Annotated in this window: 51 protein-coding genes and 1 riboswitch (2 of these 52 running past the window's edge); of the genes, 14 read left to right on the top strand and 37 right to left on the bottom strand. The window is 70.4% G+C overall.

The window, feature by feature from the left end:
- The 14 genes from DCE93_RS08685 to DCE93_RS08750 all read right to left on the bottom strand — a co-directional run.
- Positions 1 to 216 carry the 5' portion of a hypothetical protein gene (locus tag DCE93_RS08685; protein WP_108595539.1) on the bottom strand. Its footprint begins 42 nt before the window's first position, so only the first 216 of its 258 coding nucleotides appear in the window; it begins with the start codon at positions 214 to 216; its stop codon lies off the left edge, out of view.
- 58 nt (positions 217 to 274) lie between these two features.
- Positions 275 to 853, bottom strand: a complete 579-nt coding sequence (locus tag DCE93_RS08690; RefSeq protein ID WP_244284287.1) for a nucleoside/nucleotide kinase family protein — start codon at positions 851 to 853, stop codon at positions 275 to 277.
- A complete protein-coding gene (locus DCE93_RS08695; RefSeq protein ID WP_108595540.1) occupies positions 853 to 1626 on the bottom strand; it encodes an energy-coupling factor transporter transmembrane component T family protein in 774 nt (257 codons plus the stop codon). Before DCE93_RS08695 ends, DCE93_RS08690 begins: the two co-directional genes overlap by 1 nt.
- Positions 1623 to 3113, bottom strand: a complete 1491-nt coding sequence (locus DCE93_RS08700) for an ABC transporter ATP-binding protein (RefSeq protein ID WP_205647414.1) — start codon at positions 3111 to 3113, stop codon at positions 1623 to 1625. Before DCE93_RS08700 ends, DCE93_RS08695 begins: the two co-directional genes overlap by 4 nt.
- A 1-nt stretch (position 3114) precedes the next feature.
- Positions 3115 to 3678 (bottom strand): ECF transporter S component, encoded by a 564-nt coding sequence (locus DCE93_RS08705; RefSeq protein ID WP_338027556.1) that lies wholly within the window; start codon positions 3676 to 3678, stop codon positions 3115 to 3117.
- Positions 3679 to 3787: 109 nt separating this feature from the next.
- Positions 3788 to 3897: riboswitch (TPP riboswitch) on the bottom strand.
- Between the two features lie 90 nt (positions 3898 to 3987).
- Complete coding sequence (locus DCE93_RS08710) at positions 3988 to 4320, bottom strand: hypothetical protein (RefSeq protein ID WP_108595541.1); 333 nt, start codon at positions 4318 to 4320, stop codon at positions 3988 to 3990.
- Positions 4321 to 4381: 61 nt separating this feature from the next.
- Entirely contained in the window at positions 4382 to 5644 is a 1263-nt protein-coding gene (locus DCE93_RS08715; RefSeq protein ID WP_108595542.1) for a DNA polymerase IV, read from the bottom strand.
- A gap of 61 nt (positions 5645 to 5705) precedes the next feature.
- Positions 5706 to 6329 (bottom strand): hypothetical protein, encoded by a 624-nt coding sequence (locus DCE93_RS08720; RefSeq protein WP_108595543.1) that lies wholly within the window; start codon positions 6327 to 6329, stop codon positions 5706 to 5708.
- A gap of 160 nt (positions 6330 to 6489) precedes the next feature.
- Positions 6490 to 8016, bottom strand: coding sequence for an Asp-tRNA(Asn)/Glu-tRNA(Gln) amidotransferase subunit GatB (gene gatB / locus DCE93_RS08725; protein ID WP_108595544.1), 1527 nt, complete (start codon positions 8014 to 8016; stop codon positions 6490 to 6492).
- Entirely contained in the window at positions 8016 to 9551 is a 1536-nt protein-coding gene (gene gatA, locus DCE93_RS08730) for an Asp-tRNA(Asn)/Glu-tRNA(Gln) amidotransferase subunit GatA (RefSeq protein WP_108595545.1), read from the bottom strand. Before gatA ends, gatB begins: the two co-directional genes overlap by 1 nt.
- Positions 9548 to 9850: an Asp-tRNA(Asn)/Glu-tRNA(Gln) amidotransferase subunit GatC gene (gene gatC, locus DCE93_RS08735; RefSeq protein ID WP_108595546.1), complete on the bottom strand. Its 303-nt coding sequence runs from the start codon at positions 9848 to 9850 to the stop codon at positions 9548 to 9550. The genes gatA and gatC overlap by 4 nt, the downstream gene beginning before the upstream one ends.
- Positions 9851 to 10066: 216 nt before the next feature.
- Positions 10067 to 12421 carry an NAD-dependent DNA ligase LigA gene (ligA, locus tag DCE93_RS08740; RefSeq protein ID WP_420836954.1) on the bottom strand — a complete coding sequence of 785 codons (2355 nt, stop codon included), beginning with the start codon at positions 12419 to 12421 and terminating at the stop codon, positions 10067 to 10069.
- 58 nt (positions 12422 to 12479) lie between these two features.
- Positions 12480 to 13586 (bottom strand): tRNA 2-thiouridine(34) synthase MnmA, encoded by a 1107-nt coding sequence (gene mnmA, locus DCE93_RS08745; protein WP_108595547.1) that lies wholly within the window; start codon positions 13584 to 13586, stop codon positions 12480 to 12482.
- A 49-nt stretch (positions 13587 to 13635) separates the two neighbouring features.
- Complete coding sequence (locus tag DCE93_RS08750; protein WP_108595548.1) at positions 13636 to 14868, bottom strand: cysteine desulfurase family protein; 1233 nt, start codon at positions 14866 to 14868, stop codon at positions 13636 to 13638.
- A 105-nt stretch (positions 14869 to 14973) separates the two neighbouring features.
- Here DCE93_RS08750 and glgX point away from each other — a divergent pair, with 105 nt between their 5' ends.
- Complete coding sequence (gene glgX, locus DCE93_RS08755) at positions 14974 to 17061, top strand: glycogen debranching protein GlgX (protein ID WP_108595549.1); 2088 nt, start codon at positions 14974 to 14976, stop codon at positions 17059 to 17061.
- Positions 17061 to 17558: a Cys-tRNA(Pro) deacylase gene (ybaK, locus tag DCE93_RS08760; RefSeq protein WP_108595550.1), complete on the top strand. Its 498-nt coding sequence runs from the start codon at positions 17061 to 17063 to the stop codon at positions 17556 to 17558. The genes glgX and ybaK overlap by 1 nt, the downstream gene beginning before the upstream one ends.
- A 161-nt stretch (positions 17559 to 17719) precedes the next feature.
- Here the strand turns inward: ybaK and glgP are convergent, their stop codons facing one another.
- On the bottom strand, positions 17720 to 20281 hold the full coding sequence (gene glgP / locus DCE93_RS08765) for an alpha-glucan family phosphorylase (protein WP_108596674.1): 2562 nt from the start codon (positions 20279 to 20281) through the stop codon (positions 17720 to 17722).
- 166 nt (positions 20282 to 20447) lie between these two features.
- Here glgP and DCE93_RS08770 point away from each other — a divergent pair, with 166 nt between their 5' ends.
- Complete coding sequence (locus DCE93_RS08770) at positions 20448 to 22481, top strand: alpha-1,4-glucan--maltose-1-phosphate maltosyltransferase (protein WP_244284130.1); 2034 nt, start codon at positions 20448 to 20450, stop codon at positions 22479 to 22481.
- Entirely contained in the window at positions 22474 to 24687 is a 2214-nt protein-coding gene (gene glgB / locus DCE93_RS08775; protein WP_108595551.1) for a 1,4-alpha-glucan branching protein GlgB, read from the top strand. The genes DCE93_RS08770 and glgB overlap by 8 nt, the downstream gene beginning before the upstream one ends.
- 93 nt (positions 24688 to 24780) lie before the next feature.
- Here glgB and DCE93_RS08780 read toward each other — a convergent pair whose 3' ends face one another.
- Positions 24781 to 25737 (bottom strand): tetratricopeptide repeat protein, encoded by a 957-nt coding sequence (locus DCE93_RS08780; protein WP_108595552.1) that lies wholly within the window; start codon positions 25735 to 25737, stop codon positions 24781 to 24783.
- The gene (locus tag DCE93_RS08785) at positions 25734 to 27671 is read right to left on the bottom strand and encodes a DUF8094 domain-containing protein (RefSeq protein ID WP_146184965.1); all 1938 of its coding nucleotides are present in this window, start codon (positions 27669 to 27671) and stop codon (positions 25734 to 25736) included. The genes DCE93_RS08780 and DCE93_RS08785 overlap by 4 nt, the downstream gene beginning before the upstream one ends.
- A gap of 172 nt (positions 27672 to 27843) precedes the next feature.
- On the opposite strand from DCE93_RS08785, the gene DCE93_RS08790 reads away from it, so the two are divergent.
- On the top strand, positions 27844 to 29457 hold the full coding sequence (locus DCE93_RS08790) for a DivIVA domain-containing protein (protein WP_108595554.1): 1614 nt from the start codon (positions 27844 to 27846) through the stop codon (positions 29455 to 29457).
- Positions 29458 to 29488: 31 nt separating this feature from the next.
- Complete coding sequence (locus DCE93_RS08795) at positions 29489 to 30553, top strand: AI-2E family transporter (RefSeq protein WP_108595555.1); 1065 nt, start codon at positions 29489 to 29491, stop codon at positions 30551 to 30553.
- Between the two features lie 23 nt (positions 30554 to 30576).
- On the opposite strand, the gene DCE93_RS08800 is transcribed toward DCE93_RS08795, so the two are convergent.
- From DCE93_RS08800 to rpsB, 9 genes are all read right to left on the bottom strand, one after another.
- Positions 30577 to 31311 (bottom strand): alpha/beta hydrolase, encoded by a 735-nt coding sequence (locus tag DCE93_RS08800; RefSeq protein WP_108595556.1) that lies wholly within the window; start codon positions 31309 to 31311, stop codon positions 30577 to 30579.
- Positions 31308 to 31616, bottom strand: a complete 309-nt coding sequence (locus tag DCE93_RS08805; protein ID WP_108595557.1) for a hypothetical protein — start codon at positions 31614 to 31616, stop codon at positions 31308 to 31310. The genes DCE93_RS08800 and DCE93_RS08805 overlap by 4 nt, the downstream gene beginning before the upstream one ends.
- A gap of 58 nt (positions 31617 to 31674) precedes the next feature.
- A complete protein-coding gene (locus DCE93_RS14795) occupies positions 31675 to 32352 on the bottom strand; it encodes an aggregation-promoting factor C-terminal-like domain-containing protein (protein WP_235825238.1) in 678 nt (225 codons plus the stop codon).
- A 54-nt stretch (positions 32353 to 32406) separates the two neighbouring features.
- Complete coding sequence (locus DCE93_RS08815) at positions 32407 to 32961, bottom strand: DivIVA domain-containing protein (RefSeq protein ID WP_108595558.1); 555 nt, start codon at positions 32959 to 32961, stop codon at positions 32407 to 32409.
- A 33-nt stretch (positions 32962 to 32994) separates the two neighbouring features.
- Positions 32995 to 33903, bottom strand: a complete 909-nt coding sequence (locus DCE93_RS08820) for a phosphatidate cytidylyltransferase (RefSeq protein WP_235825237.1) — start codon at positions 33901 to 33903, stop codon at positions 32995 to 32997.
- Positions 33904 to 33989: 86 nt separating this feature from the next.
- Positions 33990 to 34544 (bottom strand): ribosome recycling factor, encoded by a 555-nt coding sequence (frr, locus tag DCE93_RS08825; RefSeq protein ID WP_108595560.1) that lies wholly within the window; start codon positions 34542 to 34544, stop codon positions 33990 to 33992.
- A 48-nt stretch (positions 34545 to 34592) separates the two neighbouring features.
- Positions 34593 to 35309: a UMP kinase gene (gene pyrH, locus DCE93_RS08830; RefSeq protein WP_108595561.1), complete on the bottom strand. Its 717-nt coding sequence runs from the start codon at positions 35307 to 35309 to the stop codon at positions 34593 to 34595.
- A gap of 166 nt (positions 35310 to 35475) precedes the next feature.
- Positions 35476 to 36306, bottom strand: coding sequence for a translation elongation factor Ts (gene tsf / locus DCE93_RS08835; protein WP_108595562.1), 831 nt, complete (start codon positions 36304 to 36306; stop codon positions 35476 to 35478).
- A gap of 27 nt (positions 36307 to 36333) precedes the next feature.
- Complete coding sequence (gene rpsB, locus DCE93_RS08840) at positions 36334 to 37284, bottom strand: 30S ribosomal protein S2 (protein ID WP_108595563.1); 951 nt, start codon at positions 37282 to 37284, stop codon at positions 36334 to 36336.
- Positions 37285 to 37604: 320 nt separating this feature from the next.
- Here rpsB and DCE93_RS08845 point away from each other — a divergent pair, with 320 nt between their 5' ends.
- Positions 37605 to 38216: a murein hydrolase activator EnvC family protein gene (locus DCE93_RS08845; RefSeq protein WP_146184966.1), complete on the top strand. Its 612-nt coding sequence runs from the start codon at positions 37605 to 37607 to the stop codon at positions 38214 to 38216.
- Between the two features lies 1 nt (position 38217).
- On the opposite strand, the gene DCE93_RS08850 is transcribed toward DCE93_RS08845, so the two are convergent.
- From DCE93_RS08850 to DCE93_RS08895, 10 genes are all read right to left on the bottom strand, one after another.
- Positions 38218 to 39204, bottom strand: a complete 987-nt coding sequence (locus tag DCE93_RS08850) for a tyrosine recombinase XerC (RefSeq protein WP_108595565.1) — start codon at positions 39202 to 39204, stop codon at positions 38218 to 38220.
- A gap of 67 nt (positions 39205 to 39271) precedes the next feature.
- Positions 39272 to 40180: a phosphodiesterase gene (locus DCE93_RS08855; RefSeq protein WP_108595566.1), complete on the bottom strand. Its 909-nt coding sequence runs from the start codon at positions 40178 to 40180 to the stop codon at positions 39272 to 39274.
- Between the two features lie 60 nt (positions 40181 to 40240).
- On the bottom strand, positions 40241 to 41539 hold the full coding sequence (dprA, locus tag DCE93_RS08860; RefSeq protein ID WP_205647415.1) for a DNA-processing protein DprA: 1299 nt from the start codon (positions 41537 to 41539) through the stop codon (positions 40241 to 40243).
- On the bottom strand, positions 41536 to 43086 hold the full coding sequence (locus DCE93_RS08865) for a YifB family Mg chelatase-like AAA ATPase (RefSeq protein WP_108595567.1): 1551 nt from the start codon (positions 43084 to 43086) through the stop codon (positions 41536 to 41538). The genes dprA and DCE93_RS08865 overlap by 4 nt, the downstream gene beginning before the upstream one ends.
- Positions 43086 to 43442 carry a YraN family protein gene (locus DCE93_RS08870; RefSeq protein WP_108595568.1) on the bottom strand — a complete coding sequence of 119 codons (357 nt, stop codon included), beginning with the start codon at positions 43440 to 43442 and terminating at the stop codon, positions 43086 to 43088. The genes DCE93_RS08865 and DCE93_RS08870 overlap by 1 nt, the downstream gene beginning before the upstream one ends.
- A gap of 105 nt (positions 43443 to 43547) precedes the next feature.
- Positions 43548 to 43871: a DUF2469 family protein gene (locus DCE93_RS08875; RefSeq protein ID WP_022891843.1), complete on the bottom strand. Its 324-nt coding sequence runs from the start codon at positions 43869 to 43871 to the stop codon at positions 43548 to 43550.
- A 5-nt stretch (positions 43872 to 43876) separates the two neighbouring features.
- Complete coding sequence (locus DCE93_RS08880) at positions 43877 to 44557, bottom strand: ribonuclease HII (RefSeq protein ID WP_108595569.1); 681 nt, start codon at positions 44555 to 44557, stop codon at positions 43877 to 43879.
- Position 44558: 1 nt separating this feature from the next.
- Positions 44559 to 45302, bottom strand: coding sequence for a signal peptidase I (gene lepB / locus DCE93_RS08885; protein WP_108595570.1), 744 nt, complete (start codon positions 45300 to 45302; stop codon positions 44559 to 44561).
- A gap of 80 nt (positions 45303 to 45382) precedes the next feature.
- A complete protein-coding gene (gene rplS, locus DCE93_RS08890; protein WP_108595571.1) occupies positions 45383 to 45730 on the bottom strand; it encodes a 50S ribosomal protein L19 in 348 nt (115 codons plus the stop codon).
- Between the two features lie 211 nt (positions 45731 to 45941).
- The gene (locus DCE93_RS08895; protein ID WP_108595572.1) at positions 45942 to 46466 is read right to left on the bottom strand and encodes a hypothetical protein; all 525 of its coding nucleotides are present in this window, start codon (positions 46464 to 46466) and stop codon (positions 45942 to 45944) included.
- Between the two features lie 86 nt (positions 46467 to 46552).
- Between DCE93_RS08895 and map the strand changes: the two genes are divergently transcribed.
- Positions 46553 to 47320 (top strand): type I methionyl aminopeptidase, encoded by a 768-nt coding sequence (gene map, locus DCE93_RS08900; protein WP_108596677.1) that lies wholly within the window; start codon positions 46553 to 46555, stop codon positions 47318 to 47320.
- A 51-nt stretch (positions 47321 to 47371) separates the two neighbouring features.
- Here the strand turns inward: map and nirD are convergent, their stop codons facing one another.
- On the bottom strand, positions 47372 to 47722 hold the full coding sequence (gene nirD, locus DCE93_RS08905) for a nitrite reductase small subunit NirD (protein WP_108595573.1): 351 nt from the start codon (positions 47720 to 47722) through the stop codon (positions 47372 to 47374).
- A gap of 197 nt (positions 47723 to 47919) precedes the next feature.
- Between nirD and nirB the strand changes: the two genes are divergently transcribed.
- The 6 genes from nirB to DCE93_RS08935 all read left to right on the top strand — a co-directional run.
- A complete protein-coding gene (gene nirB / locus DCE93_RS08910) occupies positions 47920 to 50532 on the top strand; it encodes a nitrite reductase large subunit NirB (protein ID WP_108595574.1) in 2613 nt (870 codons plus the stop codon).
- Positions 50529 to 51305: a uroporphyrinogen-III C-methyltransferase gene (gene cobA / locus DCE93_RS08915; RefSeq protein WP_108595575.1), complete on the top strand. Its 777-nt coding sequence runs from the start codon at positions 50529 to 50531 to the stop codon at positions 51303 to 51305. The genes nirB and cobA overlap by 4 nt, the downstream gene beginning before the upstream one ends.
- Positions 51302 to 52432 (top strand): uroporphyrinogen-III synthase, encoded by a 1131-nt coding sequence (locus DCE93_RS08920; protein WP_108595576.1) that lies wholly within the window; start codon positions 51302 to 51304, stop codon positions 52430 to 52432. Before cobA ends, DCE93_RS08920 begins: the two co-directional genes overlap by 4 nt.
- A 140-nt stretch (positions 52433 to 52572) precedes the next feature.
- Entirely contained in the window at positions 52573 to 53976 is a 1404-nt protein-coding gene (locus DCE93_RS08925; RefSeq protein ID WP_108595577.1) for an MFS transporter, read from the top strand.
- 11 nt (positions 53977 to 53987) lie between these two features.
- On the top strand, positions 53988 to 56099 hold the full coding sequence (locus DCE93_RS08930; RefSeq protein ID WP_108595578.1) for a molybdopterin oxidoreductase family protein: 2112 nt from the start codon (positions 53988 to 53990) through the stop codon (positions 56097 to 56099).
- Positions 56096 to 57671 carry the 5' portion of an FAD-dependent oxidoreductase gene (locus DCE93_RS08935; RefSeq protein ID WP_108595579.1) on the top strand. Its footprint extends 38 nt past the window's final position, so 1576 of the gene's 1614 nt are visible here — the first part of the coding sequence; the start codon lies at positions 56096 to 56098; its stop codon lies off the right edge, out of view. Before DCE93_RS08930 ends, DCE93_RS08935 begins: the two co-directional genes overlap by 4 nt.

The following is a 57671-nucleotide window of genomic DNA, read 5'->3' on the forward strand; positions in this document are numbered from 1 at the left end:
GGCGTCGAAGCGGAACTGCACTCGCATCTGGCCGTTGATCTCGCGCTTGTCGACCGCGTCGTACCAGAAGAGAGACTCGAGACCGTCGACGGCGGCGACCATGCCGACGCGTTGCTCGGGTTTTCCACCGACGAGGATGCGCTGCTCGAACTCCCCCTCGAGCGGACCGTCGAGGAACTCTGCGACGTACTGGGCGCCTGTCGTGTCTGTGCTCATGTGACTACCGTAGCCCTCGGCGAACGTCGGGGGTGGGCTGCAGCGCGGGCGTCGCGATTCAGGCGTCGGCGACGCGCAGCCGCACGTCGGCGCGACGGGCCGGTGCCGTGCGCGCGACGTACCGGCGCCATTGACGTTCCCACTGGTCCCAGTACGGGTCGAAGCCGCCGGCGTCTCGCGCCAATGCCCGGTGCTTGCGAAGCCGGTCGGATGCCTCGATCCACACGCCGACGGCATCGCCCGACTCCACCGCTGCGAACGCGCCGCAGCCTTCGACGATCAGGGTCCGGCCCGGCAGGCTGTGCTCGATCGCTCCGGCGCGATCGGCGACCCAATCCCAGCGTCGCCATCGCCCTGCCTTGCCCCGCGCCCGTCGAGCGACGAGTGCGTGCGACATCTCGGCACCCGCTCGCTCGAGGCCGTTCCATCCGGGATAGGCATCGTCGAGACGCACGAGTTCGGGCGCGTGCCCCGGCCAGGCTCGCACGAGGGCGTCGGCGAGGGTGCTCTTGCCCGAGCCGCTGGGGCCGTCGATCGCGACGATTCGCGCACGCTCGGCGCGCACCCGGGCGAGCACGGCCTGCACCGCGGATGCCGCGGGACCCGACGGTCGGGCCTCGGCGTCGCCGATCCGCATCACGACCACACCGGGTGGAAGGTCCCCGCCCAGACGGCGCAGCCGATCGCGAGCAGCGCGATGGCGATCGCTATCACGAGGAGTACGACGTCGAGCCGGCCGACTCGGGATTCACGCGCCCATGTGCGCGGCTGATCCGATCCGAAGCCGCGCGCCTCCATCGCGGTCGCGAGCTTGCTGCCTCGCCGAATCGCGAGCACGAGCAGCGCGAAGGCCATCGTCGCGAACCGCCGGACAGCGCCGTGATCGCCGATGCCGCGCGCACGGCGCGACAAGCCCATGGCCCGCCAATCCTCGATGAAGAGCCCGACGAGGCGTGCCCCCGCGAGCGCGCCCAGCACGAAGCGACTCGGCAGATGTGCGACCTGCGCGAGGCCGTCGGCGAGCTCGGTCGGATCGACGTTCATGAAGAGGAGCACCGCCGGCAGCCCGATCGCGAGCACGCGCACCATGACGGCCACGGCCAGCTCGATGGACCCGTCGGTGATGCGGGCCAGCCAGAACGACCAGTACTCGGTGCCCTCCGGCCGCCCGTACAAGAGCATGCTGAGGCCGGCGATCGGTGCGGCGATGAGGATCGGCCAGGTGCGCGCCACGAGCGCGCTCGGGGTCACCCCCGCCAGCGCGAAGAGCACGAGCTGCACGACGAGCGCGACCGCGGCGCTCACCCAGTCGACCGTGAGCAACAGCGGGGTGGTCAGGAGCATCGCCGCCGCCAGACGGGTGACCGGGTTCACGCCGTCGACGAGCCGCAATCGGGGTGCCGCGATCATGCCGCAGCCGCCGTTCGCAGCGCATCCCGACCGAGGTCGAGATGCTGGTCGCCGAGGGCCGCGAGATACGCCGGGTCGTGACTGACCGACAGCAGGGTCACCCCGTCGTCGACGAGCCCTCTCAGAAGGGTCACGAGCTCGATCCAGGTGAGCCGGTCCTGCCCGAACGTCGGCTCGTCGAGGATGACGACCCGCGGTTGGGCGACGAGGGCGCAGGCCACCGTGAGACGCCGCTGTTCACCGCCCGAGAGCGTGAACGGGTTCGCCTCGGCGAGTCGGTCGAGTCGGAGCCGCTCGAGCACCTCGCGAGCGCGCCGTGCCGTCGACGCCGCGTCGAGGCCCAACGCCCTCGGCGCGACCTCGAGTTCGCGCTGCACCGTCGAGGCCACGAACTGATGCTCCGGCTCTTGGAACACCGTGCCGATGCGCGTGAGCAGATCTCGCGAACGCCACCGGATCGGATCGCCGCGCAGCGAACCGGCGAGCTCCGGGGCTGCACGCACTCGGCCGCCGAGCGGTGTCAGCAGGCCGCCCATCGTGAGGGCGAGCGTCGACTTGCCCGCCCCGTTCGGCCCGGTGAGCACCGTCGAACTCGCGTGCGGCAGCGACAGCTGGAGACCCTCGCGCACGACGGCGTCGCGGCGTCGCCCGATGGAGAGGTCGATGCCCTCCAGATCGACGCCGGATGCCGCCGCTGCGGGCCGCGCTGCAGACACCGTCGCCGGGGCGCCCGGCACCCAGACGCCCGCGTCGAGCAATGCCGCGCGTTGCGTCTGCATGACGTGCTCCGGCTCGCCGTCGGCGATCAGGCGGCCGTCGCGACCGAGCACGATCACACGCGTGACCAGATCGAGCCAGACGTCGACTCGGTGCTCGACGACCACGAAGGTGGCGCCGGTGCGATCGAGTGTGCGGGCCACCGCGCGGCGCACTTCGGTGACTCCGTCGGGGTCCAGGTTCGCGGTCGGCTCATCGAGCAGCAGGAGTCCGGGCCGCATGGCGAGCGCTCCGGCCAGCGCGAGCCGTTGCTTCTGCCCTCCCGAGAGCGCACTCGTCGGGTGATCGAGCGGAAGGTCGAGGCCGACCTCCTCGAGGGCACGCCGCACTCGCGGCCAGATCTCCTCGCGCGGAACCCCGAGGTTCTCGCACCCGAAGGCCACGTCGTCGCCCACCTTGGCGAGGATCACCTGCGAATCCGGGTCCTGAAGCACGAGGCTCGCGCGGCCGCGAACTGCGCCCGGCCACTCGCCGTCGATCTGCAGGGTCCCCGTCTCCTCGCCCTCTTCCGCACCGCCGTGGACGCCCGCCAGGGCATGCAGCAGTGTCGACTTGCCCGAACCCGACGGCCCGAGCAGGAGTACCCGCTCCCCCGGTCGGATCTGCAGGTCGATGGAGTCGATCGCCGCACGCTTGCGCCCGGCATGGCGCCACCCCCACCCGTGCGCTTCCACGCGCGCGGGACGTGCGGCATCCGAGCCGTAGCTCACGTCAGACCCGCTGGGCCACGTCTTGGCCGGCGGCGAAGCGGCTCAGGGCTCCGGTCGCCGCGAGGCCGCGCACGATGAACCAGCCGAGGAGACCGGCCAGCACGGCACCCGAGACGACGACGGTCGCGAAATAGAGCCCGAGGAACTCGGGCGACTTCTGCAGGTTGCCCGAGAGGAACAGTTCGAGCGTCCACGCCGCAGCACCGGCGGCGGCACCGGCGAGCATCGCGGGAACGACGCCGAATCGGCGGTAGGCGAACAGTGCGAAGATCAGCTCCGCACCGAGCCCCTGAGCGACCCCCGAGTAGATCGTCTCGATGCCCCACTGGTTGCCGATGAGTGCCGACACGATCGCGGCGAGCAGCTCGACGAAGAGCGCGGCGCCCGGCTTGCGGATGATCAACCCGCCGAGCACGCCGCCGATGAGCCAGATGCCGACGGCGATGCCGCCGAGCCCGGGTGTGACGGCGTCGGCTGCGCTGAACCACGCGTAGCCGACGTTGTTCCAGAAGAGGAAGAGCAGCCCGGTCGCGACGCCGATGACGCTCGCAACGACGATGTCCACGACCCGCCAACGCAGGATGCGCGGCTTCGGAGTGGTGGAGGGACGGCTGGTTTCAGTTACTGCAGTGTGCACTGTCGTGCCCTTTCGTGACGTGGAAAGAGGCACGGGAAATGAGATGTGTAGGCCTCCCTGCGCTGGCATTACCCAGATCAGGTTCGACGGTCGAAGGTTGAGAACCTTCCTCTCAGCCCGGCTCACCGGACTCCCGTGTTCGATGACGAGTATACGCCGACGAACACGCGAGAGCGGCCCGGCCGCGACGGTTGGGCGGTGCGGGTTCAGCGAGCCGGATTCAGCGGCGGTGCGGGCTCAACGCTTGAGCGCGCGGATCACCATGCGCAGCGCCTTGCCGGTGACCCAGACGAGCGGGGTGGCGACGAGCAGCAGTCCGATGAGATTCGGCTCGAAGCGGACATCGCCGCCCCGACCGACGTATGCGCCGAGCGGAATGGAGAGCCCTCCGCCGCCACCGCCGCCCGCCTGGTCACCCTTTTCGTCGGAGCCGCTGCCCGCGCCGAAGCCGTAGTAGCCGAGCGCCACCGGCACGAAGGTGGTGCCGTCGATGTTGACGGCGTCGCCGTACGCGGTCTTGACGCCGACGCCCGCGACGGTCTCGGCGAGTTCCAATACGAGTTCAGCCATGCGCCCACGCTACCCGCGCCGGCGCCCGCGAGCCACCCCCGCCGCAAATCGGGAACAGAACTCAGCGGAGATCGCTGCCCGGATCTCTGCGACGTGTGGACTCGATACGATCGGTCGCGGGCCGAACGAGCGACGCCGGCCGCACCGCACCGCGCCCGAATCGAGCAGTCACCTCGTCGATCGTGCGTTCGGCTTCGCGCCACTCCTCGTCGGGGTCCCACAGCATCGCGCCGCTGCCCGAGGATCGCAGCTGCTCGGCGCGGACGCCGATGAGCCGGATGCGGGCTCCATCGCCGGCCAGCTCACCGAGGGCTGCGGATGCCTCGTCGTAGATGCGACGCGCGACGTCGGTGGGCTCACCGAGCGTGCGAGAGCGGGTGACGGTGCGGAAGTCGCCGTATCGCAGCTTCAGCACGACCGTGCGCCCGACGAGCCCGGCCCGGCGCATGCGCACCGCGACGTCGTCGGAGAGCCGCAACAGCTCGCGCCGCAGCTGCCCGAGATCGGTGAGGTCGTAGTGGAAGGTGACCTCGTGGCCGATGCTCTTCTCTTCGCGGCCCGTGACGACATCGCGCGCGTCGACGCCCATCGCGAGGTGGCCGAGCTTGGCCGCCAGTGCCGGCCCGAGCGCGCGTTCGAGGGCGTCTGGGGGCATTGCAGCCACATCGCCGACCGTGCGCAGCCCGATGCGGGTCAGCGCCTGCTCGGTGACCCTGCCGACGCCCCAGAGCGCCGAGACCGGCAGCGGGTGCAAGAACTCGAGCGTGCGATCGGCGGGCACGACGAGCATGCCGTCGGGCTTCGCCCGGCTCGACGCGACCTTCGCCACGAACTTGGTGGCCGCAACGCCGACCGAGCAGGTCAATCCGGTCTCGTGCTGCACGCGCTGCCGAAGGGTCCACGCGATCTCGGCCGGGCTGCCGTGCAGACGGCGCGCCCCCGACACGTCGAGGAACGCCTCGTCGATCGAGAGCTTCTCGACGAGCGGAGTGACCTCTTCGAAGATGGTCATGACCCGGCGCGAGTACTCGGAGTAGCTCGCATAATCGCCCCGGAGCACGATCGCGTTCGGGCAGCGTTGCAGTGCGAGCGACATCGGCATCGCCGAGTTGACGCCGAACCGGCGGGCTTCGTAGCTCGCCGCGGACACGACGCCGCGACCGGCCGTGCCACCGACGAGCACTGGCTTGCCTCGCAGATCTGGTCGCTTCAGCAACTCGACCGAGACGAAGAAGGCGTCCATGTCGACGTGCAGGATCGGTGTCGCCGAATCATCGACCGGGCCGGTCGTGACCTGGCGCGACGAGCCGTCCTGCTTGCTCATGCTGCGACCCTAGCCGGTGCCACCGTCATCGCTGCATCGGCCCGACGGAACTCGACGTTCGTCAGAAGCCGAAGTCCCCGCCACCGCCGAAGTCGCCGCCACCGAAATCACCGAAGCCGCCGAAGTCGCCGCCTGAGTCGGCACCCGATGCGTCGTAGCCACCCGCATCGCCGCCGGAACCGCCGCCGTCGGCGCCGCCATCAGCGCCGGCATCGAACGACGACGGGTCGGGCAGGAACGCCTGCGCGATCGCCGAGCCGACGACCACACCGGCGACGGAGCCGAGCAGCGAGCCCGCGAACATGCCGCCGAACGACGGTCCGCCCTGTTGGCCACGGCCGGCCGGGGCATCCGCTCGGTTGAACGCCCGCTCGACGCTGCCGGGCGCACGAAGCTCGGCCCGGGTCGCTGCCCGCGCGAGAGCGCTCGGTTCGTCGGAGACGAGTCGTTCACCTGCCGGCGCTTCCGCGCTGAGTGAGGCGAAGACGGCGGAACGCTGCTGCGGAGTGAGCTTCGCGAATGCCTCGGCATGCACCGCCTCGACCGACTCGGGCGGCGCGGTGCGCAGCAGGTACCGGTACCGCTCGACGGCGAGTTCGTCGTCGCTCAGCGGTCGGGCCTGGGGTGCAGGGCTCGCCGTGCGGTCGTCGGGAGCGGCGCCGAAGAGTCGGTCAAGGAATCCCATGTTGTCCTCGTCAATCGTTCAGGGGACGACCAATCTACGATCGCCGGCAATGAAGCTGCTGTGAACCGGTCGCTACGTGCTCGCCGCACTCCTTACTCGGCTGCCGCGATGTGCTCGCCGCGCTCGCCACTCGGCCGCCGCGATGTGCTCGCCGCGCTCCTTACTCGGCTGCCGGGTTGCCGGCGCGCTCCAGTACGAGCTCGCGCACTCGCGCGGCATCCGCCTTGCCCTGCATCGCCTTCATCACCGCGCCGATGACCGCTCCGGCGGCCTGCACTTTGCCGTCGCGGATCTTCGCGAGCACGTCGGGCTGCGAGCCGAGCGCCTCGTCGATCGCGGCGATCAGCGCACCGTCATCGGAGACGACGGCGAGGCCGCGCGCATCGACGACCTGCTGCGGCGAACCCTCGCCGGCGATCACGCCTTCGAGCACCTGGCGGGCCAGGCGGTCGGTGAGCGTGCCGGCGTCGACGAGCTGCGCGAGCTCGGCGACGTGCTCGGGCGAGACGAGACCCGATGCGTCCTGGTCGGCGGCGTTCGCGAGCCGGGCGATCTCGCCGGTCCACCACTTGCGTGCGGCAGCGGGAGTCGCACCGGCAGACACGGTCGCCTCGAGTTCGATCAGGAGACCGGAGTTCGCGACATCCTGGAATTCGAGGTCGGTGAAGCCCCACTCGGCCTTCAGCCGGCGGCGGCGCACCGCCGGCGGCTCGGGCAGCGCGGCGCGGAGCTCGTCGACGAGCTGTTTCGAGGGAACGACCGGGAGCAGGTCGGGCTCGGGGAAATAGCGGTAGTCGTCGGCGTCGGACTTCGGCCGGCCGGCGCTCGTCGCACCCGTGTCTTCGTGCCAGTGGCGGGTCTCTTGGGTGATCGTGCCGCCGCCCGCGAGGATGGCCGCTTGCCGCTGGATCTCGTAGCGCACTGCACGCTCGACCGAACGCATCGAGTTGACGTTCTTCGTCTCGGTGCGGGTGCCGAGCTTCTCCTGACCCCGAGGGCGCAGCGAAACGTTCGCGTCGCAGCGGAGGTTGCCGCGCTCCATGCGCGCCTCGGAGATGCCGAGCGAGAGCACGACGTCGCGGATCGTCGACACGTACGCGCGTGCGAGCGCCGGCGTGTCGGCTTCGCCGCCGAAGATCGGGCGGGTGACGATCTCGACGAGCGGCACCCCGGCGCGGTTGTAGTCGACGAGCGAGTACTCGGCACCCTGGATGCGACCGGTCGAGCCGCCCACGTGCGTGAGCTTGCCCGCGTCCTCCTCCATGTGGGCGCGCTCGATCGGCACCGTGAACGTGCGGCCGTTCTCGAGCTCGACCTCGACCTCGCCGTCGAACGCGATCGGCTCGTCGTACTGCGAGATCTGGTAGTTCTTCGCGAGGTCGGGGTAGAAGTAGTTCTTGCGTGCGAAACGGCTCGACGGCGCGATCTCGCAGCCCAGCGCGAGGCCGAGGCTGATCGAGTACTTCACGGCCTCGCCGTTGACGACGGGCAGCGACCCCGGGAGCCCGAGGCACACGGGCGTGGTGAGGGTGTTCGGGTCGGCTCCGTGGAACTGCGAGTTCGCCGGGTTCGGCGCCGAAGAGAACATCTTCGTCTTGGTGTTCAGCTCGACGTGCACCTCGAGGCCGATGACCGGCTCGAAGAGTTCGAGGGCCTGGTCGAAGTCCATCAGTTCAGCGCGGGCCATCAGAGTGCGCCTTCCTCGGTCGCGGTGAGCTCATGGGCGGAGAGGTCGGGTGCTTGCGCGAGGAGCGGGCCGCCCCAGCGCGCCTCGAGCAGCTGCTCGAGTGCGGCGCCGACGTTGTAGAGTCGCGCGTCTTCACGTGCCGGCGCGAGGAACTGGATGCCGACGGGCAGCCCGTCTTCGGGGGCGAGGCCGGCGGGCACCGAGATGCCGGGCACCCCGGCGAGGTTGGCCGGGATCGTCGCGATGTCGTTCAGGTACATCGACACGGGGTCGGCGAGCTTCTCGCCGAACTTGAACGCCGTCGTCGGCGCGGTCGGCGAGGCGAGCACGTCGACGCCGGCGAACGCCGCGTCGAAATCGCGCTGCACGAGCGTGCGCACCTTCTGGGCGCTGCCGTAGTAGGCGTCGTAGTATCCGGCCGAGAGCGCGTAGGTGCCGAGGATAATGCGTCGCTTCACCTCGGGGCCGAAGCCTGCTTCACGGGTCGCCGACATCACCTGCTCGACCGTGCCGCCGCCTGAGGGAGTGACGCGCAGGCCGAAGCGCACCGAGTCGAACTTCGCGAGGTTCGACGAGGCCTCGGCGGGCAGGATCAGGTAGTACGCGGCGATGGCGTACTCGAAGTGCGGTGCGGAGACCTCGACGATCTCGGCGCCCTGCTGCTCGAGCAGCTCGAGCGATTCGTGGAACCGCTGCCGCACGCCCGCCTGGAAGCCCTCGCCGTCGAGCTCCTTGATGACGCCGATGCGGAGGCCGGAGACATCCGCTCGCCGCACGGCCTCGGCCATCGACGGCCATGCCTCGGGAATCGACGTCGAGTCGAGCGGGTCGTGTCCGGCGATGACATCGTGCAGCAACGCCGCATCGAGCACCGTGCGGGTGACGGGGCCGATCTGGTCGAGCGAGGAGGCCAGGGCGATCGAGCCGTAGCGGCTGACCGCACCGTAGGTCGGCTTCACACCGACGGTGCCCGTGACGTGGGCCGGCTGGCGGATCGAGCCGCCGGTGTCGGAGCCCAGCGCGAGGGGCGCCTCGAACGCCGCGACGGATGCCGCGGAGCCGCCGCCCGAACCGCCCGGGATGCGATCGAGGTCCCACGGGTTGTGGGTCGGGCCGTAGGCCGAGTGCTCGGTCGACGAGCCCATGGCGAACTCGTCCATGTTGGTCTTGCCGAGCGGGATCATTCCCGCCTCGCGCACCTTGGTGACGGGCGTCGCATCGTAGGGCGGGATCCAGCCCTCGAGGATGCGCGAACCCGACGTCGACGGCATGCCCTTCGTGACGAGCACGTCTTTGATCGCGATCGGCACGCCGGCGAGCGGGCCGAGCACGTCACCGGCGGCACGCCGCCGGTCGATCTCGGCGGCCGTCTCGATGGCGCGCTCGCCCTCGACGTGGAGAAACGCGTGCACGGCACCGTCGACGGCGGAGATGCGGTCGAGGTGCGCCCGGGTGACCTCGACCGACGACACCTCGCCCTGGGCGAGCTTCTCGCCGAGCGCGGCGGCGGACAGGCGGATCAGTTCGTCGCTCACTGCTCTTCTCCCAGGATCGCCGAGACCTTGAACCGGGAGTCGTCGCTCTCGGGGGCGCCCGAGAGCGCCTCGTCGACCGAGAGCACCGTCTCACCCACGACATCGTCGCGGTACACGTTCTGCATCGGGATCGGGTGGCTCGTCGGCGGCACCTCGGGCGTGGCCACCTCGCTCACCTTCTCGACCGCGTGCATGATCTGGCCGAGCTCCGTCGTGAGGTGCTCGATCTCTTCATCGGTGAGCGCGATGCGGGCGAGGTTCGCGAGATGCGCGACCTGCTCCGCAGTGATTTCGGACATGCTGCTCCGTCGTCTCGGGATGGGGATCTACCGATTCTAACGGGGCTCGCCGAACAGGCCGATGCCGTACTCGTGCAGCAGCTCGTAGGCGTCGGCCCAGGTCTCGGGCTTCAGCGCCCGCCACCGCCGTGCCGGGCTCCCCACCGGTCTGCTCCGGCGGCGTCGTCTCGCCACCTGCCACGTCTCCCCTGAGTCGTTCCTCGTCGCCCCGCGACGCTACTCGTCGAGCGCCGCCGGCCCTTCGCTCACGAGCCGCGCGAACTGCGCCGCATCGAGCACGCGGATGCCGAGTTCTTCGGCCTTCGCGAGCTTCGACCCGGCTCCGGGGCCGGCCGCAACGAAATCGGTCTTCTTCGAGACGCTCGAGGCCGCCTTGCCGCCGGCGGCGATGATCGCCTCTTGCGCCCCCTCGCGGCTGAACCCCTCGAGCGACCCGGTGGCGACGACGGTGAGGCCCGCCAGCACTCCCCCGGCCTCGGCCGCCGCGCCCGGGCCCGGATGCCCCGGGGTCGCGAATTGCACGCCCGCCGCCGTCCACCGGTCGACGATGTCGAGATGCCAGTCGACTCCGAACCACTCGATGAGCGAGTCGGCGATGATGCCGCCCACGCCCTCGACCTCGGCGAGCTGTTCGCGAGAGGCGGCGCGGATCGCGTCGAGCGAGCCGAACCAGTCGGCGAGCGCGCGGGCCGCGACCGGACCGACGTGGCGGATGTTGAGCGAGACGAGCAGCCGCCACAGCGGCTTGGTCTTGGCCTTCTCGAGCTCGGCGAGCAGCTTGGTCGCCGCCTCGGACGGTCCCACCTCGCGGAAGCTCTTCGTCACACCCGCGGCGCGACGCTCGGTGGGCGTCATGGTCTCGGTGCCCGGCGGGTAGCTCGCCGGCCCGAGCTTCTGGAACGGCGCGCGCCGAACCGGCTCACCCGTCTGCTCGTCGACCTTCGGCTCGCCCGTCTCGGCGTCGCGCACGACGACCTCGATCGGCACGAGCTCGTCGATCGTGAGGTCGAAGAGTCTGGCCTCGGTGGCGAGCGGCGGGTCGGCCGGCACCGACGGCTGGGTGAGGGCGGCCGCCGTCACCTCGCCGAGCGCCTCGATGTCGAGGCCGCCACGGGAGCCGATGTGCTCGACCCGCCCGCGCACCTGCGCGGGGCACGACCTCGCGTTGGGGCAGCGGAGGTCGATGTCGCCCTCTTTCATCGGGCGGAGCGGCGTGCCGCACTCGGGGCAGAGCTCGGGCATGTGCCACTCGACCTCGGTGCCGTCGCGGAGCTGCTCGACCGCACCGAGGATCTCGGGGATGACGTCGCCCGCCTTGCGGAGCACCACGGTGTCGCCGATGCGCACGCCCTTGGCCTTCACGACCTGCTGGTTGTGCAGCGTCGCCTGGCGCACGGTGGAGCCCGCGACCTTGACGGGCTGCATGACCGCGTACGGAGTCGCCCGGCCTGTGCGGCCGACGCCGACTACGATGTCGAGGAGCTTCGTGTGCACCTCTTCGGGCGGGTACTTGTAGGCGATCGCCCAGCGCGGGGCGCGGCTCGTGGCGCCGAGTTCGTCGTGCAGGGCGAGCTCGTCGACCTTGACGACGATGCCGTCGATCTCGTGTTCGACGTCGTGGCGGTGCTCGCCGCGATCTGCGATGTACCCGGCGACCTCGTCGACCGAATCGAACACCCGGGAATGAGGCGAGACCGGCAGCCCCCAGCTCGCGAGCAGGGCGTAGATCTCCGACTGGTTCCGAACATCCGGATGCTGCCAGGCGCCGATGCCGTGCAGATACATCGCGAGCCGCCCGAGCCGCTCGCGCATGAGGGAGAGCTCGAACGCGTTCTTCTTCTCGCGCCGCTGCCGCAGGCTGCCCGCCGCGGTGTTGCGGGCATTGGCGAACTCTGGGTACTTCGTCGGGATCTCGTCGGCAGCCCGGCCCTTCGCGATCTGCTCGGCCTCGAAGGCCGCCTGCAATTCGTGCTGGCGCTCGTTGAGCGCCTCGAAGTCGCTCGTGCGCAGGAACACCTCGCCGCGCACCTCGAAGAAGGCCGGGTACCCCTCGCCCACGAGCTGCTGCGGGATCGCCGGGATCAGGTCGACGTTCTCGGTGATGTTCTCGCCGACCCGGCCATCGCCCCGGGTCGTGGCGGTCTCGAGCACGCCGTCGCGGTAGGCGAGGCTGATGGCGAGGCCGTCGATCTTCAGCTCGGAGAGCCAGTGCACCGGTCGACCTGCCGCAGCGGCGGTCTTCGTCGCCCAGTCGCGGAACTCGTCGATCGAGAAGACGTTGTCGAGGCTGAGCATGCGTTCGGCATGCTCATGCTCGGGGAAGCCCGCGGAGACGATCGACGCGCCGACCTGCTGCGTGGGGCTGTCCTGACCGGCGAGTTCGGGGAATGCGCGCTCGAGCGCTTCGAGCCGGTGGAAGTCGGCGTCGTACTCGGCGTCGGAGTACGGCGAGTCGCCGTCGCCGTAGTAGGCGAGCCGTGCCCCCTCGATGCGATCGGCGATCACGGTCGCCTCGGCTCGCGCCGCGTCGAAGTCGGTCGGGATGCCGCTGTCACCGGAGATGTCGCTCACATCGCAATCCTATGAGCGCCCGCCAACACTGGGCGGGAATCGGCTGCCGGAGTCGGTGCTAGGCGTCGACCGGCACCGCACTCACCGTGCGGTCGATCGTGAACTGGCCGAGCACCCGCGTGCCGACGTAGATGACGGCGGTCTGGCCCGGGGCGACCCCGTCGAGCGGATGCCCCGGCGTGACGACGAGCTCGCCGTCGACGAGCTCGGCGACGGCCGGCACGGGGTCGGCGTGGGCGCGGATCTGCACCTCGCAGTCGAACGCCGTCTCGGGGTGCTCGGGCGGGAGCCCGGCCCACGAGAACCGCGAACCGGCGATGAGCCCGATCGCGAGCGCCTCTTTGGGGCCGACGACGACGGTGTTCTCTTTCGGCCGCACCTCGAGCACGAAGCGGGGCTTGCCGTCGGCAGCGGGTGTGCCGAGTCGCATGCCGCGGCGCTGGCCGACCGTGAAGGCATGCGCCCCCTCGTGGGAGCCGACGACGGCGCCCGTGCGGTCGACGATGTCGCCCGTCTCGGTGCCGACACGCTCGGCGAGCCAGCCCTTCGTGTCGCCGTCGGGGATGAAGCAGATGTCGTAGGAGTCGGGCTTCTGCGCGACCGAGAGCCCGCGCTCGGCGGCCTCGGCGCGCACGAGCGTCTTCGAGGGCGTGTCGCCGAGCGGGAAGTAGGCGTGCGCGAGCTGTTCGGCGGTGAGCACGCCGAGCACGTAGCTCTGGTCTTTCGCCTCGGCGCTCGCGCGGTGCAGTTCGCGATTGCCCGCGGCATCCGTCACGATCTTCGCGTAGTGGCCGGTGGCCACGGCGTCGAAGCCGAGCGCGAGCGCCTTCTCGAGCAGCGCCGCGAACTTGATGCGCTCGTTGCAGCGCATGCAGGGGTTGGGCGTGCGGCCGGCGGAGTACTCGGCGACGAAGTCGTCGACGACGTCGGCCTTGAAGCGCTCGGAGAAGTCCCACACGTAGTACGGGATGCCGAGCACGTTCGCCGCCCGCTGAGCGTCCATCGAGTCTTCGATGGTGCAGCAGCCGCGGCTGCCGGTGCGCAGGGTGCCGGGCATGCGGCTGAGCGCGAGGTGCACGCCGACGACCTCGTGGCCCGCCTCGACGGCGCGCGCAGCGGCGACGGCGCTGTCGACGCCGCCGCTCATCGCCGCGAGAACCTTCATGGGTTCCAGTCTAGGCAGAGTGCCTGAGCGGATGCCCCGCTCCCCCGGGTCAGCGGTCGAACGACGTGGCGCGAGCGGCGAGCCCGGCACGGGCCGCCTGAGCGTGCGCCGCGGGCAGCGCCGCGAGGAAGGCGTCGACGTCGGCACCGGTCGAGCTGTGCCCGATCGTGACGCGGAGCGCCCCACGCGCATCGGCTTCCGAACGCCCCATGGCCATGAGCACGTGCGAGGGTTCGGGCACGCCGGCCTGGCAGGCCGATCCGGTCGACACCGCCACACCGGCCGCGTCGAGCAGGAAGAGCAGCGAGTCGCCTTCGCAGCCCGGGAACGAGAAGTGCGCGTTGCCGGGCAGTCGGCCGCCGGCCGAGGCGTCGCCCGAGAGCCGCGCCTCGGGCACCGCGTCGACGACGCCGTCGATCAGGCGGTCGCGGAGCGTCGCCATGCGAGCGGTGTCGGCCTCGAGACGCGCCGCCACGACCGATGCCGCAGCCGCGAACGATGCAGCTGCCGCGACATCCTGGGTGCCCGAGCGCACCTTGCGCTGCTGCCCGCCGCCGTGGATGAGCGGCTCGACGGCCGCTGAGCGGTCGAGCACGAGCGCGCCGATGCCGGCGGGGCCGCCGATCTTGTGCGCCGAGACGCTGAGGGCGACGAGCCCGGCGCCGCGAGCGGCCTCGGTCGCGCGCCTGATGCCGCGGAAGTCGATCGGCACCTGCCCGTACGCCGCGATGGCATCGACGTGCAGCGGCACACCGGCGCGCGCGGCGAGCCGGGCGACCTCCTCGACGCGCTGGATCGTTCCGACCTCGTTGTTCGCCCAGAGCATCGTGACGAGGGCCACGGATGCCGCGCCGCGGGCGAGTTCCGCGGCGAGCACGTCGAGGCGCACGCGCCCCACCTCGTCGAGCGGGATCTCGACCACTTCGGCGCCGTCGTGCTCGGCGAGCCACTCGACGGTGTCGATCGTCGCGTGATGCTCGCCCGCCGGCACGAGGATCCGGCGGCGGGCAGCGCCGGTGGCGGCATCCTCGCGCCGCTGCCACCAGATGCCCTTGATCGCGAGGTTCACGGCCTCGGTGCCGTTGCCCGTGAACACGACCTCGATGCCGTCGGCGCCGAGCGTCGCCGCGATGCGCTCGCGCGATTCCTCGAGCAGCCGTTTCGCCTGCTGGCCGGCACTGTGGATCGAGGCGGGATTGCCGACCACGGCGAGCGCGGCGGTCAGCGCGTCGACGGCCTCCGGCAGCATCGGGGTCGTCGCGGCGTGATCGAGATAGACCATCTGCCCTCCAACCCTGAACGTGTGTCGTGTGCGGCCCGATGCCGTGCCCGGCGCCGTCTGCGCGCCCGCGCGGGCGTTGCACCGCCACGAACTACTGTAGATCGCATGCCTGAGCGCGATCCCCTGCACGACCTCGGCGTTCGTGTCGGTGCCGACGGCGGGGTCGCCCGGGTCTGGTCCGAGCACGCGACCTCGGTCGAGCTCGTCGTCTTCGACGCCGACGACCTCGACTGGGCGGTCAGTCGCACGCCGCTCGCGCGCGACGAGCACGGCGTGTGGCACGGCGAGTCGCCAGAGCTCCGGCCGGGTGCCCACTACGGACTCCGAGTCGACGGCCCGGCGGGGGTCGAGCACGCCTTCAATCCGGTGCACACCCTCCTCGATCCGTACGCCCGCGGGCTCACCCGAGCCGAGGACGGCTCATGGCGCGGTGTCGCGCTCGAACCGCTCACCGCGACCGGCTTCGAGTGGGGCGCCTCCGCGAAACCGCGCGTGCCGCTCGATCGCACCGTGGTCTACGAGACCCACGTGCGCGGCTTCTCGAAGCAGAATCCGGCGGTTCCCGAACGGTTGCGCGGCACCTACGCCGGACTCGCACATGACGCCTCCCTCGAGTACCTCACGGGGCTCGGCGTCACGACGATCGAGCTTCTTCCGGTGCACGCCTTCGTGACTGAGGAACGCCTCGTGCGCCAGGGCAAGCTCAACTACTGGGGCTACAACACGCTCGCGTTCTTCACCGCCCACGCTCCGTACGCGAGTGCCGCGGCGCGGGCGGAGGGTGCCGGCGCCGTGCGCCGCGAGTTCGCCGGCATGGTGCGCCGACTGCACGAGGCCGGCCTCGAGGTGGTGCTCGACGTCGTCTACAACCACACCGCCGAGGAGGGGCGCGAGGGTCCGACCTACTCGTTCCGCGGCATCGACAATGCCGCGTACTACCGGCACGACGCGCACGGCCACTACGTCGACACGACCGGCTGCGGCAACAGCCTCGATTTCGCGGGCGAGGCCCCCCAGCGACTCGTGCTCGACTCGCTGCGGTACTTCGCCGAGGAGTTGCAGGTCGACGGGTTCCGTCTCGATCTGGCCGTGACGCTCGGCCGCGACGAGCACGAGGCATTCACCCCCGAGCATCCGCTGCTGCGCGCCATGCTCGACGACCCCGTGATCGGGGCATCGAAGCTCATCGTCGAGCCATGGGACGTCGGACCCGGCGGCTGGCAGACGGGCGGCTTCCCGGCCGGGTTCTCGGAGTGGAACGATCGCTATCGCGACCGGATGCGCGACTTCTGGCTCGGCGACCTGCGCCGCGAGCGCGAGACGGGTTCGGCGGGCAGTGGCATCGGCCGCTTCGCGACCCGCCTCGCGGGTTCGGCGAACACGTTCTCGACCGATCGCGGGCCGCTCGCGAGCCTCAACTTCGTGACCGCGCACGACGGCTTCACGCTCGCCGACCTGACCGCCTACGACGTCAAGCACAATCAGGGCAACGGCGAGGGCAACCGCGACGGCACCGACTCGAACAACTCCTACAACCACGGCGTCGAGGGCGAAGCATCCGACCCGGCGATCCGAGCGGCTCGGCGACGAAGCATCCGGAACCTCGTGGGCACCCTGCTGCTCTCGGCGGGCGTGCCGATGCTCACTGCGGGCGACGAGTTCGGCCGCAGCCAGCGCGGCAACAACAATGCCTACTGCCATGACTCGCCGCTCTCCTGGCTCGCCTGGAATCCCGCCGACCGCGCCAGGTTCGCGCCCGAGCTGCTCGAGACGGTGCGCCACCTGATCAGGCTCCGCGCCGAGAATCCCGCCCTGCGACCCCGCCGATTCGGCCAGCTGGGCGAGGATATCCCGAGCGCGTCGCAGATGCACTGGTTCAACGCCGACGGCGAGACCATGGGCTTCGACGACTGGGACTCCCCCGCCGAGCGCACGCTGCAGTACCTCGCCGTCTCCACGCCAGAGACCGAGGCGCTCAACCGCATCCTTCTCGTCGTGCACGCGCACGAGTCGAGCGCCGGCATCGTGCTGCCCGAGCACGATGGCGTGACCGCGTACACGCTGCTGTGGGACTCCGCCGACGAGGCCCCCTCGAGCGCCACGCCCGCCGTGGCGCCCGGCACCCGCGTCGAGGTCGACGCGCAGTCGATGCAGCTCTACCGCGCCGAGGGCGGTCGCGGAGGCGGAGCCTGATGGCCAGGCGATCGGATGCCTCGGCCGGCACCCCCGCGACCCTCGCGCTCGCTCGCGCCGGGGTCGCCTTCACCGCGCTCGGCTATGAGCACGACCCGCGCGTCGCTGCCTACGGCCTCGAAGCCGCCGACAAGCTCGGCCTCGACCCCGACCGCGTGTTCAAGACGCTGCTCGTGACCGTCGACGGCTCGCTCGCCGTCGGCATCGTGCCCGTCGCGATGCAGCTCGACCTGAAAGCGCTCGCCGGCGCGCTCGGCGGCAAGCGCGCAGAGATGGCCGACCCTGCGGTGGCGGAACGCAAGACGGGGTACGTCGTCGGGGGCATCAGCCCCATCGGCCAGAAGACCGCGCTGCCGACGGTGCTCGACGAATCGGCCATCATCTGCGAGTCGATCTACGTCTCGGGCGGCCGGCGCGGCCTCGATCTCGAGCTCGCGCCCGACGACCTCATCGCGGTGACGGGCGGCCGCTACGCCCCGATCGCCCGCGCCCGCTGACGCGCGCGCCACGGTTGGCGTCGCGACCGGCGCGCGAAGTGTTCTGTCCTTCCGGCGGATATACGATCCACCACCCCGAGTTCTCCTGCCGTAAACCGGCGCGCCGGATCGTATATCCGCACTGGTGACACGGCATGACGTCGAGCGTCGGCCGAGAGAGATCAGTCGGCGACGGCGACGAGGCCGAGCTCGGCGGTCGACCGCAGCAGCGGATGCCGCGGCACCACGCGCACCGTATAGCCGAACGCCCCGGCACGGTCGAGCACGACGGCGCCCGTGTAGAGGCGTTGCCCCGCCGGGACCTGCGCTGCGGGATCGACCTCGAGGGCCGCCCGCCGCACGGCGTCGATCGTGTCGTCGGCGCGGCTGCGCCCGTAGACGACCTCGACCGTGACGTCGTCGGGCGTCAGCTCGCCGAGCTCGACGTAGGCGCGGAGCCGCAGCTCGTCGCCGACGTGCGGCGCCTCCACGCCGCCCGATTCGACATGCACGACGTCGACGCCCGGCCAGGCCGCGTGCACCCTGCCGCTCCACGCCGAGAGCTCCCGCGCGCCCCGCGCACCCTCGGCCGAGACCGCGGCGAAGTGTTCGGCGGCAGGCCGGTACAACCGCTCGACGTACTCGCGCACCATGCGATCGGCGCCGAGTTCGGGCGCGAGCACGGCGAGGGTCTCGCGCACTCGCCGCACCCATTCCACCGGCACGCCGTCGCCGTCGCGCTCGTAGTACCTCGTGGCGACGCGGTGCTCGAGCAGGTCGTAGAGCGCCGCCGCCTCGAGCGCGTCCCGCTCGCCGGCATCTCCGGCTGCATCGGCCGACGGGATCACCCAGCCGTAGTCGTCGCCGGCGAACTCGGCCCACCAGCCGTCGAGGATCGACAGGTTCAGCGCACCGTTCATCGCCGCCTTCATGCCCGAGGTGCCGCACGCCTCGAGCGGCCGCAGCGGATTGTTGAGCCACACGTCGCACCCCGGGTAGAGCAGCTCGGCCATGCCCATGTCGTAGTCGGGCAGGAACACGATGCGTTCGCGCAGCTCGGGCCGCTGCGCGAACTGCACGAGCTGCTGGATGAGCCGCTTGCCCTCGTCGTCGGCCGGATGCGACTTGCCGGCGATGACGAACTGCACCGGTCGCTCGGAGTTCGTGAGGATCGAAGTCAACCGCTCGGGATCGGCCAGCATGAGCGTCAACCGCTTGTAGGTCGGCACGCGCCGGGCGAAGCCGACCGTGAGCGTGTCGGGGTCGAGCACCCGCGAGACCCATTTCGGCGGCTCGGCGCCGGAGTGCTGATCCCGCCAGGCCGCAGCGAGGCGGCGGCGCGCGTCTTCCACGAGCTGCAGGCGCATGGCCCGCTTGACCGTCCAGAACTCGGCGTCGGCGAGCGCGGGGCTGCGCCAGTCGGCGTGCTCGGTGTCCCCGGTGCCGAGCCGCGTCTCGGCGACCGCGAGCAGGGCCGGGTCAGTCCAGGTCGGCGCGTGCACGCCGTTCGTGATGGAGGTGATCGGCACCTCCTCGGCGTCGAAGCCCGGCCACAGCTCCCCGAACATGCGCCGGCTCACCTCGCCGTGGAGTTTCGAGACGCCGTTGGCGTGCTGGGCGAGCCGCAGGCCCATCACGGCCATGTTGAACGCGCTCGTCGCCGGGTCCGCGCCGGGCTCCACCCCGAGCGCGAGTGCATCCGCCGGGTCGACGCCGGGCAGCAGCGAACCCGACAGGTACCGTTCGACGAGCGCCCGGTCGAAGCGGTCGATGCCCGCCGGCACGGGTGTGTGGGTCGTGAAGACGGTGCCCGCGCGCACGAGTTGCAACGCCGCCGCGAACGAGAGACCCTCGCCGATGTAGGTCGCGATGCGCTCGAGCCCGAGGAAGCCCGCGTGGCCCTCGTTCATGTGGAACACGTCGGGCGCCGGGCTTCCGCTGAGTTCGGTCCACGCTCGCACCGCGCGAGCGCCGCCGATGCCGAGCAGCAGCTCCTGCAGCAGTCGGTGCTCGCCGCCGCCTCCGTAGAGCCGGTCGGTGACCGAGCGCAGCTCATCGCTGTTGGCCGGGATGTCGGTGTCGAGCAGCAGCAGCGGAATGCGTCCGACCGCGGCCTTCCACACGCGTGCGTGCAGTGAGCGATCGTCGGGCAGGGCGAGCGTCACCTGCACCGGCGCACCGTCGGGCGTGCGCAGCACCGAGAGCGGCAGGCCGTCGGGGTCGAGCACGGGGTAGCGCTCCTGCTGCCAGCCGTCGGGCGAGATCGACTGCGAGAAGTACCCCGCCTTGTAGAAGAGGCCGACGCCCACGAGCGGCACGCCCAGGTCGGATGCCGCCTTCAGATGATCGCCCGCGAGGATGCCGAGACCGCCCGAGTACTGCGGCAGCGCCGCAGTGATCCCGAACTCGGGCGAGAAGTACGCGACCGTGCGCGGCGCCGCGGCCCCGAGGGACTGGAACCAGCGCGGCTCGGCGAGGTAGTCGCGAAGATCGGAGCGTTGGCGCTCGGCCCATTCGACGTAGCCGTCGTCGCCCGCCAGCTCGTCGAGTCGGGCCGGGTCGACCTCGCCGAGGAACGCCACGGGGTCTCGCTCGGAGGTGCGCCAGAGCTCGGGGTCGATGTGCTGGAACAGCCGCCGCGTCGGTTCGTGCCACGACCAGCGGAGGTTTCCGGCGAGTTCCTCGAGCGCAGCGAGCTGGGGCGGGATGACCGCACGGACCGTGAACTTGCGAATCGGCTTCACGGGCTCCACCCTAGGTCGGGCGTGTGTCGAACGCGTGAACGGGCGGACTCCGAATCGCTCGCGCCGGATCGAGCCGGGCCCGCCCTCGGCACACTCGAGTCCGTTCTCTGCCGGCCGCGAGCCGTTTCGCCTACTGGCCCCCACCGAGATCAGATACGGTCGAACCGTGACGACTGCCCCTGCGCACGCCGGCCGCATCCCCGTGACCCGGCTCACCCCCGCCCTGCCCGACGCGCGTTGGCGCCCCAAGGCGTTCGAGGGCGAGGTCGTGCCATTCCGTGCCACGGTCTTCCGAGAGGGCCACGACCAGGTGGGCGCGATGCTCGTCATCACGAGCCCCGCGGGTGTGCAGCGACGCGAGCGGATGTCTCCGCTCGCGGCCGGCACCGACCGCTGGGAGGCCGAGGTCCTCCTCGACGAGACCGGCGAGTGGCACTGGCACGTCACGGGGTTCGACGACGAGGTCGCGACCTGGCGGCACGACGCCGCGCTCAAGGTCGACGCCGGGGTCGACGCCGAGCTCATGTTCGAGATCGGCGCGCGTCTCATCGATCGGGCCGTCGCCGAGAAGACGCGGCCGCTCGCGGCACGCAAGCGGCTCACGGCGCTCGCCGCCGCGCTGCGCGAGCGCGAGGCATCCGTCGCCGATCGTCGCGCGCTCATCGACGACCCAGCACTCCTCGAGTTCGAGGTGCGCCCGCTCGCGCGTCTGACGACGGACTCGCCCGAGCACACGATCGTCGTCGAGCGCCGCCGCGCCGGGGTGGGTTCGTGGTACGAGTTCTTCCCGCGGTCGGAGGGGGCGAAGCAGCTGAAGGACGGCAGCTGGAAGTCGGGCACCTTCCGCACTGCCGCCAAACGCCTCGACGGCGTCGCCGCCATGGGCTTCGACGTCGTCTACCTCCCGCCGATCCATCCGATCGGCGTCACCAACCGCAAGGGTCGCAACAACACCCTCGATCCCGGCCCGCACGACCCCGGTTCCCCGTGGGCGATCGGCGGACCGCTCGCCGACGGCTCCCCCGGCGGTCACGACGCCGTGCACCCCGACCTCGGCACGCTCGCCGACTTCCGCGCCTTCGTGCGCCGGGCGGGTGCGCTCGGCATCGAGGTGGCGCTCGACCTCGCCCTGCAGGCCGCCCCCGACCACCCGTGGGTGACGGAGCATCCCGAGTGGTTCACCCAGCTGCCCGACGGCACGATCCGCTACGCGGAGAACCCGCCGAAGAAGTACCAGGACATCTACCCGGTGAACTTCGACGACGACCCCGAGGGCATCTACGACGAGGTGCTGCGGGTCGTGCGTCACTGGATGAAGCAGGGCGTGCGCATCTTCCGAGTCGACAACCCGCACACGAAGCCGCTCGCGTTCTGGGAGCGGCTGATCGGCGCGGTCAACGCGGATGACCCCGGGGTGATCTTCCTCGCCGAGGCGTTCACCCGACCGGCGATGATGCAGGCGCTCGCGATGGTGGGCTTCCAGCAGTCGTACTCGTACTTCACCTGGCGCAACGCCAAGGCGGAGCTCGAGGAGTTCCTGACCTCGGTGTCTCAGGAGACCGCGGACTTCATGCGACCGAACCTGTTCGTGAACACTCCCGACATCCTCACCGAGTACCTGCAGTTCGGCGGACCGGCCGCTTTCACGGTGCGTGCGACGATCGCCGCGACCGCAGCACCCCTCTGGGGCGTCTACGCGGGCTTCGAGCACTTCGAGTCGGTAGCCCGGCCGGGCGCCGAAGAGGCGATCGACAACGAGAAGTACGAGTACAAGCCGCGCGACTTCGCCGCTGCCGAGCGCGACGGTCGCTCGCTCGCGCTCTACCTCGGCATCCTCAACCGCATCCGCGCGGAGCATCCCGCGCTCGGACAGCTCCGCAACATCCGCTTCCACGCGAGCGACGACGACTCGGTGCTCGTCTACTCGAAGCACCTCTCGGGCCGGTTCACCGGCACGGGGGGCCGACCGGGCGCCGACGACACGATCATCGTCGTCGCCAACGTCGACCCCCACTCGGTGCGGGAGACGACCGTGCATCTCGACCTCGAAGCGCTCGGGCTCGAACCCGGCACCCGGTTCGAGGTCGACGAGCTCGTCACCGGCGAACGCTGGGTCTGGGGAGACTCCAACTACGTGCGGCTCGACGCCTTCACCCGACCGGCGCACATCCTGCACGTGAGAAGAGTCGTCGATGCCTGAACCACTCGCCGCTCCCGTCATCGCCGACGAGGTGCTCGCCGCCGTCGCCGAAGGCCGCCACCCCGACCCCCATTCGGTGCTCGGCCAGCACGGCTTCGAGCTGCCGCACCTCGAGGGCCCGCTCACGGCGATCCGAACGCGCAGGCCGCTCGCCGAATCGGTCGAGGCTCTGCTCGCCGGCGGCGAGGCGATTCCGCTCAGCCATGTCGGACACGGCATCTGGGCGGGCGCTGGAGCGTTCGGTCCCGTCGACTACCGCGTCCACGCCCGGTACTCGGGAGGTGCGGAGTGGACGAGCGACGATCCGTACCGCTTCGCCCCCACCATCGGCGAGGTCGACCTGCACCTCATCGGCGAGGGCCGGCACGAAGAACTGTGGCGGGTGCTCGGCGCCCATTACCGGGCGCACTGGGGTGTCGCGGGCGGTGTGAGCGGTACCGCGTTCACGGTGTGGGCACCGCGGGCCCGTGCCGTGCGCGTCGTCGGCGCATACAACCGCTGGGACGGCACCGGACACGCGATGCGGAGCATGGGCGGCAGCGGTGTCTGGGAGCTCTTCGTTCCCGATGTCGAGCCCGGCGCGGTCTACAAGTTCGAACTGCTCACCGCGGCCGGCGACTGGATCATGAAGGCCGACCCCATGGCACGCCAGGCCGAAATCGCCCCGGCCACCGGGTCGGTGGTCTCGCACAGCACGCACGAGTGGGCCGACGACGCCTGGCTGGCACGGCGTGCGCAGGCCGAGCTCCACGCCGAGCCGATGAGCGTCTACGAACTGCACCTCGGCTCCTGGCGGCCCGGCAAGGGCTACCGCGACGTGGCCGACGAGCTCATCGAGTACCTCGACTGGCTGGGGTACACGCACGTGGAGTTCATGCCCCTCGCGGAGCATCCGTTCGGGGGCTCGTGGGGCTATCAGGTGACCGGGTACTACGCGGCCACCTCGAGGTTCGGCTCCCCCGACGACCTCAAGTACCTCATCGATCGCCTGCACGGAGCGGGCATCGGCGTCATCATGGACTGGGTGCCCGGGCACTTCCCGAAAGACGAGTGGGCGCTCGCGAGATTCGACGGCGAAGCGCTCTACGAACACCCCGATCCTCGACGCGGCGAACAGCTCGACTGGGGCACCTACGTCTTCGACTACGGCAACCCCCGGGTGCGCAACTTCCTCGTCGCCAACGCCCTCTTCTGGTTCGAGGAGATGCACGTCGACGGGCTGCGGGTCGACGCCGTCGCCTCGATGCTCTACCTCGACTACTCGCGCGAAGAGGGCGGGTGGCTGCCGAACATCCACGGAGGCCGGGAGCACCTCGAGGCCATCGCCTTCCTGCAGGAGGCGACCGCGACCGCCTACAAGCGCAACCCGGGCATCGTCATGATCGCCGAGGAGTCGACGAGCTGGCCGGGTGTGACCGCGCCGACCTCGAGCGGCGGCCTCGGCTTCGGCTACAAGTGGAACATGGGCTGGATGCACGACTCGCTCGAGTACATCCAGAACGATCCGATGTACCGCTCGCACCACCACCACGAGCTGACCTTCTCGTTCCTCTACGCGTTCAGCGAGCACTTCGTGCTGCCGATCAGCCACGACGAGGTCGTGCACGGCAAGGGATCCCTCCTTCGGAAGATGCCGGGCGACCACTGGCAGCAGCTCGCGAACGTGCGCGCCTACCTCGCCTTCATGTGGGCGCACCCCGGCAAGCAGTTGCTCTTCATGGGGCAGGAGTTCGGCCAGCTGTCCGAGTGGAGCGAGGAGAGAGGACTCGACTGGTGGATCCTCGACCAGCCGAGTCATCGACAGCTCGCGGAGTTCGTCGGGGCCCTGAACCGCGGCTATCGCGCGACGCCCGCGCTCTGGCAACTCGACGACGACGCTGCCGGATTCGAGTGGGTCGAAGGCGGCGCGGCGGCCGAGAACGTGATCGCGTTCCTCCGGTACGACCGCGAACGGCGACCGCTGCTCTGCATCGTCAACTTCGCCGGGGTGCCGCACGAGGGGTTCCGTCTGGGCCTGCCGAGCGCGGGTCGCTGGCGCGAACTCCTGAACTCGGATGCCGCGGAGTTCGGCGGCTCGGGGGTGGGCAACCTCGGCGGGGTCGAGGCATCCGACACCCCGTGGGCCGGGCGGCCCGCCTCGGCGTCGTTCGCCCTGCCGCCGCTCGGCGCGGTGTGGTTCACCCTCGACGACCCGGCGGCCGCGTAACGCGAACGTCTGACGACGTCTCACACGTGCGCCGGTCGCACAGCCCGTCCCGCGCATCGAGTGCGCTGCCGGGCGCGCGGTCTCGAGCGAGGCTCAGTACAAGAGGTTCGTGAGCCGGCGCCGCGCGACGACCACACGCGGGTCGTCGGTGCCGACGACCTCGAAGAGTTCGACGAGACGCTCGCGCACGGCCTTCTTGCCGTCGGCATCGAGGCTCGGGAACAGCGTCAGAAGCCGATCGAACGCGTCGTCGACATGCCCGCCCGAGAGATCGAGATCGGCGACGTCGAGCTGAGCTCCGAGCTCCTGCGGCGCTGCCGCGGCGGCATTGCGGATCTCGTCGAGGGTCTTGCCCTGCAGCCGGCCGAGCAGATTCGCCTGCGCCAGGCCCGCCACGGCGAGCGTGTCCCGCGGATCCTGCGCGATCGCCGTGCGATAGGCGGATGACGCAGCAGCGAAGTCGCCCCGCTCGATCGCGTCGTACGCCTCCTGATGCAACGGCGGCAGAGGCTCCTCGACGGGTTCAGCGGAAGCGGGGTCACTCGCGACGGGCTCGCCCGGCTCGATGCTGCCGGTCACGCCGTGCTGTCCGGCGAGCTCGAGCAGCTGGTCGAAGACCTGGTCGATGACGTCTTCGGGCTGCGCACCGGCGAAGAGCGGCACCGGCTGCCCCGCGACGAGCGCGACGACGGTCGGGATGGACTGCGCCTGGAAGGCCTGCACGAGCTGCGGACTCCGGTCGGCGTCGGCTGCGGCGAGCACGAGCCGGCCGCCGCGGGCGCGAACGAGCTGCTCCAGCGAGCCGAGGAGCGTCTTCGACGGCTCGCTCCACGTCGCCCAGAGGGCGACGACCACCGGCACGGTCCGCGAGAGCTCGAGCGTGGAGCCGAAGGCCGCGTCATCCGTCTCGAACACGATCTGATCGCCCGAGCCGGATGCCGCGTGCGCGCCCTGGGCGCTCGAGCCGCCCGCCGACTGGCGCTGCACGAGGGCCGAGAGGTCGACCGCACCGCGAAGCGCGGCACCTGAGGGGGGAATCGGGTTGGTCACGGTACCTCCGAAGCTCCGATGAGACTCTCGGACCAGCCGAGAAGACGGATCTGGTCGTCGGCGTCGTTGCCGACGCCCGGGACGTAGAACAGCAACTGAATGCCGATGACGCGCTGGACGCCCTTCGCGGTCTTCCCGGTGAAGCCGGAGAGCGCCGCGGCCGGACCGGGCTCGAACCCGACCGTTCCACCGTCATTGGGCAGCACCTTCTCGGTCTGCTCGATCGAGACCGTCACGAGTGCACCGGCGTCGTTCGTCGCGAGCGCGATCGTGGGGCTGTCGCCGACGATGTTCGAGAAGGTGGCGTCGGCCGTGCCCGGCAGCGCGTCGTTCGTGGCCTGCTGCCCGGTCACGCCGAGCTGCTCCCTGAGCACATCGCCCTCGGGGTCGAACGTCGGCGCGAATTCGGAGGCGTCGCCCTTCAGGAGCACGTCGGCGTACGCCGCTGCGACCTGTCCGGTCGGCATCACGAGACCCTTGAACTCCGGCGAGATGGGCGGTGCGCCGATCGAGGCGGGCGCGACCTCGGGCACGTCGGCATCTGGCGCGAGCGCGAGGGAATAGAGGATCTTGTAGTTCTCGCGCGGTGTCTGCTGCACGAGCACCAGTGCGGTCGGCGCGATCGTCGGGTCATCCGCGTTCTTGGCGACGGTGAGCACCGTGCGCGGCCAGCCGGAAGCCTGCTGCGGAAGGGTCAGCGTGAGCGGCGACGCCGGGATGGGCGCCGGAGCGGCATGCTCGGCCAGCGTGCCGCGGATCGCGTAGTTGGCGGTTCGGGCCTCGAGCGCCGGACCGGTGAACCGCTGTGCGGCCGCGGCAGCGTCGCGCGAGGTGTCGACCTCGGTGGCGAACGCCGCGACGCGGCGCATGATGCGCTCCATCTGCGGCACGGTCACGGCGGGCTGCGTCTGAGGCTCGTCATCGCCTTCGTCATCGCCTGCGTCGTCGTCGCCGGGGGCCGGGGAAGACACGATGGGCGTGGCCGGCGCGGTCGTCTCGGGCGCCGCCAGCTGGTCGAGGCTCGGCCAATAGTCGGGCGAGCACGCGCTCAGCGCGAGGGACGGGACGACGAGGAGCGGCACGAGCGCGACCCGCTTGGCGCGACCGAGGGCACGGCGCGGGGCGCCGCCCACCTGCATGCGACCGGGTTTCGGGGCGCTCGGGAGTTTGCCGCGCGGCCCCTTCGGAAGATTGCGGCGGGGCCCCCGCGAGCGACGGTGGTTGATGAAGCCGGAGAGCAGGAGCGCGATGCCCAGCAGGAAGACGAGTGCCCCGCCGACGATGAGCGGCCCGGCCCACGGCGTGGAGTTGTCGAGCGGCCAGTCGATCTTCACTCGCGACGGGAGCTCGTCTCCGCCGTCGGCCGTGATCAGCACAGAGATGCCCTCGGGCACATCGACGGTGGTGGAGAGCGTCATCTCATCGCTGAACTCGTCGAGCCAGAGATCCGAACCTGCGGGCGATGGAACGCTCGCCTCGGCTTCCGCGGCGTCCGCGGTGGGCGCAGTGGGCGCAGTGGGCGTGGTTGAAGGCGTGGTCGGCACCGGCTCGTCGTCCGGCTCGGCGACGACGATCTCGTCGCTCAGCGCGTCGGCCTCCGCGTCGTAACCGACGGAAACGTACTCCGCCCCTCCGAGCCATGCCTCGACGTCGGAGCTTCGGCCATACGACAGGTACACCTTCGGAGAACCCGACACGGTGATGGTCTGCTTTCCCGGATGGGCGGCGAGTGCTTCGGGCTCGACGACGATGAATCCCGCGTCGCCGCCGGAGAGCGTGGCCGACATCGAGACGCGATCGGGTTCGAGGAAGACCGTGCGCTGGGCGATCCCGAGCCCGATCATCACGGCCGCGGCGATGAACGCCACGATAGCGAAGACGAAGCGCACGAACCGACCTCCATTGCCGCCCACGGCGGCCTCTGACAAAGACATTCCACACTACTGGCGGAATCTGAGAGACTCCTAACCAGTCGCTGGACGAATGGTGTCTGCGCGATCGCTCGCTGGGCGAACGATGTCGCCGCGCCTTTCGTGCGCCCCGTACAATCGGACTCACCATCCCGCATGCGCCCCCCACGAACGCGGGACAGAGCCCGGAGGAAGAATGGCCGTCGAAGACACCGAGTTCACGCAAGTGTTCCGCGGATACGACAAAGACGAGGTCGACAAGGCGATCAATGGACTTCGCCGCGACATCATCGCCGCGAACAACCAGAGCACCGACAGCGTCAAGGAGAACAAGCGACTCCTCGCACGCATCGAAGAGCTCACCGCCGAACTCGAGGAAGTCGGAAGCCCCACCTTCTCCGGGCTGGGCACGAAGCTCGAGAACACCCTTCGCGTGGCGGAGGAGCAGTCCACCCGCCTCATCGCACAAGCCGACATCGACGCAGAGAAGCTGCGCCGTGCCGCCGAAGACGAGTCGCACCTCATGCGCTCCGACGCGCACGAACTCGCCGAGCGCACGCTCACCGAGGCGCGCTCGCAGGCCAACCGGATCCTCGAGAACGCCCGCGCAGAGGCCGACGACATGGTGGCGCGCTCGCACGAGGCGAGCGAACAGCTGCGTCAAGACGCCGCCCGCGATGCCGCGGCGATCCGCGGCGCCGTCGCGACCGAGACCGCAGAGATCCGCACGAGCGCCAAGCGCGAGTCCGCGGCCATGACGGCCGCCGCCGAGCGCAAGGCGTCCGAGATCCTGGTCTCGGCCAATGCCGAAGCGACCGAGGCTCGAGCCACCGCAGCGGGCCTCACGCAGGAGACGGAACAGACCCGCGCCGAAGTGGCCATCGAGCTCGACCGGGCCCGCGCCGAACTCGCCCGAGAGACCGAACAGGCGCGCATCGACCTGGCTGCCGAGACCGAGCAGTCCCGCCTCGACCTCGAGCGCGAAACCGCCGAGTCACGCGCCGGCATCGACGCAGAGATCGCCGAGCGCCGCGCAGCGCTCGTGCACGAACTCGACCAGGCCCGCACCGACCTCGATCGTGAACTCGAGGTCAGCCGCGCCGAACTGGCGCAACAGCGCGACCAGGCGAAGATCGACCTCGAGCGCGAGGCCGAAGCGGCCCGACTGAAGCTGCAGCACGAGCTCGAACGCAGTCGTGCCAAGCACGTCGCCGACCTCGACCAGCTGCGTGCCGACCTCGCCCTCGAGCAGGAGCAGGCTCGCGCCGACTTCGACGCCGAGTCCGAGCAGGCTCGCATCGACCTCGACAACCAGCTCACCGCGATGCGGAAGAAGACGACGCACGAGGTCAACCGCATGCGCCGGGAGATCGAGAAGGCGCATCTCGACCTGGAGTCCGAGCTCTCCACCAAGCGCGACGAGGCCGAGCAAGAACTCCTCTCCGCCCATCAGGAGGCCGTCTCGCAGACGCAGAAGTTCCTCGAAGACGCCAACGCAGAACTCGCCGAAGCGGTCGCCCGCACCGCCGAGAGCCGCGCCGAGGCGGATCGCCTCGAAACCGAGGTGCGTTCCGACATCGCCGTCGTCCGCGACAAGGCCGACGACGAGGCCCGCGATCGTATCGCCGCGGCCCACGAGCAGGCGCGCAGGCTCATCGCCGACGCAGAGGAGCGCACTCGTGCCCTCGTCGCCGACGCAGAAGACCGGCTCTCGCAGATCAAGATCGAGCGCGACGCCGTCGCCGGCTACTTCGAGAGCCTCCGCGGCGTGCTGACGCAGGCGGAGCAGATCGCGGCGAAGACCAAGTAAGTCGGTCCGAAGAGGGGATGCGGGCCGTTCCATGAAGATCCAGAACGCGTTCCGCATCGGGCTCGTCGGCACCCTCGGTGTCGGAGTCGGCCTCCTCATCCTCGGCTCGATCGCGACGCTGTCGACGATCCTCGCCTACATCGGCGTCGCGCTCTTCCTCGCCCTCGGCCTCGATCCGGCGATCAGCTGGTTCGAGCGCCGAGGGCTTCCGCGTTGGGCCTCGATCCTGATCGTCATGACCGGGGTCGGGATCCTGGTCGCCGCCCTCGTGCTCGCGGTCGTGCCGATCATCGTCGACCAGGTGAGCCAACTCGTCGAAGAGGTCCCGAGGATCGTCGATCGGATGAGCTCCCAGGACTGGATCGAGTCCCTGAAGGACCAGTTCCCCCAGGTTCCGATCGACGAGATCAACGATCAGGTGACGAGCGGCCTCACCGACTTCGTCACGAACCCCGACAAGCTGAGCGAACTCGCCGGCGGCGTGCTGCAGGTCGCCGTGGCGATCGGTGCCGGGGTGTTCGGCGTCGTCATCGTGTTCATCCTGACGCTCTACTTCGTCTCGTCCCTGACCACCATGAAGCGCGCCGGCTACCAGCTGGTGCCCGCGTCGAAGCGCGCGCGGTTCGCCGACCTCACCGAGCAGATCACGCAGTCGGTCGGGCGCTACGTGCTCGGTCAGGTCTCGCTCGCCGCCGTCAACGGCGTCGCGAGCTTCATCTTCCTCTCGATCATCGGTGCGCCGTTCCCTGCGGTGCTCGCCTTCCTCGCGTTCCTGTTCTCGCTCGTGCCGCTCGTAGGCACGCTGAGCGGTTCGGTGCTGATCGTGCTCGTTTGCCTCATCCCGGGGCTGAGCTCCCCCCTCACCGCGCTGGTCGCGGCGATCTACTACATCGTCTACATGCAGGTCGAGGCATACGTGCTGAGTCCGCGCATCATGAACCGCGCCGTCAAGGTGCCCGGGGCCCTCGTCGTGATCGCGGCTCTCGCCGGCGGCTCACTCGGCGGCGTGCTCGGCGCCCTCGTCGCGATCCCGGTCGCGGCAGCCACGCTGTTGATCATCAAGCAGGTCGTGGTACCCCGCCAGAACGAGCGCTGAGCGGCTCACACGGGGCTGGGCACTCAGCCCGTCGGCCCCGCCCACTCCGTCGGCAATGGCAGCGCGGCGGGGTTCACGACGGCCACGATCTCCTCGAGAACCCGACGAGTCTGCGACTCCCCCACCCAGAGGTGCCTGCCCCCGGCGACGTCGATGCGGGTGATCTTGGGCACGCTCGAGAATCGCTCCGCAGCCTCCGGCGGCCTCAGGTAGTCGTCGAACTCGGGAATCAGTGCGACGAGTTCGGGCGATGCGTGCTGCCACCGGGCGAGCTCTTCGTCACTCGTACGGTGCAGGGGCGGCGAGAGCAGGATCGCACCGTCGATGCCATGCTCGAGTCCGTACTTCAGGGCGAGTTCCGTGCCGAACGACCAGCCGACGAGCCACGGGTGCGGCAGACCCCGCTCCGCGACGAATGACATGGCCGCCGCGACATCCGCTCGCTCGTCGACGCCCTCGCCGAAGGAGCCGTCGCTCCTGCCGCGCGGCGAGACGGTGCCGCGGGTGTTGAATCGCAGCACGGCCAGATCGGCGAGGGCCGGCAGTCGCGCGGCCGCCTTCCTGAGGATGTGCGAGTCCATGAAGCCGCCGGCCGTCGGCAGCGGATGCAGCGTGACGAGTGTCGCGACGGGTGGGTGCTCGACTGGCGTCGCGAGTTCGCCGACCAGGGTCAGCCCGTCGGCGGTGTGCAGTTCGATCTCTTCGCGCCGCGCCGGAAGCTCGACGCCCGCGCGAATCTCAATGGTCGATTCAGTCATGGCGTGCCGATCCTCCAACAGTGGATGTGCCAATGGCGGCGCGAGGCCAGGTCTGCGGCGTCGCCCAGCACGCCGTCGGCGCGCCACGCCACGAGGTGGGCGACGCCCGGGGCGACATCGAGCCCGCAACCGGGGCACAGATAGGCCTTCACCGCCTGCGCCTCGGAGACGGGCTGCACGTTCCACTCGCGCCCGCTCCGGGACTCGGTGCGACGCCAGCCGGCGGTGAGACGCTCGACGTCGAGCTCCTGGTGTTCCTGACGGGCTCGGGCCGCCCGACTCCGGGATCGGTTCGAACGCACCATGAGCACCAGTCTAGGCGAGCCCGCGCGGTCCTCTGCGCTGCGCACGCAGGGCGACGGATCAGTACCAGCCGACGTCTTGCGAGTGGCCCCAAGCGCCGCAGGGGGTGCCGTACCGGCCGGAGACGTAACCCAGACCCCATTCGACCTGGGTCGCCGCGTTCGTCTCCCAGTCGGCGCCGGCGGTGGCCATCTTCGAACCCGGCAATGCCTGGGGGATGCCGTAGGCACCGCTCGACGCATTGTGCGCGTTCACCCGCCAGCCGGATTCCTTGCTCCAGAGTGCCACGAGGCAGTCGAACTCGCTCGGCGCCCAGCCGCGAGCCGCGACCGCACCAGCCGCATACGCCTGCGCCGATCCCGGATCGGGGGTGATGGCGGGTGGAGCCCAGCCGCTGCCGGCACTCGTCGACGCCGGCGCGAGCTTCACCTCTGGCTTCTTCTCGACGACGTAGCTCTCGTGCGCGACGTCGATCGAATACTCGCCGTCGACCTCGATCGCCTGCACCTGGGCTCCGCCGAAGCGGTCGCCGTCACTCGCGAAGTTCGATGAGGCGGTTGCGCCCGAGAAGGGATCGACCACGTTCACGAGGAGGAAGCTCACGGACGCCGTGAACGCGAACACGACCGTTGCGGCCTGCTTGACCCGGCCGGCACGGCTCGGTCTCGTGGCAGGCGGGGCTGCCGACGTCGTCGGACGAGACTCGATCGTCTCGTCTCTGTCCGTATGCCTACCCACGATTCGTCGAGTGTATCCGAGGGAGGTCGGCAGGCGCGAGCCCGACTCGCGGGTTCACCGTACCGCCAGCATGACGTCGACGACCGCATCGAGCAGGAGGTCGACCTGCGCCTCGCGGTAGCCGCCGCGCTGGGTCTTGAACACCACCGTGCGAACGTCTTCGATCGAGATCGGCCAACCGTCGCGAAAGTACCGGGTGAGCTTGTCGGCGAAACGGTCGACATCGCGAGTGCTGTAGCCGCGAACGAGCGGGCTGACCCGGTCGAACCGGTGGCCCTCAGGCCGTGCGAGCCGGTTCGAGACGACCTGCGCGGTCGTGCGCGCTTCGCGCAGCCATGCCTCGCCGCCGTGCAGCCGGGCGGCGACCTGACGCTCCTGAGCGGCGAACGCGTCTTCCAGACGCTCCAGCGCCTGATCGACGTGGGTGGTCGAGTAGCCGCCCTTCTGCATGGCGAACGCCGTGAGCCGGATGCGATCCGACGTCAGCGGCGCGTCGTCTGCACTCGCGGTGCCGTCGTACGCGCGTCGTGCGAGCTGGAGGAACCCGTCGACCTGGGTGGTGTTGTACCCGAGCTTGGGCTTTCGTACGCGAGGGAAGGTGGAGTCCACCGCTCCATTATTGCGGAGGCTCACCGCGCGGGCTCACCCGAAGATGCGGAACGCGACGAAGGCGACGGCGGCCGAGGGAAGGATCGAGTCGAGCCGATCGAGGAATCCGCCATGGCCGGGAAGCCAGGAGCTCATGTCTTTGATGCCGATGTCGCGCTTGATCAGCGACTCGACGAGGTCGCCCAGTGTCGCCGTCAAGAAGATCGCCGCTCCGAAGATGAGGCCGAACCACCAGGTGTTGCCGAGCATCAGGGTCGAGAGCAGCACGCCGGCTACGACGCTCGCCACACCTCCCCCGGCGAAGCCCTCCCAGGTCTTCTTCGGGCTGATGATCGGCGCCATCTTGTGCTTGCCGAACATGAGACCAGAAGCGTAGGCACCCGTGTCCGCCGCGACCGCGACGATGATGAAGGCGAGCGTCCAGAACTGACCGCCCTCGGCGGCCGTCAGCACCACTGCGAATGTCGCGAGGAAGGTGACGTAGCCCTGCACGAAGGCGCCGGCGGCGAGGTCTCGTGCAAGCGCATGAGGAGAGCCGCGCCGGAGGGTCGGCCCCAGCTGCTCAGCGAGGCGCCAGATCGTCACGACGAGGATGCCGCCGAGGACCGCGAGCAGCTGGCCACCGGCACCGCCGTAGTACGAGAGCGGCACGGCCGCCACCGCGACGACGACCGTCGCAACACGGGGAACGTGGTACCCGCCCTTTCGCAGCGCTTGGGCGAGCTCATAGCTCGCGAACGCGGCGATGAGCACCGCGAACAGCATGAAGAGCTCTTTGATCACGAGGAGGCTGAGCAGGAGCGCGCCGCCGAACGCCAGCCCGATGAGCGTCGCGAGGATCAGGTTTCGCCCCGTGCGGGCCTGGATCTTCTCCTGCGCCTGATCGAACTGCGCCTTGCCGACTTCGAACTGCCGTTCGAGATCGACCTTGCGGGCGTGCACTTGCGCTCGGAACTCCTCGCGCGAGGTTCGTTCAGCTCCCCCGGCGTCCGACTGATCCTCTTCTGGGACGCCCGACATCGTCTGCCTCAGACCTCGAGGAGTTCGGCTTCCTTGCGCTTCAGGGCGTCGTCGATCGCGTCCACATTGGACTTCGTGATCTGCTCGAGTTCCTTCTCTGCGCGCGAAACCTCATCGTCGCCGACCTCGCCCTTGAGTGCGTCGAGGTCGTCCTTCGCCTTGCGCCGGATGTTACGCACGGACACGCGCGCATCTTCGGCCTTGCCGCGAACGATCTTGACGAACTCCCGGCGGCGCTCCTCGGTCAGCTCGGGAAGGGTGACCCGGATGATGTTGCCGTCGTTCGAGGGGTTCGCCCCGAGGTTCGGGGTGTCACGGATGGCCTGCTCGATGTCTTTCAGCGCAGCCTTGTCGTAGGGCGTGACGACGAGCGTGCGGGCCTCGGGGTTCTGCAGTGACGCAAGCTGCGCCAGCGGAGTGGGCGTGCCGTAATAGCTCACCATGATCTTTTGGAAGAGCTGTGGGTTCGCCCGACCCGTGCGCACGGTCGAGAAATCGTCTTTGGCGACCTCGACAGCCTTCTGCATGCGTGCGGTGGCATCGGAAAGTACATCCGCGATCACGGGGGCTCCTTCTGGTTCGCTACTCGGGACAGTCTATCGACTGGAGGGCTATACGCCGTTGCTGACGATCGTGCCGAGGTCGGCGCCGAGGATCGCCGCCGTGACGTTGCCGCCCGGCGCCATGCCGAACACCTGCATCGGCATGCCGTTGTCCATGCAGAGGCTGAATGCCGTCGAGTCGACGACCTTCAGCCCTCGCTGCAGGGCCTCCAGGTAGCTGATGCGATCGATCTTGTGCGCGTCGGGGTTCGTGCGCGGGTCGTCGGAGTAGACGCCGTCGACGCCATTCTTCGCCACGAGCACGACGTCGGCGCCGATCTCGAGAGCGCGCTGCGCAGCGACCGTGTCGGTCGAGAAGTACGGCAGTCCCGCGCCGGCGCCGAAGATGACGACCCGGCCCTTCTCGAGGTGGCGCTCGGCACGGCGCGGAATGTAGGGCTCTGCGACCTGGGTCATCGAGATCGCGGACTGCACGCGTGTCTCGGCGCCCGCCTGCTCGAGGAAGTCCTGCAGGGCGAGCGCGTTCATCACGGTGCCGAGCATGCCCATGTAGTCGGCCCGGCCACGGTCCATGCCGCGCTGGGAGAGCTCGGCGCCGCGGAAGAAGTTGCCCCCGCCGACGACGATGGCGATCTCGACCGTTCGTGCGGCGTCGGCGATCTCGCGTGCGAGGGAGCTGATCACGTCGGGGTTCACCCCGAGGGACCCAGCCCCGAACGCCTCACCCGAGAGCTTCAACAGGACCCTGCGCTTGTGTTCCGTCATCCTGACCGATCCTTCCCTCTGCGTGTCAAAGCTACTGGTTCGCCGAGCCCTGCGCTGTGCCGGTTCTCGGGCGTTCCGACGAGCCGCGGGCCCGCCGGGCATCCGGATTTCTCCGGACACAGCAAAGGAGTCCGGATCGCGAACGATCCGGACTCCTTTGTAGCACCTAGGCGCCGACCTTGAAGCGAGCGAAGTCGCTCACCGTGAGGCCCGCGTCGGAGAGGACCTTGGCGACGGACAGCTTGTTGTCTTTCGCGTAGTCCTGCTCGAGCAGTGCGACCTGCTTGAAGAAGGCTCCGAGGCGACCTTCGATGATCTTCGGAAGGGCGGCCTCGGGCTTGCCCTCCTCACGGGAGATCTGCTCGACGATGCCGCGCTCCTTCTCGACCGCTTCGGCCGGGACCTCTTCGCGGGTGAGGTACTCGGGGTTCGCGAACGAGATGTGCTGGGCGACCGAACGAGCGGTCTCCGCGTCGGCACCGGCGTAGCCGAGCACGACGCCGACCTGCGGCGGGAGGTCTTTCGACGTCTTGTGCAGGTAGATCGAGAACTGCTCGCCCTTGACGAGACGGATGCGACGAAGCTCGACCTTCTCGCCCAGGATCGCCGCCTCTTCGTCGATCACGGTGGCGACGGTCTTGCCCTCGGCCGGCGCGGCCAGAGCGGCCGAGACGGTCTCGGCACGAGCCGCGGCGACAGCCGCGAGCACGCGGTCGGCGAGACCGACGAACTTGTCGCCCTTGGCCACGAAGTCGGTCTCGCAAGCGAGCTCGATCATGGTCGCGGTGCCGTCGCCGTTGTCGACGGCGGCGACGAGGCCCTCGGCGGTGGACCGGTCGGCGCGCTTGGCGTTGCCCTTCGCGCCCTTCAGGCGGAGGATCTCGACCGCCTTCTCCATGTCGCCATCGGCTTCGACGAGGGCGTTCTTCGTGTCGACCATGCCGGTGCCGAGGCGCTCGCGCAGGTTCTTGACGTCTTCGAGAGTGAAGTTGGCCATATCAGTAAGTCTCCTGGACTCGTGGTCTTACTTGGACTCGGGTGCTTCGGCAGCCTCGGCGGCTTCTGCGCCTTCGGCGTCGGCCGAAGATTCGGTCGCGGCGACCTCGGTCGCAGCCTCGTCGACGACCTCGGCGGCTTCGGTCTTCGCCTCTTCGACGGTCTCCGCGACAGCCTCGGTCTCGGCCGAAGCCTGCTCGGGGGTGGTCTCGGAACCGGCCTGGAGGAGCTCCTGCTCCCACTCGGCGAGCGGCTCGACGGCGGAGACGTTGCCCTCGGCCTCGGGCTTCTGGTGGCGCTCGATGAGGCCCTCGGCGGCGGCGTCGGCGACGATGCGCGTGAGCAGGCTCACCGAACGGATCGCGTCGTCGTTGCCCGGAATCGGGTACTGGACCTCGTCGGGGTCGCAGTTGGTGTCGAGGATGCCGATGACGGGGATGCCGAGCTTCTTGGCCTCGTCGATCGCGAGGTGCTCCTTCTTGGTGTCGACCACCCAGAGGGCCGACGGCGTCTTCGTCAGGTTGCGGATACCGCCGAGCGACTTGTGCAGCTTGTCGAGCTCGCGCTTCTTGATGAGGAGCTCCTTCTTGGTGAAGCCGCTCGTGGTGCCCTCGAAGTCGAGCTCCTCGAGCTCCTTCATGCGCGCGAGGCGCTTGGAGACCGTCTGGAAGTTGGTGAGGAGGCCGCCGAGCCAACGCTGGTTGACGTAGGGCTGGCCGACGCGGGTCGCCTGCTCGGCGATCGCATTCTGCGCCTGCTTCTTCGTGCCGACGAAGAGGATGGTGCCACCGTGGGCGACCGTCTCGCGCACGAAGTCGTAGGTCTTGTCGATGTAGGCGAGCGACTGCTGCAGGTCGATGATGTAGCTGCCCGAACGCTCCGTGAGGATGAAGCGCTTCATCTTCGGGTTCCAACGGCGGGTCTGGTGCCCGAAGTGCACGCCGCTGTCGAGCAGCTGGCGGATGGTGACGACGGCCATGAGCCGTACTCCTTTGTTCTCAGTTGTCGCTCCGGCCGGCGGCTGGAGCCCTGGCGCCCGGCACGGCTCCGCCTGTTCCGGCTTCGAGAAGCTGGAGCGGGACTGAGTGGAGTCGTCGGCCGAAATGGCGCGCGTAGTCACCCCGGAAGACCGGAGTGCTGCCGATACTCTACCATCGGCACTCCCCCTCCCCAACCGCACGCGAGCGGCCGCAGTCCACGCATGCGCACCCCCGCCCGGCGGATGCCGCGGGGTCGATCGATCATCGACGCATGAGTGCATCGACACCTCCCCGCCCATCACCGATGCGAGCGGCCCGAATGCCACGACGCCGTTCCGCTGCCGTCTTGCTGGTGGCCGCGATCGTCATCGCGATCGCGCCGGCATCCGCGACCGTCGCGCATGGCTCGGCCGCTGCCGGCGGAGAGGCGGTCGGGATGGTCGGGGCGACGGAGGCGATCGAGGCGATCGAGGCGATCGACGGAGCGAAGGCGAGCCGGGCAGTCGGCCCGAACGCCGAGCCGTGGCGATGGCCGGTGCCGGCGCCGATCCGCGTCGTCGCACCGTTCCGCGCCCCGCCGACTCCCTATACCGCGGGCCACCGGGGCATCGACATCGCCGTCACGCCTGCTGCAACGGTGGCGGCACCGGCGTCGGGTGCGATCAGCTTCGCCGGCATGGTCGCCGGTCGCCCGGTCGTCGCCATCGATCACGGCGATGGTGTGGTGAGCGCGATCGAGCCCGTGGCGGCACTCGCCCGCATCGAGGCGGGCATGCGGGTCACGGCAGGCGAGGCCATCGGCACGGTGTCGACCGGCGGGCACTGCGAAGCCGACTGCGTGCACTTCGGGGTGAGAGTCGACGGCGAGTACGTCTCGCCCTTCCTCTTCCTCGGCGGCCTGCCGAGGGCGGTGCTGTTGCCGTCGAACTGACTCACGCGCGCGGATGCGCGGTGCGATAGCTCTGCTTGAGCCGTTCAGACGACACGTGGGTGTAGATCTGCGTGGTGCCGAGGCTTGCATGCCCCAGGAACTCCTGCACGGCGCGCAGGTCGGCACCGCCGTCGAGCAGGTGCGTGGCGGCGCTGTGCCGAAAGGCGTGCGGCCCACTCGGTCCGGTGCCCGGTATCTCCGAGAGCAGGGCGGCGACGAGCCGGTAGACGCTCCGAACCCCCAATCGTCCGCCCTTGACGCCCAAGAAGACCGCGCGTGTCGCTGCGGCATCCGCCGGCTCGACGGCACGTGAGGTTTCGCCGGTGCGTCCCGATGGCGCGATGCCGTCTGCGGCTCGCGCTGCCGCCGCGGCGAGCATCGCCGGTCGCGCGGCATCGAGGTAGCGATCGAGGGCGCGCGCTGCGGGCGCACCATAGGGCACCATGCGCTCCTTCGATCCCTTGCCGAGCACGCGCACGATGCGGCGGCGACGATCGACGTCATCGAGATCGAGCCCGACGAGTTCCGAGACGCGCAGCGCAGAGGCGTAGAGAAGTTCCACGATCGCCGCGTCGCGCACCTCGACGGGTTCGCCGGTGGCGGCGCGGCCGGCGAGTCCGGCCAGCGCGTCGGCGACCGCCCGTTCGGTGACGACGCGCGGCAGGGTGCGCTGGGCGCGTGGCGCCTTCAGCCTCACGCCGGGATCGGCCTCGAGCGTGCCGCGTCGGGTCAGCCACGCGGTGAATCCCCGAGCGGATGCCGCGCGCCGGGCGATGCTCGAGCGGGCGAGCCCGCGTTCGGTGGCGGAGAAGAGCCAGTCGCGCAGGAGCGGGAGGTCGAGGGTGGTCGCCTCGGTCGAGCTTCGCACCTCGGCGAAGGCGATGAGTTCGACGAGGTCGCTTCGGTAGGCGGCGACGGTGTGCGGCGAGTACCCGCGCTCGACCGCGACGTGCGACAGGTAGTCGTCGAGCAGCACGTCGAGGTTCACCACTCCAGCTTGCTCTGCCCCGGCCCGCGGCGCCGCGCGGCACGCCCGCCGGCGCACGATGCCGCGTTCACTCCGTCGCGCGCTTGCGGGAGAAGCGCTCGAGGCGCTGCTCGGGCGACAACAGCTCGATCTCGGTGAGAAACTCCTCACCGAAGCTCGTGACGGCGGGGAACGGCCCCACCGGCACGACGGAGGTCACCAGGCCGTCGTCGAAGAGATGCACGAGCGTGAACGACCGGCCGCCGTCGATGCCGACGAGTGCACGAGGGGGTGCCGAGAGGTCCATCGTGTAGGCCGTGGCACCGGCGACCGAGACGGGGATGCCTGCGAAGCTGCCGTTCGTCGCGTAGTGGAGGTGGCCGCCGAGGATGAGCCGCACGTCGCGGTCGCGCACGACCTCGGCCAAGCGCTCTTGCCCCCGGAGTTCGAGCACGTCCATCAGCGCGAGCGGGGTCGCGATGGGAGCGTGGTGCATCGCGATGATCGTGCCGTGCACGGCCGGTTCGGCGAGGGCGGCATCGAGCCAGTCGAGCGATGCGTCGTCGAGTTCGCCATGGTGGTAGCCGGGCACGGTGGAGTCGAGGGTGATGATGCGCAATCCGTCGACGTCGGCGATGCGATGCACCGGGGATTCGCCCGCGGGCTCGTCGAGCAGCTCGGTGCGGAACGCAGCGCGTTCGTCGTGATTGCCCATGACCCAGATGAGGCGGGCTCCCGTGCGCCGAGCGAGCGGCTCGAGCGCATCGAGCGCGAGCCGGTAGGCATCGGGCTCGCCGAGATCGGCCACGTCGCCGGTGACGACGATCGCGTCGATCGACGAGCCCAGTCGTTCGAGCTGCGCGGACACCTGAGCGAGGGCGGAGACCGTGTCGGCCGAGCCGCCCAGCGGTGCACCACCGTGGAGCAGGTGGGTGTCGCTGATCTGGGCGACGAGATGACGAGCCGCCGGATACCGGCCGAGTTGCGGGTGCTGCATGGAACCCTCCTTTCGCCGCCAGCCTAGGGCGTGCCGCCGACGTACTCGGAGCGCGCTCGTTCAGCTGCGCTTGGCTCGAAGCCAGCCCAGCGGATGCCGCTTGGCGAGCGCTGCCGCCTCGAGTCCTCCGAGCACGCTCATGACCGCCGTCGGCGCCATGCCGCAGCGTCGCGCGACATCGGCCAGTTCACGAGGACTGCGAAGGCTCAGCGCGTCGAGCACGCGCACGGCCTCGGGCGTCGTCGCGGTACCCCGCGGTCGAGCGGACTCGGCCGAGAGATCGGAACCGGCCGGCGCGTCGCGGTGCTCGACCCCGCGAGTCGACGCACCCCCGGGCGGCATTCGCCTCGCCGCCCTGCCGTCGACGAGTTCCGCCATCTGATCGGCGTCGACGACGCACACCGCGTTGTACTCCCGCAGCAGCCGGTGACATCCGGCCGATGCCGGGCTCGTGACCGGACCGGGCACCGCCCCCAGGGGTCGCCCGAGTTCGGCCGCATGACCGGCCGTGTTCAGCGACCCCGAGCGGAGCCCGGCCTCGAGCACGATCGTTCCGTCGCTCGCCGCTGCGATGAGCCGGTTGCGTTGCAGGAACCGCCACTTCGTGGGGGCGGCGCCGCAGGGCAGCTCGGAGACGACCGCTCCGGTCTCGACGATGCGTGAGAGCAGCGTCTCGTGCCCCATCGGGTAGAACCGATCGACGCCCCCTGCGAGGAAGGCGACCGTGGTGCCGTCGCTGGCGAGCGCGGCGCGGTGCGCCATGCCGTCGATGCCGTATGCACCACCCGACACGATCGCGAAGCCGCGATCGACGAGCCCGGCCGAGGCTTCCATCGTCACGTGCTCGCCGTAGCCCGTGGCGGCCCGCGCGCCCACGAGCGAGATCGAGCCCGACGACCGGGTCAAGGCGTCTTCACGCCCGCGGACCCAGAGTCCGATCGGCGCGTGCACGCCGAGTTCGTCGACGCCACGGGGCCAGCGCACATCGCCCGGGAGGATCAATCGGGCGCCGACCCGGCCGGCTTGACCGAGCGAGCGCACGAATGCCGCGTGATCGAGGCGCGGCGACCAGCGTTCCAGCCCGGCGACGGCCTCACGCTCGTCGATCGCGCCGCCCGCCCCCATCACCTCGTCGGCGAACCGCGCAGGGGTGGATGAGTCGAGCAGGAGTTCGGCGGTCGACACGGCGCCGATCGCATCGATCGCGCGACCGAGCAGGCCGTCGCCGGGCTCCGCAAGGGTTCCGAGCAGCGCCCGGGCGAACACCTCGTCGAGTTCGGCATCGTCGACGGGAGCGACCGAACGCAGGCCCGAGAGCTCGGTGCGCAAGCGAGTGGCGGCACGGCGCACGATGTTCACGGCTGCAGCCCCTTTCTGAGGAAGAGCGCACGGCCGACGTGTTCGAGCCCTGGGGCGCTCGCGCCCTCGAGGTCGGCGAGGGTCCAGGAGACCTTGAGAATGCGGTCGTAGCCCCGCATCGTCACGCCGCCGAGTTCGAGCGCCCGGTCGAGATCGGCTGTCGCGCGGCCTCCGGGATGGAGCCCGCCCGCACCGCGCAGCCATGGACCGGGCATCTGGGCGTTCGTGCGCCACGGCGTGCCGCGCAACCGCCTGGCGGCACGGGCGCGCGCCTCGATCACCCGCTCGCGAGCAACCGCGGTCGAGACGCCCGGCTGCTCCGCCGCGACCCGGAGGCCGGCGGCGGTGATGCGAGGCACCCAGAGCTGCACATCGAGCCGGTCGAGGAGCGGCCCGGAGATGCGGGCCAGGTATCGTCGACGCGCGGCGGGAGGGCATGTGCAGTCGATGGCCTTCGACCCGTGGTTGCCGCACGGACACGGATTGGCCGCCAGGACGAGCTGGAAGCGAGCGGGAAACGACGCGACCGCGTTGGCCCGATGGATCGCGACGGTGCCGGATTCGAGCGGCTGGCGAAGCACGTCGAGCACGGCGGAGGGGAACTCGGGCGCCTCGTCGAGGAACAGCACGCCGTGGGAGGCGCGGGCCGCGGCACCCGGCCGGATCAGGCGGCTGCCGCCACCGACCATCGCCGCCGCGGTGGCTGTGTGATGCGGAGCCTCGAACGGCGGCCGCCGCGAGAGGCCCGAACGCGGCGGCCTGCCGGCCAACGAGCGAAGCGACGCGACCTCGAGTGCCTCCTCTGCATCGAGGTCGGGGAGAATGCCCGGCAGCCGTGAGGCGAGCATGGTCTTGCCTGCGCCGGGCGGCCCGAGCAGGAACACGTGGTGCCCGCCGGCCGCGGCCGCGAGCAAGGCCTCGACCGCCGAATCATTGCCGGCGACATCGGCGAGATCGCCGACGGGCTCACCGAGCCGGTCGTCGGGATCGGCGCGGTCGGGCGCCGGAACGGGCTCGAACACCCGCGAATCGAACACCCCGCCGTGATGGACCGCCGCGTCGAGCAGCGACGCGACACCGAGCACGGCGACCCCGGGCACGAGTCGCGCCTCGTCGGCGTTCGCCGCCGGCACCATGACGGTGTCGTACCCGGCGCGCACCGCGGCGAGCACGGCCGGAAGGATACCGTCGATCGGCCGGAGACGCCCGTCGAGACCGAGTTCGCCCAGGTGCACCACACGCTCGACCGACTCGCTGGAGATCTCGCCCGCGGCGGCGAGGCAGGCGACCGCGATCGCGAGATCGAACCCGGAACCGTGCTTGGGCAGGGCCGCGGGCGAGAGGTTGACCGTGAGCCGCCGCTGCGGAAGGGGGCATCCAGCGTTGACGGCCGCGGCGCGCACCCGGTCGCGTGCCTCACCGAGGGCTGCATCGGGCAGCCCGATGATGATGAAGGCCGGCAGCTGAGCGGAGAGATCGGCCTCGACCTCGACGATCGAACCGGCGAGCCCGAGAAGCGCGACCGAGCGCGTGCGTGCGACCGGCATCAGTTGATGCCCTCGAGGTGCTCGATGAGCGCCGGCGCCTCGGTCGGTGCGAGCACGGCCACGGCGTCGATGCGGATGCGTGAGACCGCGGCATCCGTCGCCTCGCACCATGCGATCGCGAGCCGACGCATGCGCGCGAGCTTCAACGGCGTGATCGCCTCGAACGGATGCCCGTAGTCGGCCGAGGTTCGGGTCTTCACCTCGACGAAGACCGTGTCGCGGCCGTCTCGGGCGACGATGTCGATCTCGCCGATGCGGCACCGCCAATTGCGCTCGAGCACCTGCATGCCGCGTGCCTCGAGATGCTCGACCGCGAGTTGTTCGCCGCGTCGACCGAGTTCTGCGTTGTGCGCCATCCGCACCACCTCCGCGACCAGCGTCGCGGTCGGCGACCGACCGGACGACCGGCAACGGCTCAGCGGTGAAGAACTCCCGAGGATCGCGCCTGGGGAGACCGAGTGCTACTCGTCGAGCGCGAGCTCTTTCGGCAGCTCGAACTCGCGCGTGGCGAGCTCTTCGACGTTGACGTCTTTGAAGGTGAGCACACGCACCGACTTCACGAAGCGGTCGGCACGGTAGACGTCCCACACCCAGACGTCTTTCATCGTCAGCTCGAAGTAGAAGTCGTGCTCGGTGTCTCGGCGCACGAGTTCGACCTCGTTGGCGAGGTAGAACCGTCGCTCGGTCTCGACCACGTACTTGAACTGCGACACGATATCGCGGTACTCCCGATACAGGGCCAGCTCGACCTCGCGGTCGTAGTCTTCGAACTCGTCCTCATCCATCGCACTCATCCTACGCTGAGGTCGAAGAGCGTCGGCGCTGCCGGCACGCGATCGTGCAGCCACGTCGTGCGGTGCAGCTCGCTCGCGCCGTGCTCGTCGATCGCGGCGAAGTGGGCACGGCTCGAGTACCCCTTGTTCTCGTCCCACGCATAGAGCGGTCGCTCGTCGTGCGCGCGGCGCATGAAGCGGTCGCGATGCACCTTGGCGATGACGGATGCCGCGGCGACCGACGCGCAGTCGCGGTCGGCCTTGATGCGGGTGACGACGCGCGCCCGATGCTGGATCGCGGCGCTCAACCAGTCGTAATTGCCGTCGAGGAGCAGCGGCACGTCGCTCACGAGCTCGTTCGCCGCGGAGAGTTCGGCGAAGGCGCGGGCGCCGGCGAGCCCGAGGCACGCCATGATGCCGAGCTCGTCGATCTCGGCCGCGCTCGCTTCGCCGACCGCCGAGGCCCGGACCCAGGCCGACGCCCTCGGCGCCAAGGCCTCGCGGCGCGGTTCGCTCAGCAGCTTCGAGTCGCGGAGGCCCGCGGGCATGCGCCGCACGGCCGAGTCGATCAACACGAGACCGATGGCGACCGGTCCGGCGAGCGCGCCGCGGCCGACCTCGTCGCACGCGAGCATCATGGGTGCGTGCGCGAGGAACTCACGTTCGGCCCGCAGTGTCGGCACGGCAACGGGGGTCATCTCAGTCACCCGCCTCATCGACGCCGTCGAAGACCTGCGGGTAGTTGTCGAGCCACGCCCAGTGGTCGATCGGCCAGCTGACGACGAACGCCCGACCGACGACGTTCTCGATCGGCACGAATCCGCCGAGCGGCGTCTCGCCGTTGTAGCGCGAGTCCTTCGAGTTGTTGCGGTTGTCGCCCATGACCCAGAGCGAGTCGTCGGGCACGGTCACGTCGAAGTCGTCGCGCGAGACCTTCGTCTCACCCGGCGGCAATGCGACGTACGGCTCGTCGAGCGGCACGTCGTTGACGCTCATCTGCCCGAGGGCGTTGCAGCAGACGACATGATCGCCCGGCATGCCGATCAGCCGCTTGACGAGGTGGTCGTTCGAGTCGGGAGCCGCGAGCCCGACGAACGAGAGGAACCAGTCGACGGCGGCCACGAGCGGCGGCTGGGGGTTCTCGACCCGGGCCGGCAACCACCCGCCGGGATCTCTGAACACGATGACGTCGCCGCGCTCGAGCGGCGTGACCTCTGGAACCAGCTGGTTGACGATGATGCGGTCATCGATGAAGAGCGTCTCCTCCATCGACTGCGATGGGATGAAGAACGACCGGATGAGGAACGTCTTGATGAGGAACGAGACGAGCACGGCCACCACGAAGATGACGAGCAGGTCTCGCAGGAACAGGAGAACGCCGCGTTTTCTGTTCGGCGTCGCCGAACTGGCACGATCTGTTCGCGTGCCTGTGTCTTCTGTCATTTAACCGCCCGAGCTCCCCACCCAGTCTAGGGGTGGGGAGCTCGGGGAACGTTCGCGTCGACCGCGATCCGCGTCGCGGATCAGCTGTCGCGCTTCTCCTTGATCTTCGCCTTCTTGCCGCGGAGCTTGCGCAGGTAGTAGAGCTTCGCGCGACGCACGTCACCGCGGGTGACGACCTCGATGTGGTCGATGACGGGCGAGTGCACGGGGAACTTGCGCTCGACGCCGACCTGGAAGCTCACCTTGCGGACCGTGAAGGTCTCGCGCACGCCTTCACCCTGGCGGCCGATGACGACGCCCTGGAAGACCTGGATACGCGAGCGCGTGCCTTCGATGATGTTGACGTGCACCTTGACGGTGTCGCCGGGGCGGAAGTCGGGGACATCCGACCTCAGGCTCGCGGCGTCGACGTGGTCGAGAATGTGCATGGTGGTTCGCTCTCTGCGCCCGCCACCGGTCGAACGCGGATCAATGAATGGAAGTGTCTGGTGCCGCCTCGCACGATCGAATCGTGCGTGCGCGCTCCCCGGAGGCAGAGACCTGCGGCGGCACAATCCTCTATTGTGCCATGCCGGTGGGTGGCTGGGCAAAAGCAGGTGACGGATGCATGCCCTGTGCGCGAACTCGAAACGGCTGCGGCTAGTCGCGGACCTCGTGGATGATGATCACGTCGTCGCCGCCGTCATCGAAGGGCGGACGACGCAGGCCAAGGTCGGAACGGGGTGGCGGGCCGCTCGACGAAGGCCCCGGCGGCTCGGCGGCGAGTCGTTCGAACTCGGCCATCGAGGCCTTCACGCGGTTGGCACCGTCGGTGACGAGCTGCCACACCGCGACCCAGAACGCGGCGATGGCGAGGAGGATCGCGAGCACGCCGAAGAGCGTCGCGGATGCGCCGTAGAACCCGGTCGCGACGATCGAGAGCTGCCACGCGGTGAGCACTCCGACGTCTACCCACGACAGCGCCCGCTCCTGGCGCACCGTCGGCCGCACGCCGACCAGGAGTGCAACGACCCCGAGCACGACGAACGCGACGGGCACGACGATCACGAGCCCGAGGGTGCCCCAGCCGCCCCGACCGAAGAGGGCCCAGCCCACGGCCAGCCAGATCGGCAGCACGACGACCGCGATCATCTGCCATCGGTAGAGTGCGCGCCGCAGGAGCATGTTCTCAGGGTAATCCGCCGGGACGGCGAGCGCGCGGGGTGTTCACTCAGGGCGGAGCCGCCAGAATGTACTCGGAGAGGATGAGCGTGATTGAACTTCGGACCCCTGCTGAGATCGAGGAGATGCGGCCCGCCGGCCGTTTCGTGGCGAGTGTGCTGGAGGCGACCTCGGCCGCCGCTGCCGTCGGCGTGAACCTGCTCGAGCTCGATGCCCTCGCGCACGAGATGATCCGGAAGGCGGGCGCCGAGAGCTGCTACATCGACTACCACCCGTCGTTCGGGGCGAGCCCGTTCGGCAAGGTCATCTGCACCTCGGTGAACGATGCGGTGCTGCACGGACTCCCCCACGACTACCGGCTGCGCGACGGCGACCTGTTGAGCCTCGACTTCGCCGCCTCCGTCAACGGCTGGGTCGCCGATTCGGCCGTCTCGATCGTCGTCGGCACCCCGCGCGACGAAGACCTGCGCCTCATCGACACGACCCGTCGCGCGCTCGACGCCGGCATCGCCGCTGCACGGCCGGGCCAGCGCATCGGCGACATCTCGCGCGCGATCGCGGATGTCGCGAAGGCCGAGGGCTACTCGATCAACACCGACTTCGGCGGCCATGGCGTCGGCCGCACGATGCACGGCGACCCCCATGTGCCGAACAACGGGCGTCCGGGTCGCGGGCTGCCGTTGAAGCCCGGTCTCGTCATCGCGATCGAACCGTGGTTCCTCGAGACGACCGATCGCATCTTCACCGATCCCGACGGGTGGACCCTGCGCAGCGCCGACGGCTCGCGCGGCGCGCACTCGGAGCACACGATCGCGGTCACCGACGGCGACCCGATCGTGTTCACCGCGCGAGGCTGAGCCCGGCGGCGGGCGCCGCGATCGACCCGCTCGGTCGCCGGCGCGCGCCCGTCACTGCTCGAGTTCCACCTCGATCATGCCGCCGACGATGCGGGTGCGGTACGTGCGCAGGGTCAGTGCGGCGTCGGTGAAGCACTCGCCCGTGCCGAGGTCGTACACCTCCTTGTGCAGGGGCGAGGCGATCGAGGGCCGGTCGCCCCGCGATCCCACGATGCCCCTGGCCATCACCGGTGCGCCCGTGTGCGGGTCGTGGTGGTCGACGGCGTACACCTCCTGGTCGGCGAGGCGGAACAGGGCGACCTGCCGACGCCCGAGGAGGGCGACCTCGCCCCAGCAGGGTTCGAGTTCCTCGACCTCGCACGCGCGCACCCAGATGGCGGTCTTCTCGATCGTCAGCGACATGCCGTTCCTCTCGTCGATCGTTCGACGGTAGGTTCCGGGTGTTTCCCCTGCGGCATCCGCATGTTTCGCGGGCGTGAAACCGTCCTCACATCCGTCGGCTCGCCACGTGCGCCGAACGACAGTGGTGGTTACCGCGACGAAACGAGGCGGAAACGGGCCGGTCGTACGCTCGCCTCATTCGAGCCCCGGAGGCAGCCATGACCGAGAGCATCAACGCCCGGGCCGGCGTGCGCGACATCGTCATCGTCGGCGGCGGTCCCGCGGCGCACCGACTCGCCGACAGCCTGCACTCCCGCGACATCGAACACGCGCTGCGCGTCACCGTGGTCGGCGAAGAGGCCCACGAGCCCTACGACCGCGTCGCCCTCAGCACGAGACTGGCGGATGCCGCGGCCGACCTCACCCTGCAGCCCTCGTCGATGTGGGACGACGGACACATCCGTCTCGTCACAGGAGAGCGCGTCGTGGCGATCGACGTCGCGACACGCACCGCGACGACCTCGGGCGGGCTCGCGCTGCACTGGGACGAACTCGTGCTCGCCACCGGGTCGAGCGCACCGGTCCCCGACATTCCGGGCCGGGCCCACGCCCGGGTCTACCGCACGATCGACGATGTCGACGCCCTGGTCGCCGAGGCCCGTGAGCTCGCCGAGCGGCACGGCCGCCCGGCGCAGGTCGTGGTCGCGGGCGGGGGGCTGCTCGGCCTCGAGGCCGCCGGCGGCGTGGCCGGGCTCGGCGCCGACACCGCGGTCGTGCACTCCGGCGGCTGGCTCATGTCGGCGCAGCTCGACGAGGGAGCGGGCCGCGCTCTCGGTCGCATCATCGCCGGGCAGGGCATCGGACTGCACCTGGGTACCCGGCCGGCGGCGGTGCTCGCCGAGCGGGGCATCGTCACCGGCGTCGAGCTCACGAACGGCCGGCGCATCGACGCCGACCTCGTGGTGTTCGCGATCGGCATCAGCCCGCGTGACGAGCTCGCCCGCGACCTCGGGCTCGAGCTCGGTCCGCGGGGCGGCGTCGCGATCAGCACGGCCTGCGCGACATCCGCACCGCACATCTGGGCGATCGGAGAAGTCGCGAGCTTCGATGGTCGGTGCACCGGGCTCGTCGCCCCGGCGAACGCCATGGCCGAGGTCGTCGCCGACCGGTTGCTGGGTGGTGCGGCGGAGTTCACGAGCGTCGACGACGCCACGAAGCTGAAACTCTCCGGCGTCGATGTCGCGAGCTTCGGTGATGCCCTCGCGCGCACCGAGCAGGCGCTCGAGATCGTGTACGCGGATCCGGCGCGCGGCCTCTACCAGAAGCTCGTGATGACCGATGATGCGAAGACCCTCCTCGGCGGCATCTTCGTCGGCGACGCCGCGCCGTACGCCTCGCTTCGCCCGCTGCTCGGAACGCAGCTGTCGAGCGAGCCGGCCGCCTACCTCTCGGCTTCGGGCATGGAGGCGCCGGCTGGAGACGAGCTGCCTGCCGCCGCTCTCGTCTGCGCGTGCAACAACGTCAGCGCCGGGACCATCCGAGAGGCGATCGCCGGAGCCCACACCGACCATGCGGAGGGGTGCACGGAACTCGGCGCGCTGAAGGGCTGCACCCGGGCCGGCACCCAGTGCGGCTCGTGCGTGCCGCTCGTCAAGAAGCTGCTCGAATCGGAGCTGACGAAGGCCGGCATCACCCCGTCGCGGGCGCTGTGCGAGCACTTCGAGCTCTCGCGCCAGGAGTTGTTCGAATCGGTGCGCGTGCTCGGGCTCTCCTCCTTCGATGAGATCATCGCCCGCCTCGGCACCGGCCGCGGCTGCGACGTCTGCAAGCCGGTCATCGGCTCGATCCTCGCGACGCAGCACGGCTCGTACATCCTCGACGGCGGACGAGGCGGCCTGCAGGACACCAACGACCGGGCCATGGCGAACATGCAGAAGGACGGCACCTACTCGGTCGTCCCCCGCATCCCCGCCGGCGAGATCACCCCGGCGAAGCTCGCGGTGATCGCCCGGGTCGCGATGGACTTCGGCCTCTACACGAAGATCACCGGCGGCCAGCGCATCGACCTGTTCGGGGCCCGGCTCGACCAGCTGCCCGAGATCTGGAGGCAGCTGGTCGACGCCGGTTTCGAGTCGGGACAGGCGTACGGCAAGGCGCTGCGCAACGTGAAGAGCTGCGTCGGGTCGACCTGGTGCCGGTACGGCGTGCAGGACTCGGTGGCGATGGCGGTGCAGCTCGAGCTCCGCTACCGCGGGCTCCGCTCGCCGCACAAGCTGAAGTTCGGAGTCTCCGGGTGCGCCCGGGAGTGCGCGGAAGCCCGCGCGAAGGATGTCGGCGTGATCGCCACCGACCAGGGCTGGAACATGTACGTCGGCGGCAACGGCGGCTTCCAGCCGGCGCATGCGCAGCTGCTCGCCGGCGACCTCGACGACGAGACGCTGCTGCGCTACATCGACCGCTACATCATGTACTACGTGCGCACCGCCGATCGTCTGCAGCGCACGGCGCGCTGGATCGAAGACCTCGAGGGCGGTCTCGACCACGTGCGCGACGTCGTCGTGCACGACTCGCTCGGGCTCGCCGACGAGCTCGAGCAGGCCATGGCTGCACACGTCGACACCTACGAGGACGAATGGGCCGCGACGCTGGCCGATCCAGATCGGCTCCGACGCTTCCGCTCCTTCGTGAACGCGCCGGACACGGCCGACCCCTCGATCGCCCGCGTGCCGGAGCGCGAGCAGTTCCGACCCGCCACCGCCGAAGAGCGCGAACGCGGCGAGGCCGTGCTCGTCGCCGGCCCCACCATCCCGGTGCGCGGAGCCGAGGCATGACCGGCCGCGTCACCCTCATCGGCGGCGGGCCCGGCCGGGAGGACCTGCTGACCCTCGCCGCGGCACGTGCCCTCGCCGATGCCGAGGTCGTGCTCTACGACCGGCTCGCTCCCCACGAGCGGCTGCACGAACTCGCTCCGGGTGCGGAGCTCGTCGACGTCGGCAAGCGCCCGGGCCACCATGCCGTGCCGCAGTCCGAGATCGAGGCCCTCCTCGTCGCGCACGCGCTGGCCGGCCGTCGGGTCGTGCGCTTGAAGGGCGGCGACCCATATGTGCTCGGGCGCGGGAGCGAGGAGCTGCTCGCCTGCCACGCCGCAGGGGTGCAGGTCGAGGTGATCCCCGGCGTCACGAGCGCCGTCGCCGTGCCCGGGGCCGCCGGGATCCCGCTCACCCACCGCGGGATCAGCCACCTCTTCACGGTCGTCTCGGGCCATGCACCGCTGACCGACGCCGAGCTGGGTCATCTCGCGGGCCTCGGCGGCACGATCGTCGTGCTGATGGGGGTGGGCTCGCTGCCGTCGTTGACGGCGGGCCTCGCCCGTCACGGCATGGCCGCCCGGATGCCCGTCGCGATCATCGAACGCGGGTTCCGAGCCGACCAGCGCACGACGATCGGCGACCTGACCGACATCGTGATCGCCGCGGGCCGGGCGCAGGTCGCCTCCCCCGCCGTCGTGGTGATCGGCGAGGTCGTTCGCCTCGCCCATGACGGCAACGCGAGCGCCGCCGAGCTCATGGAGCGCGCAGCCGGATTCGCGGTGGTCACCCCGTGACGGAGCTCGTCGAGTTCCCGCCGGGGTTCCGACCCGACCAGCTCGAGGGCTTCCGCATCGGCGTGACGAGCGATCGGCGCTCCGCCGACCTCATCGACGCCCTGGCGCGCCGCGGCGCGCAGGTGCTGCACGCGCCGACGTTGCGCATGGCGAACGCCGTCTCCGACGACCCGGTCATCGCCGACACGCGTGCGGTCATCGAGGCCCGACCGGATGTGCTCCTCGCGACCACCGCCTACGGGGTGCGCCGCTGGTTCGAGGTCGCGGATGCCGCGGGGCTCGGCGAAGACCTCATCGACGCACTCTCCGAGACGGCGATCCTCGTGCGCGGGCCGAAGGCCCGCGGGGGCATCCGTGCCGCCGGCCTGAACGACGCCGGCATGAGCGCCCAGGAGACCACCGAGTCCCTCATCGACGAGGTGCTCGCGACGAAGCCGCCGGGGCTCACGGTCGCCGTGCAGCTGCACGGATTCCTGAACCCATCGCAGCTCGACCGCCTGCGCGAGGCCCATGACCGCGTGCTGACCGTCGAGCCGTACCGCTGGACCGAGCCCGACGAGACCGATGAGCGGGTCGATCGACTCATCGAAGCGGCGTGCACCGGCGGGCTCGACTGCATCACCTTCACGAGTGCCCCAGCGGTGCACGCGCTCTTCGCCGCCGCCGAGGTGCGCGGTCGTCACGACGACCTCGTCGACGCGATGTGCGGGCCGGTCGTGGCCGCAGCGGTCGGCCCGGTGACCGCCGCGCCCCTCATCGCCGCCGGCATCGTCCCGATCCAGCCCGAACGGTTCCGCATGGGAGCCCTCATCCGGCTCGTCTGCGAGCATCTCGAGTCGGCGCGAGTGCTGCGCCTCGACACCCGGCACGGCCCGCTCGAACTCCGCGGCGCCGTGGTCGACGTCGACGACCGCCGCGTCGCGCTCGCCCCGGTCGCGCTCATGATCCTGCGTGCCCTCGTGCTCGCGCGCGGCTCGGTCGTCGCCCGGGAACGGCTCACTTCGGCGCTGCCGGGCACGAACGACGAACACGCGCTCGAGGTCGCCCTCAGCAGGCTCCGCCAGACGATCGGCGTGCCGGGACTCATCGCGACGGTCGTCAAGCGCGGATACCGGCTCGATGTCTGACGACGACCTCACACGCTCCGTGCACTCGGGTGAGCAGCTCGAGACGCAGGGTTTACCACCGGCACCTTCCGCGGAAACACGCCGCGAATAGCGTCGGGCACACCAGCTCGACCCATGACCGACATCCCCCGGAGGCACCGATGACCGACACCGTGAACGCCGCTCCCCCGCACGTCGCCGCACCGCCGGCTCCCGAGACAATCGCGCCGGCCCTCGCCACTCGGCCCGGGCGCTGGATCGATCATTGGAACCCCGAAGACGAGGCGCAGTGGCAGACCGCCGGGCGGGCGATCGCCCGCCGGAACCTCCGCTGGTCGATCTTCGCAGAGTTCCTCGGCTTCGTCGTCTGGCAGCTCTGGTCGATCGTCGCGGTGAACCTGCCCGCCGCGGGCTTCGAACTCGGCACCGGCGAGATCTTCTGGCTCATCTCGATCCCGAGCCTCGTGGGCGCGACGCTCCGCATCCCGTACTCGTTCCTGGTGCCGAAGTTCGGCGGCCGCAACTGGACCATCATCTCCGCGGGACTGCTCCTCGTGCCGGCGGTGCTGCTCGCGGTCGTGGTCGGCAACCCCGACACGCCGTTCGGCGTCCTCCTCCTCGTGGCCGCGCTCGCGGGCTTCGGCGGCGGCAACTTCGCCAGCTCGATGTCGAACATCACGTTCTTCTACCCGCAGCGCGAGAAGGGCTGGGCGCTCGGCCTCAATGCGGCCGGCGGCAACCTCGGAGCATCCGTCGCCCAGTTCGTCGTGCCGATCGTCATCACCATCGGTGCCGGCGCCACCCTGAACCTTCCGCTCGCCGGGTGGATCTGGGTGCCGTTCATCCTGCTCGCGATGATCGGCGCGTACCGCTCCATGGACAACCTCTCGAGTGCGAAAGCCGACTTCGCTGGCTCCGCCGCGGCGTTGCGCGAGCCGCACATGTGGGTGCTCGCAGTGCTCTACATCGGCACGTTCGGCTCGTTCATCGGCTTCGCGAGCGTGTTCCCGAAGCTCATCGCCGACCAGTTCCCCGAGTTCTCGGCCATCGCGATCGGCGGCGCATCGATCTCGCTCGCGTTCCTCGGCGCACTCGTCGGCTCCCTCGCCCGGCCCTACGGCGGCCGGCTGTCCGACCGGTTCGGCGGGGCGCGCATCACGATGCTCGCGTTCGCCGCGATGGGCACGATCACCGTCGGAGTGCTGCTCACCCTGCCGCTCGGCAACTTCTGGCTCTTCCTCGGATGCTTCCTCCTGCTGTTCGCCGCGGCCGGCATCGGCAACGGTTCGACCTACCGCATGGTTCCCGTCGTCTTCGCGGTGCGTGCCGGAGCAGGCGCCGGCGACGTCTCGACCCAGCGAAAGGCCGCCGCAGCGCTCGGGCTCATTTCGGCGATCGGCGCATACGGCGGGTTCCTCATCCCCCAGGTGCTGAACCTCAGCTACCAGACGACCGGCGGCTACGCCGGCGCCTTCCTCGGCTTCGTCGCCGGCTACGCCGCGCTCCTCCTGCTCACCTACGCCGTGTACGTGCGCTCCGGCCGCCTGCGCGAGCACAAGATCTGAATCGAGACCGGATGAGCCGCTCCGCCGACACGCACTGCCCTTACTGCGCACTGCAGTGCGCCATGACCCTCGACCCGGTCTCGTCTGCGGATGCAGCGGCCGCACCGGTGACCGTCACGGGCCGCGACTTCCCGACCAATCGGGGCGGGCTCTGCAAGAAGGGCTGGACCTCGGCGGAGCTCCTCCGCGCACCCTCACGCCTCGGCGCTCCGCTCCTGCGGGGCGCCGACGGCGTGTTGCGCGAGGCGAGCTGGGAGGTGGCACTCGACGTCGTCGCCGCATGGCTCCGCGGCACCCGGACCGCGCACGGGGCCGACGCGGTCGGCGTGTTCGGCGGCGGGGGCCTCACGAACGAGAAGGCGTACCTGCTCGGCAAGTTCGCGCGGCTCGCGCTCGGCACCAGCCGCATCGACTACAACGGCCGGTACTGCATGTCCTCCGCCGCGGCCGCCGGCAACCGTGCCTTCGGGGTCGATCGCGGACTTCCCTTCCCGCTCGAAGACCTCGACGCGGCGCACACGATCCTGTTGCTCGGCACCAACGTCGCCGAGACGATGCCGCCGTTCATCGGCCACCTCGTCGGAGCGCAAGCCGCGGGCGGGCTCGTCGTGGTCGACCCGCGACGCACTGCGACCGCCCGGCTCACCGACGACGGCCGCGGCCTGCACCTGCAACCGGTGCCCGGCACCGACCTCGCACTCCTGCTCGGCCTCACCCACATCGTGATCGCCGAACGGCTCGTCGACCTCGACTACGTCTCGGCGCGCACCGTGGGGTACGACGCGATTCGGCGCAGCGTCGCCTCATGGTGGCCCGAGCGTGTGCAGTCGGTGACGGGTGTGGCCGCGCTCACCCTGCGCAGGCTGGCCAGGCGGCTCGCCTCCGGCGGCAACACCTACGTGCTGACCGGGAGAGGCGTGGAGCAGCACGTCGACGGCACCGACACGGCGACCGCGGCGATCAACCTCGCGCTGCTGCTCGGCCTGCCCGGACGGGCCGGGAGCGGTTACGGCACCCTCACGGGGCAGGGCAACGGCCAGGGCGGCCGCGAACACGGCCAGAAGTGCGATCAGCTGCCCGGGTACCGCAAGATCACCGACCCCTCGGCGCGGGCGCACGTCGCGGCGGTGTGGGGCGTCGACCCGGCGGACATCCCGGGGCCGGGCGTTCCGGCCGTCGAATTGCTGCAGTCCCTCGGCGAGCCCGACGGCGTGCGGGCGCTCCTCGTGCACGGGTCGAACCTCGTCGTCTCGTCGCCGAACGTCGCGGCCGTGCGAGAGCGGCTTGCGGCGCTCGACCTGCTCGTCGTCTGCGACTTCTTCCTCTCCGAGACGGCCGCGCTCGCCGATGTCGTGCTGCCGATCACCCAGTGGGCGGAGGAGGAGGGCACGATGACCTCGCTCGAGGGCCGCGTCATCCGTCGCCGTCGCGCGATCACCCCGCCCGACGGCGTCCGCGACGAGCTCTGGATCCTCGCCGAGCTGGCCCGCCGCCTCGATTGCAGCGCAACGTTCGACACCGACCCAGAGCTCGTCTTCGAAGAGCTGCGCCTCGCGTCGGAGGGCGGCATCGCCGACTACTCCGGCATCGACTACGCATTGCTCGACCGCGGCGAGGCGGCCTACTGGCCGTACCCGCGCGGCAGCGAGGGCTCGCCTCGGCTGTTCGCAGAACGCTTCGCCCACCCCGACGGACTCGCGCGTCTCGTCGCCGTCGCGGCGCGCGAGTCGGCGCATCCGAGTCCGCTGCCGGGCGAGCTCACCCTCGTCACGGGGCGCCTCCTCGAGCACTATCAGAGCGGCTCGCAGACGCGGCGGGTGCCTGAACTCCGCGACGCCCAGCCCGAGGCGCGCGCCGCGATGCATCCATCGACCGCCGATCGTCTGGGCATCGCCGACGGCGAACTCGTCGAGCTCTCGAATGCGCGCGGCACGGTGCGCTGCCGGGCGCGGCTGACGACCGACATCCGGCCCGACGCGGTGTTCCTGCCGTTCCACTACGGCGACGGGCAGGCGGCGAACCTCTTGACCTCCGACGCCGTCGACCCCGTCTCGGCGATGCCCGAGTTCAAGACCAACGCCGTGCGGGTGGCTCGTCTCGTCGAGACCGGAGTCGTCGCGTGAGCGCGCTGAGGGTGGTGCTCATCGGCTACGGGCCCGTCGGCGCGCGATTCGTCGAAGAGCTGCTGCCCGCCGCCGAGCACGGGTCGATCGCGCTGACGGTCGTCGCCGGCGAAGACGTCGAGGCGTACAACCGAGTGCTCGTCGCCGAGTACGCGGTCGGCAACACCGAACTCGACGCGATGTTCGTCGGCGATCGGGCGGCCGCGGAGGCCGCGGGGGCGCGGGTGCTGCTCGGCGTCGCGGCCATGTCCATCGATCGCGCGGCGAAGACCGTGCTGCTCTCGACGGGTGAGGCGCTCCCCTACGACCGGCTCGTGCTCGCGACCGGCTCGCGGGCCAACGTGCCGACCCTCGACGGGGTGGAACGACACCGCCGCGACCTCTCCTCGCTCGAGAAGTACGCGAGGCAGCTCGTCGCCCGTGACGATGAACTGCCCGAGGGCGTCACCACCCTCCGCGATCTCGCCGACGCCGAGCGCGTGCTCGGTGCGGTGCGAGCACGCAAGCGCATCATCGTGCTCGGCGCGGGCGTGCTGGGTCTCGAGCTCGCCCTCGCCGCCGCCCATGCCGGCGCCCAGGTGTGCGTCGTGCACCACGGCCCGCACCCGATGCCGCGCAACCTCGACCGCGGCGGCGGGCAGGTGCTGCGCGCCGCCCTGCGCCGCTCTGGCATCACCGTGATCGCGCACAGCCGGGCCGAGGCCGTCGCGTTCCGCACCGACGCCGACGGCACCCGGCGCTTCGACCTGCTCGTCACGGCCGACGGCAAGCAGCTGCGCGGCGACCTGCTCGTGCTCTCGTGCGGGGTGAGCCCGCGAAATGAATTGGCGACCCTCGCCGGCCTCCGCACCGCCGTCGGCATCGTCGTCGGCCCGGATCTCGTGAGTTGGACCGACCCCAACGTGTCTGCGATCGGCGACTGCGCCCAGGTCGTCGAGCGCACCGACGAGCTCGCCCGGCAACGCGTGCTGCCCGGCGCTCCCTCCGGTCTCATCGGGCCGGGCTGGCGGCAGGCCTCATGGCTCGCGGCGACGCTCATCGCGTCGGCGACGGGCGCCGACGCGTCGACGGATGCCGCGGCTCCCGCCGAGCGCGACGCGATCGTGATGCTGAAGGCCGAGCACATCGACGTCGTCGCGGTCGGCGACATCACGGCCGACCCGTGGGACGACGACGCCGTGCATCCGCGGCGCCGGGTCTCGCAGTGGGCCGACCCCGAACACCTGCGCTACGTGAAGATGGTCACCGAAGACGGCGCCCTCACCGGGTTCGTGAGCGTCGGGATGCCGCGTACCGCCGCCGAGCTCACGCTGCTGTTCGAGCGGCGGGGCGAACTGCCCGCCGACCGCTCGATGCTGCTGCGCTTCGATGGGCCCGACTACGACCCGAGCACCGATGCCGACGCGTTCGCACCGGCCTCCACCGTGTGCTGGTGCAACGGGGTCACGGTGGGTCGCATCGAGGAGGCGGCCTCGTGCGGCATCGCGACCGTCGAGGGTGTGGGACGTGAGACTCGGGCGGGCACCGGATGCGGCGGATGCAAGGGCCGCATCGCGGAGATCCTGGCCCGTG

The organism is Agromyces badenianii, from assembly GCF_003070885.1.
Classification (GTDB): Bacteria; Actinomycetota; Actinomycetes; order Actinomycetales; family Microbacteriaceae; genus Agromyces; species Agromyces badenianii.

Bases quoted from the DNA above. Each gene is read 5' to 3' on its own strand.
- nirD (WP_108595573.1), bottom strand. From the start codon at position 47,722: ATGTCGCTGACGATCGAGAAGACCGCCATCTGGGTGCGCGCGTGCGAG.
- nirB (WP_108595574.1), top strand. From the start codon at position 47,920: ATGACCGAGAGCATCAACGCCCGGGCCGGCGTGCGCGACATCGTCATC.
- gatB (WP_108595544.1), bottom strand. From the start codon at position 8,016: ATGGCCCGCGCTGAACTGATGGACTTCGACCAGGCCCTCGAACTCTTC.
- DCE93_RS08790 (WP_108595554.1), top strand. From the start codon at position 27,844: ATGGCCGTCGAAGACACCGAGTTCACGCAAGTGTTCCGCGGATACGAC.
- glgX (WP_108595549.1), top strand. From the start codon at position 14,974: ATGCCTGAGCGCGATCCCCTGCACGACCTCGGCGTTCGTGTCGGTGCC.
- DCE93_RS08795 (WP_108595555.1), top strand. From the start codon at position 29,489: ATGAAGATCCAGAACGCGTTCCGCATCGGGCTCGTCGGCACCCTCGGT.
- DCE93_RS08930 (WP_108595578.1), top strand. From the start codon at position 53,988: ATGAGCCGCTCCGCCGACACGCACTGCCCTTACTGCGCACTGCAGTGC.
- DCE93_RS08805 (WP_108595557.1), bottom strand. From the start codon at position 31,616: ATGGTGCGTTCGAACCGATCCCGGAGTCGGGCGGCCCGAGCCCGTCAG.
- ybaK (WP_108595550.1), top strand. From the start codon at position 17,061: ATGGCCAGGCGATCGGATGCCTCGGCCGGCACCCCCGCGACCCTCGCG.
- DCE93_RS08865 (WP_108595567.1), bottom strand. From the start codon at position 43,086: ATGCCGGTCGCACGCACGCGCTCGGTCGCGCTTCTCGGGCTCGCCGGT.
- mnmA (WP_108595547.1), bottom strand. From the start codon at position 13,586: ATGAAGGTTCTCGCGGCGATGAGCGGCGGCGTCGACAGCGCCGTCGCC.
- DCE93_RS08855 (WP_108595566.1), bottom strand. From the start codon at position 40,180: ATGCAGCACCCGCAACTCGGCCGGTATCCGGCGGCTCGTCATCTCGTC.
- DCE93_RS08690 (WP_244284287.1), bottom strand. From the start codon at position 853: ATGCGGATCGGCGACGCCGAGGCCCGACCGTCGGGTCCCGCGGCATCC.
- rpsB (WP_108595563.1), bottom strand. From the start codon at position 37,284: ATGGCCGTCGTCACCATCCGCCAGCTGCTCGACAGCGGCGTGCACTTC.
- DCE93_RS08800 (WP_108595556.1), bottom strand. From the start codon at position 31,311: ATGACTGAATCGACCATTGAGATTCGCGCGGGCGTCGAGCTTCCGGCG.
- gatC (WP_108595546.1), bottom strand. From the start codon at position 9,850: ATGTCCGAAATCACTGCGGAGCAGGTCGCGCATCTCGCGAACCTCGCC.
- DCE93_RS08895 (WP_108595572.1), bottom strand. From the start codon at position 46,466: ATGCTCCTGCGGCGCGCACTCTACCGATGGCAGATGATCGCGGTCGTC.
- glgB (WP_108595551.1), top strand. From the start codon at position 22,474: ATGCCTGAACCACTCGCCGCTCCCGTCATCGCCGACGAGGTGCTCGCC.
- pyrH (WP_108595561.1), bottom strand. From the start codon at position 35,309: ATGACGGAACACAAGCGCAGGGTCCTGTTGAAGCTCTCGGGTGAGGCG.
- DCE93_RS08720 (WP_108595543.1), bottom strand. From the start codon at position 6,329: ATGGGATTCCTTGACCGACTCTTCGGCGCCGCTCCCGACGACCGCACG.
- DCE93_RS08880 (WP_108595569.1), bottom strand. From the start codon at position 44,557: ATGACCCCCGTTGCCGTGCCGACACTGCGGGCCGAACGTGAGTTCCTC.
- DCE93_RS08925 (WP_108595577.1), top strand. From the start codon at position 52,573: ATGACCGACACCGTGAACGCCGCTCCCCCGCACGTCGCCGCACCGCCG.
- DCE93_RS08695 (WP_108595540.1), bottom strand. From the start codon at position 1,626: ATGATCGCGGCACCCCGATTGCGGCTCGTCGACGGCGTGAACCCGGTC.
- cobA (WP_108595575.1), top strand. From the start codon at position 50,529: ATGACCGGCCGCGTCACCCTCATCGGCGGCGGGCCCGGCCGGGAGGAC.
- rplS (WP_108595571.1), bottom strand. From the start codon at position 45,730: ATGCACATTCTCGACCACGTCGACGCCGCGAGCCTGAGGTCGGATGTC.
- DCE93_RS08710 (WP_108595541.1), bottom strand. From the start codon at position 4,320: ATGGCTGAACTCGTATTGGAACTCGCCGAGACCGTCGCGGGCGTCGGC.
- DCE93_RS08785 (WP_146184965.1), bottom strand. From the start codon at position 27,671: ATGTCTTTGTCAGAGGCCGCCGTGGGCGGCAATGGAGGTCGGTTCGTG.
- tsf (WP_108595562.1), bottom strand. From the start codon at position 36,306: ATGGCCAACTTCACTCTCGAAGACGTCAAGAACCTGCGCGAGCGCCTC.
- DCE93_RS08750 (WP_108595548.1), bottom strand. From the start codon at position 14,868: ATGGTCTATCTCGATCACGCCGCGACGACCCCGATGCTGCCGGAGGCC.
- DCE93_RS08870 (WP_108595568.1), bottom strand. From the start codon at position 43,442: ATGGCGCACAACGCAGAACTCGGTCGACGCGGCGAACAACTCGCGGTC.
- DCE93_RS08845 (WP_146184966.1), top strand. From the start codon at position 37,605: ATGCCACGACGCCGTTCCGCTGCCGTCTTGCTGGTGGCCGCGATCGTC.
- DCE93_RS08875 (WP_022891843.1), bottom strand. From the start codon at position 43,871: ATGGATGAGGACGAGTTCGAAGACTACGACCGCGAGGTCGAGCTGGCC.
- lepB (WP_108595570.1), bottom strand. From the start codon at position 45,302: ATGACAGAAGACACAGGCACGCGAACAGATCGTGCCAGTTCGGCGACG.
- DCE93_RS08715 (WP_108595542.1), bottom strand. From the start codon at position 5,644: ATGAGCAAGCAGGACGGCTCGTCGCGCCAGGTCACGACCGGCCCGGTC.